We start from the raw sequence: 46,537 nt of genomic DNA, 5'->3' as shown, positions 1-46,537 counted from the left end.
GGGCGACAACGTGTCGTTCACGGTTGAGCTGATCGCGCCGATTGCGATGGAAAACGGTCTGCGCTTTGCGATCCGCGAAGGCGGCCGCACCGTCGGCGCAGGCGTCGTGTCGAAGATCATCGACTAAGGTTCGTTCGATCGCGACCGAACAAGCCCGCGCCAGTTTGGCGCGGGCTTTTTTAATTCTGCCGTTTCAGGCTTTGATTGCTTTGGAAGCCCGCGCTAGTTTGGGGCATGGATCAACTTGTTCAACATGCTTTCAGGCTTGGCGGTAATGCGGCGGATGCGCGGCTAGGCGACGAAGCGGCGATGGCCGAGGCGCTGAAGTCACCTGAGGCGGCATGGGTCCACCTTCGCGTGACCGAAGACGGTGCTGCACGCTGGCTGGCCAAACATCTGGATTACCTCGATCATTCGATTTCAGATGCGCTTTTGGCACAGGCAACGCGGCCGCGCGTGCGGGGCAGCGATGGTGGTGCTCTTGTCATTCTGCGGGGTGTGAACCCGAACCCCGAGCAGGAACCCAACGATATGGTTTCGGTGCGTCTGTGGCTTGATCCCGCGCGGATCTTGTCGGTGTCGGTGCGCGATCTGGAAGCCGTCAGCGATATGGCGGAGCGGTTCGAGAAAGGCGTCGGGCCGACGCGGGTCGGTGATTTTCTGTGTCAGATGGTGGATTTGATAGGCGTCGAGATCGACGAGGCTTTGGTGCGACTGGACGACGAAACCAGTGCATTGGAGGAAGTCGATCTGGAGGACGACAATCTTTCGGTCCGGGCCCGCATCACCAGTGCGCGCCGCACCGCGGTGGCCTTTCGTCGCCATATCGCCGCGCAGCGTGACGCGCTGACGGCCTTGCGGAATTCGGACCTTGACTGGCTTGAGCAGAAGGACCGGAACCGTCTGGGCGAAGCCGCCGACCGTACGACGCGGATGGTCGAAACGCTGGACGAGATTCGCGAGCGTCTGCATGTAATCAAGGACGATCTGGGAAGCACGCAGGCCGAGCGGCTGAACCGAAACCTGTATGTGCTGTCGATAATTTCGGTGGTGTTCCTGCCGCTTGGTGTCGTTGCCGGCGTGTTCGGCGTGAACCTGGGCGGCATACCCGGCGCGGCCTGGGATGGTGCGTTCTGGGTATTCTGCGCGATCCTGTTCGGCATGATTGCGCTGCAACTAGTGCTACTGAGGCTCTTGCGGCTTATTTGACGCCGTCACGTTTCTAAGCTTGATTCCCCAACTCCAACCGACTAATCACGCCCTTGGTCTTAGGGGTTTAGCTCAGTTGGTAGAGCATCGGTCTCCAAAACCGAGGGTCGTGGGTTCGAGTCCCTCAGCCCCTGCCAAGACCACCAGTAAGGAGCAAGGCAGATGAACCAGCACCGTTTCTGATCCGTCATCCGATTTTTGACTTCAGACCTTCGCGAGGTTCTTCCATGCCCTTTGCCAAACCCGATACCCGTTTTCCCATCACGCTGCCTGACGGCAGCCACCATCAAGGCACAGTATTCCTGAAGGCGGTTCTGCGTCATTCAAGGATCGAGGTCGGCGACTACAGCTATTATTCCGATCACGCGCCTCTGGAGGATCCGTCGGGGTATGCCGCCCGGATCGCGCCCTATTTGTTCGAGTTTTCGCCCGAGAAACTGGTGATCGGCAAGTTCTGCCAGATCGCTTCGGGCGTGCAGTTCATCACGTCCTCGGCCAATCACCGGTATGACGGGATTTCCACCTTTCCCTTTGCAATATTCGATGGAATGGGCGCGGGACGTCCCTCGATGCCCACCAGTTTTGCCGACACCGTCATCGGCAACGATGTCTGGATCGGCACAGGGGCGATGATCCTGCCCGGTGCGCAGATCGGCTCGGGGGTGATTATCGGCGCAGGGTCCGTGGTGCGCGGCAAGGTGCCGGATTACACGATTGTTGCGGGCAATCCGGCGCAAGTTGTTCGTCATCGCTTTGATCCGGCGCAGACGGCGCGGCTGATGAAGCTGGCTTGGTGGGACTGGCCGATTGACCTTATCGTCGCCAATGGGGCTGCGATTTGCGGAGGCGATGTTGATGCACTGGAACGTGTAGTTGCGAAGGGTTGAAAAGCGCGCCACAAGCGCGTATCTGCCCGATTGATCTGACAAAGAGTGTACACATGGCCAATCCGCTTCAATTCGTTCAGCAAACCCGTGCAGAGATCGCCAAGGTCGTCTGGCCCACGCGTCGTGAAGTCGTGCTGACGTCGTCGATGGTCTTTTTGCTGTCGATCGTGACAGCGGCGTTCTTCTTTCTGGTCGACTTTCTGATCCGTCAGGGGTTGCAGGGTATCCTGACGATCTTTGGCTAGGGCCTCAGCTTTCCAATTGCTTCAAATCGAGTTTGCCAGTCGCCAGCAGTGATCTGTAGGCAGATAGGTCATTTGCCATTGCGTCTTTCAGAGGCGTGTGGGGGACTTGGCCAAGCACGCTGCGAAGGCCGGCGTCGCTCAGGTCAGCCGGGTAGGGCAGCGGGGCGTTTTGCTCGTAGGTGATTTGAGCGTCCGGCACGATATCCTTGAGAATCTCGACGAAGTCCGCGATTTCAATAACATCGCCGCGCAGGTTGAAGACATGCGCACCGGTCGCTTCGGCGTTTGCGCAGCCGATGAAAATCCGCGCGACGTCAGAGGCGTGTTGAAGGGCGATCGCGCCACTGAAGCGGATGTGGAACGGAACGCCGGCGGCGGCGGCGAGGATTGCTTTTGCGGGGTCCGCCGTCACGCCCTGGTCACGGGCGACGCCATAGACCGTATAGGGGCGCAGGCCGATGCTGCCGACATTCCAGTCGGCGGCATAGATCCGGCCGGTTTCCTCGTTGGCAACCTTGTAGACGCCGTAAAGCGTTGCCGGGTTAGGAAGGGCGTCGTCGGGCAGGGGCCAAGTGTCGTAGGTCTCGGGCGCGCCGAGCGCGGCGAGGGAACTGGCGTAGACCAGACCTTTGACGTCGTGGGCGCGGGCTGCCTCGAAGATATTGACGGTCCCGGTGACATTGACCGCAGCGCCCAGAGGCGGATTGGCGCGGCAAAACGGGATTTGCAGCCCGGCAAGGTGAATGATGTGCGTCACCTGGTGTTTCGCGACGATGGACGACGCAGCTTTGGTGTCGGTGACGTCGAGATGATCCCACGTGATGGCGGCAATTTCGGCGTCACTCAGCAAAAGCCGGGCGCGCACCGGGTCATCTTGCAGGTCGGTCGCCACAATCTTCGCGCCCTGATCCGTGAGATGGCGCAGCACCCAGGACCCGATGCAACCCATCGCGCCGGTGACGAGATACGTTTCATTTGCCATTTCGGGCCCCCTTGATTGCAAATCCCCCGGCAGTTTGACCGACTGTGGCAGCAGATCAATGCTGAACAGCACTTGAAACGGAACGTGATGCCGTGTAATTGCCCGGCATAAGGCGTGCACCGAGTTGCACGCCGCTTTTATTTCCGGGACTCCCCGGCGGACAGATAAGGACGATAGAACCATGGCGAAACGCTGGTATTCGGTGAGCGTGCTCTCGAACTTCGAAAAGAAGATTGCCGAGCAAATCCGTCATGCCGTGATCGATGCGGGGCTTGAGGATCAGATCGAAGAAGTGCTGGTCCCGACCGAAGAAGTCATCGAAATCCGGCGCGGCAAAAAGGTAACGGCCGAGCGCCGCTTCATGCCCGGTTACGTTCTGGTCCGCATGGAAATGTCCGACGAAGGCTATCACTTGATCAACTCGATCAACCGCGTCACCGGCTTCCTTGGCCCGCAGGGGCGTCCGATGCCGATGCGCGACAGCGAAGTTCAGGCGATCCTTGGTCGCGTCGAAGAGGGCGAGAGCGCACCGAAGCTGCTGATTTCGTTCGAGATCGGCGAGAAGGTCAAGGTCAACGACGGCCCGTTCGAAGACTTCGACGGTACGGTGGAAGATGTGGACGACGAGAACCAGCGTCTGAAGGTCAGCGTGTCAATCTTCGGTCGCGCCACGCCCGTCGAATTGGAATTCACGCAGGTTTCCAAGCAGACATGAGACCGGCCCCCGGCCTTCATTGAAGGCCGGTTGTGCCGTTGGTCGCTTTGCCGCATGACTTTTTGGCTCTACCTCCGGCCGTAGTCTGGAAAGCGGTTTTGCGCTCTATTTCTTTGATGTGATCGCCGTCATTTTGGGCCTGATTTCTGATTGATATCCGCAAGCGAAAGCTGAGCGTCCGGTCTGAAAAGCGACAAGATGACCGCGATGGTTAGGACCGTCAGGTTTTGACCCGGCGGTCTGGCCGTTGTCTCAGATCAGGGAATGCTGCAGCCGGTCCAGCCAATTACGCATCAGTGCCTGAAAGACTTCGGGGCGCTCCCATGCCACTGCGTGTCCGGCGGTGTCCAGCACGGCGAGGCTGGCGCGGTGGTAGGCGTTCAACAGGTCGATCCCGTCGAGATAACCTGACATGGCGTCCTGACGCCCGACGATGATGACGCTGGGGCCGTCGTGCCGTTCGGCTTCGCCGTTCAGCGCGTGCTGAAAATGGAATGCTTGAAAGACGCGGTCTTCCTGTTCGGCGTCAAAAAGCGCCATCGCGGGGATTTTGGCTTTGGCCGCCTGATCGAGAAGGCGTTGGTTCTGGATGACCATGAGGTTCTCGAAGCGGTAGACCTGATTGTCGGCCAGACCTTCGCGCAGGGAGGCGTCGGGCATCAGGACCTGATGCGGCGGCAGGCGTGCCGGGTCCGTGCCGGGATTGCCGCCGGGCACGATGAGGCCGAGGCCGAGCGCAGCGTTGGGTCTCTTATGCGCCATGCCGCGGGCCAGATAACTGCCGCGCGATTCGCCGATCACGCCAAAGCGCTGGCCCGGCAGTATCGCGTCGGTGAAAACAACGAGCGCCTCCAGCACATCGTCCATCGAGCGGATCGCGTTGTCAGCGGGGCTTTGCCCGTGCCCGGGAAGGTCGACATAAATGCGTTGCCAGCCGTCGAGGTTTTCGAAGACCGGCTCAAGGCTCTCGATCATGTGGCGATGATCGAGGCGCACGCCATGCAAGATCACAAGGGGTGTGCCGTTTCCGACGGTGACGTGGTGCAGCATGGCGTTTCCTTCGTTCTGAGGGACACCCTACAGTAAGGCGCAGCGCCGACCAATTCGCGTTCAAGGCTATTGCAAACCACGCGCCCCCGGTCTATCCCCCGCCAGTCCCCGAACAGGGGATTCCCATGTGGGAGGCGAGGGCGCGCGCGTACCGGACCGGACCACATCGACATGAAGCCTGACGGACGCGACCGGCAGGCGTTGCAAAAAGGAGATGGCCAATGGCCAAGAAAGTTATGGGGCAACTGAAGTTGCAGGTGCCCGCCGGACAAGCAAACCCCTCCCCGCCGGTCGGACCGGCATTGGGTCAGCGCGGCATCAACATCATGGAATTCTGCAAAGGCTTCAACGCCAAGACGCAGGACATGGAGCAAGGCGCCCCTTGCCCGACCATCATCACCTACTATCAGGACAAGTCGTTCTCGATGGAAATCAAGACGCCTCCTGCGTCTTATTACCTGAAAAAAGCGGCCAAGCTGAAGTCGGGTGCGAAGACTCCAAGCCGCGAGACCGTCGGTTCGGTGACCACCAAGCAACTGCGCGAGATCGCGGAAGCGAAAATGGTCGATCTGAACGCAAACGACGTTGAAGCTGCGATGAAGATCATCCTGGGCTCTGCCCGGTCGATGGGTATCGAGGTGAAAGGGTAAGACGATGGCAAAACTTGGAAAGCGCGCACGCGCCGCCAAAGAGGCATTCGCCGGTAAAGAGAACCTCACAGTTGAAGAAGCTGTCGCTCTGATCAAAGGCAATGCAAAGACGAAGTTCGACCAGACAGTCGAAATCGCGATGAACCTCGGTGTTGATCCGCGCCACGCAGACCAGATGGTTCGCGGTTCGGTCAACCTGCCAAACGGCACCGGCAAGTCGGTTCGCGTTGCGGTTTTCGCACGTGGTGCGAAGGCGGAAGAAGCCCAAAAGGCAGGTGCGGACATCGTCGGCGCCGAAGACCTGATGGAGATCGTTCAGGGCGGCAAGATCGAGTTCGATCGTTGCATCGCCACACCTGACATGATGCCGATTGTCGGTCGTCTTGGTAAGGTGCTTGGTCCGCGCAACCTGATGCCGAACCCGAAGGTCGGCACGGTGACCATGGACGTCGCAGAAGCTGTCGAGGCTGCAAAAGGCGGTCAGGTTACGTTCAAGGCCGAGAAAGCCGGTGTTGTTCACGCCGGTGTTGGCAAGACGTCGTTCGACGAAGCGAAGCTGGTCGAGAACATCCGCGCATTCGTCGACGCGGTGTCGAAGGCCCGGCCAACAGGCGCCAAAGGCACCTATATGAAGAAAGTCTTCTTGACTTCGACCATGGGTCCGGGCGTTTCGGTTGACGTGGTTTCGGCCACAGGCAACAGCTAAGCCCTCTGCGAAACGTGTGAAATCAGGCGTATCCTTCGGGATGCGCCTTTTTTGTTGCGAAATCACGCCGATTTCCCTTGGGGAAACAGGCGCTTTTCGCCGTCGCCACATTTGCGCCGTTGTTTAGTCCAATTGTCTCGCTTAACAGAACGCTAATAACAGGAGCAGAAGACTCCGGGGCAGACTTGAGGCGACGATGTATTACAACCTGTTTGGACCAAAGTGGGGCAGTTCCACTTATGGCACTGAAAGTGGCGAGATCACATGGACCGCCGAGTTCGGCTCGAATTTCCAGTTTGACGGTGGCGATACCCAAGCGGATTTCGACGCGGCCTTGCAGGACGCCTTTGATACTTGGGAAACTGTCGCCGATATCAATTTCACCTATGTTTCGCCGGATGACACGACGACCCCGATCGATATCGACGTCAGTGTCGGCGCGATTGATGGGGCGTGGAACACCGTTGGTCAGGCGTTCTGGAGCAGCACCAGTTCTTCGATAACATCCGGCAGCGTGCTTTTTGACGAGGCCGAGGACTGGGCTCCGAACGGCAATCCGGGCGAAGTGGATTTCTACGCGGTCGCTTTGCATGAGATCGGGCATGTGCTGGGTTTGCGGCACTTTGATTCAAACGACGGTGAACCCCTTCAGATCATGAACTCGAGGATCTCGGTGGACGAGCTGCAATCCGGTGACATCGCCGGTGCGCAGGCTCTCTATGGTGCAGGCGACGGGATTGCTCCACCACCTCCACCTCCACCTCAACCGCCTCCGCCGGAAGATCCCGAGGTGCCACCACCACCTCCGCCGGAAGAGCCCGAGGCGCCACCGCCACCACCACCTTCTCCTCCCGAAGAAGACTCCGATCCGCCTTCGACTCCTGAAACCGTGTCAGAAGACGACGGTGGCAGCAGCGGCGGTGCGCTTGGAATTCTGGTCGCCCTGCTTGGCGTCGTGGCCGCGATGCTCTTTGGCGGCGGTGCGGCTCTTGTCGGTGTTGCCGCTGGCCGCGTGGCCGAGGATGACGATGCAGATGAGACACCCGCCGAAACCGAAGCCGACGTTCTGGCGACGGATCTGCTGCCGGTCGTGCAGGATTTCTCGCATTCGGTTTATGTCGATGACTTCGGCAATTTCATCGAAGGCCCGGACCACGATCACGAACATGGCTGCGATTGTGGCAATTGCTGTGGCGCGGACGAGGATATGTTCCTGGTCTAGGCGGCCGGACTAGTCGAAAATTCCGGCCACCCGGCCCAAGAGCATGAAAGCCCGCGCCGTGCGGGTTTCCGTCAGCGCCGACAGTTCCTCGTCGCTCAGGCGGTCGGCAATGCTGGCCAGCGTTTTGTCGAAGGTGCGCAGGAAATGATGCGCGGCGTCGCGAAAGATCGAATCCTGACGCATCCGTGCGGCACTCAGCGCCAGCGATGAGCGATCCCGCACGCCGCCAAGTCCCGAAACCGTGCGACCCCGTTCCCCGGCGGCGAATCGGCGCCAGACCTCGGTGCGCGCGCGATCCGGCGTCAGATCATCCATATAGATGCCGTCTTGGCTGAGCAGGGTCAGCACGTCCTGACTGGCCTGAATCAGCACGGCGGCGCGGCGATCGGCCAGTGCGCGGCGCAAGGCGTTGAAGCCCGCACGGTCGTCGGCGGTTTCGGGGAAATTCATCGCGGTGATGAAATCCGCGGTCGACACCGGCGTGCCGTAAATTTCGGCCGGGGTTCCCAGCGCCAGATCGGGCTGCTGGTCCATACCGGGTGTCACGGGCGGGGCCATCGGCGCGACCGCCGGGCGTTCGGGCGACGGGGCGGGAACGGAAATGGGCCGCGAAGTGGCGAACTGGGCCAGCGCGCTTTCCGCGCGTTGCTGACCTTTAACGATCTCGTCGATCTTGCGCTCGACATTGGGGCCCATCGTGGTTGCGGCCATCTGCGCCTGCGTGATGTAAATCTGGCGCATCGCGTCCATTGAGGCCTGAAGCCGATCGCTTTCCTCGCGCATGATGCGCGCTGATTTCACCGCAATCGCACCGATCCAGATCAATGCCACGGGCAGCAGCACTGCCAGCACGACGATCAGAAAGCGCAGACTGCCCAGCCCTTCGGACCCGCCCAGCCCGACGATGCCCAGAAACGCCAGACACAGCACGATCCAGATGCCCGACACGACCAGCGCGATCTTGTCCGCCGGGTCAAGCGAAGTGTCGGCCGCAACGCGGCTATAGATGCCAAGGTCGACGGGGGCTTTGCGATCAGAGCTTTCAGACATGGGGCGTTTTGGCCCTTTCGGTCAGCTAAATTTGATAGACAGAATCTCGTAGGCTTTTTCGCCGCCGGGCGTGCGCACTTCGACGCTGTCGCCTTCTTCCTTGCCAATCAATGCGCGCGCAAGGGGCGATTTGATGTTCAATTTGCCGCTTTCGATATCCGCCTCTGGTTCGCCGACAATCTGATAGGATTTCTCTTCGTCAGTGTCTTCGTCCACGATCTTGACGATCGCGCCGAACTTGACTGTGCCGGACAGTTTGGATGTGTCGATCACGTCAGCAAGAGACAGGATACCTTCCAGTTCCTTCACGCGCCCTTCGATGAAGCTCTGCTTCTCGCGGGCGGCGTGATACTCGGCGTTTTCGCTGAGGTCCCCGTGTTCGCGCGCTTCGGCGATCGCACGGATCACCGCCGGGCGTTCGACCGATTTCAGCTTCTTCAATTCATCGTTCAGCGCGGTATGGCCCGCGCGTGTCAGCGGTATCTTTTCCAAAGGATTTCCTTTCGCCACGTGAGGCGGCAACCGGGATCTTAAAGTCTTTCAGAGCGGGCAGAGTCAAGGGCGATTGGCGCAGATGTGCGAGGCATTGCCAGTGCGGCAATGCAGCCGCGCGCCATTGCAAATGCCGGGCAATGAACCGTAGACTTGTGTGTGCGCCCCTTCCCCTCGGGTCGTTTGAAACCCGGCGGCAGAACCATGAAAACGGCCACGACTCCTCCTCATCGGCTGACGCTGATCGCCCTGACGGGGCTGTCGGTGCTGACGCTGAACATGATCCTTCCCGCGCTGAGCAATATCGCGCGGGATCTTGAGGCCGATTATGCCTTGGTCAGTGTCGCGGTGGCCGGGTATCTGGCGGTTTCGGCGGGCGTGGTCTTGATTGCGGGGCCGCTTTCGGACCGGATCGGCAGACGCCCGGTGGTTCTGGGCGCGACGGCGTTGTTCATCGCGGCGTCCGTCGCCTGTTCGCTGGCCGAAAACGTCTGGGCGTTCTTGGTGTTCCGGATGTTGCAGGCGGTGATGGTCGCCTGCGGCACGGTGGCCATGGCCGTTGTGCGCGACACGTCCAGCCCGCGCGAATCCGCTCGCATACTGGCCTATATCGCGATGGCGATGGCACTTGCCCCGATGATCGGGCCGGTGATCGGCGGCATCATCGACACGGCGTTCGGCTGGCGCGCGGTATTCTGGTTTTACGCCGTTGCGGGCCTTGGCATCTTTGCGCTGGCCTGGGTCGATCTTGGGGAAACGCTGGATCAAAGCAAGGCGCCCACCTCAAGCAGTTTACAAAAGATCACTGCTTTGCTGGGCGCGCGCCGCTTCTGGGCCTTCGCCATTTGCAGCGCCTTTTCGGTTGGAGCCTTCTTCACTTTCCTGACCGGTGTGCCGTTGGTGGCCGAAACCGCCTTTGGCGTGACCAGCGCGGAAACCGGCTTTTTCATCGGCAGCATCACGGTCGGATTCATGTTCGGATCGTTCCTGTCGGGACGCATCGGGCCGCGCTATCACCTGACGACGATGATGCTGGCCGGGCGGATCACGGCGTTTGGCGGCCTGCTGGTGGGTTTCACGGCGCTGACGCTTGGCTGGGTGTCGCCTTATGTTTTCTTCGGCAGCACGGTGTTTGTCGGGATAGGCAATGGATTGACACTGCCCAACAGCAATGCGGGCGTGATGTCGGTGCGCGAGGGCGTTTCGGGCACGGCAGCTGGACTTCAGTCGGCCTTGATGTCGGCCGTCGGGGCCGTTCTGACGATGCTGGCCGGGATCATGATTGCGCGCTGGGCCGAACCGCAGGCCTTGATCGGGCTGATGCTGGTCATCGCGAGCGTGGCACTAGCGGCGGCGTTTTGGGCGCGACGCCTTGAAACCGCGCACGACGCTGCGGAAAACCCGGCCTGATACCCTGCGTCGCAATTGACCCCACCGTCCGATACGGGAATAAATCGCGCCAAGCACTGAAAACGCCATAGGGAACAGCAGCATGACCGAAACGATCCGCGAAAGCATGGAATACGACGTTGTCATCGTGGGCGCGGGGCCTGCGGGCTTGTCGGCAGCGATCCGTCTGAAGCAACTTGACGCCGATCTGAACGTGGTCGTGCTGGAAAAGGGCTCGGAAGTGGGCGCACATATCCTTTCGGGCGCGGTGCTTGACCCGGTTGGACTGGATGCGCTGATCCCGGACTGGAAGGCCAAAGGCGCGCCGCTGAACGTGCCGGTGAAGGACGACAACTTCTATATGCTGGGCGAAGCGGGCCAGATCCGCATCCCGAATTTCCCGATGCCACCGCTAATGAACAACCACGGCAATTACATCGTGTCGATGGGTAATGTTTGCCGCTGGATGGCCGAGCAGGCTGAGGAGATGGGCGTCGAGATCTTCCCAGGCATGGCCTGTTCCGAGTTGATCTACGGCGAAAACGGCGAAGTCAGAGGCGTGGTTGCCGGTGAGTTCGGCCTGAACTCCGACGGGACACCCTCCGAGGGTTATGAGCCGGGGATGGAGCTTTTGGGCAAGTACGTTTTCCTTGGGGAAGGCGTGCGGGGGTCGCTGTCCAAGCAGGTGATCGCGAAATACGGTCTTGATGCCAATTCAGAGCCGCAGAAATATGGTCTGGGCATGAAGGAAATCTGGGAGATCGACCCGGAAAAGCACAAGGAAGGCTCGGTCACGCATACGATGGGCTGGCCTCTGGGCAAGAACGCGGGTGGCGGGTCTTTTATCTATCACCTTGAGAACAATCAGGTTTATGTCGGTTTCGTCGTCCACCTGAACTACAAGAATCCGCATCTGTACCCCTACATGGAATTTCAGCGCTTCAAGCATCATCCGATGGTCGCCAAGCTGCTGGAAGGCGGTAAACGCGTGGCTTACGGCGCGCGGGCGATCACCGAAGGTGGCTATCAGTCGATGCCCGAGGCGGCGTTTCCGGGTGGCGCTTTGCTTGGGTGCTCCGTGGGCCTCGTTAACGTGCCGCGCATCAAGGGTAACCATAACGCAATGCTGTCGGGCAAGGCGGCGGCCGAACACGCCTGGGCGGCGATTCAGGACGGTCGCAGTGGCGACACGCTGGAGGACTACAGCGCCGAACTGAAGACCGGAGCGGTTGGTCAAGACCTGAAAAAAGTGCGCAATGTCAAACCTTTGTGGTCCAAGCACGGGCTTATGGCGTCGCTGACGCTGGGTGGTTTCGATATGTGGACGAACACGCTTGGATTTTCGCTTTTGGGCACTGTTGGCCACGGCAAGAATGATGCCCAAAGCACCGGACTCGCGGCGGATTTCAAACCGATCGACTATCCGAAACCCGATGGCAAGCTCAGCTTTGATCGCTTGACGAACGTCAGCTTCTCGATGACGAACCACGAGGAAAGCCAGCCGGCACACCTGAAACTGAAGGACGCCAGTGTCCCGATTTCGGTGAACCTGCCGAAATACGCCGAACCGGCACAACGCTATTGTCCGGCGGGTGTTTACGAAGTGGTCGACGAGCAATTCGTCATCAACTTCCAGAACTGCGTTCACTGCAAGACCTGTGATATCAAGGACCCCAGCGAGAACATCGTCTGGACCACGCCACAGGGCGGGGACGGGCCGAATTATCCCAATATGTAACACCTTCGTCATGAAGGGCGGTCATTGTGCCGCCCCTCATTGCCACGGCCCTGCGCGAAGACTACCTTTTTGGTCAAACGCGATAAAAAGGATGGCCGCATGCCATTGATCCGCTCTTTGACGCTGGCCGCCGTGTTGGCTGCTGCAACCCCGGCCTGGACCGAGCCTGCATCGGGCAGCTATCTGGCCGCGCGCTCTGCCATGATGGCGAACGACTATGCCAAGGCCGCGCAGCAGTTCACCCGTGCGCTGCTGCGAGACAGCCGCAATCCGGTTTTGCTGGAAAACGCTCTGACGGCCTATATCGGGCTTGGCGATCTTGAGCGCGCCGCGCCGCTGGCCCGGCGCCTGACCGAGGTCGGCACGCAAAGCCAGCTTGCAGCACTTGCGCTGGCGGGTGATGCCGGCGTGCGCGGCAACTGGGATGCGCTTTTGGCAGATCTGGACGCGGGCATGACTGTGGGACCGTTGTTCGACAGTCTGCTCAGGGCCTGGGCCGAACTGGGTGCGGGCCGGATGAGCGATGCTTTGGACGGGTTCGACGCGGTCTCGGGCAATCAGGGCGTCGAAGCGTTCGGGCTTTACCACAAGGCGCTTGCGCTTGGGTCAGTCGGTGATTTTGAAGGTGCGGCAGCGATTTTCGCGGGCGAGGGCGGCACGACGATCCGCCTGACGTCGCGCGGCATCATCGCCTATGCGCAAGTGCTCAGTCAGCTTGAACAGACACAGGTGGCCATCGATCTGCTGGAAGCGTCGTTTGGCTCGAATTTGAACCCGCAGCTTGCGGCCATGAAAGAGGTGCTGGAAGCAGGCGGAACGCTGCCTTTCGACACGGTGCGCAACCCGACGGACGGAGTCGCGGAGATCTATCATTCCATCGGCGGGGCGCTGCGCGGTGAAGCGCAGGACGGCTATACGCTGCTTTATACCCGCATGGCGCTTGCGGTTCGCCCGGATCACATCGACGCCCTGCTGGCGACGGCTGAAATCCTTGAAAGCCTTGGGCAGTTTGAGCTTGCCACTGCCGTCTACGACACGGTGCCCGAGACCTCGCCGGTCTATCACGCCGCTGAGCTTGGGCGCGCTGCAGCCCTGCGCCGGTCGGGTCGCACGGACGAGGCGATCGAGGCGCTTGTGCAGCTTACCGAAACCCACGGCGATTTGCCGTCCGTTCAGATCGCGCTGGCGGATGCCTATCGTCAGGTCGAGGATTTTCAGGCCTCGCTTGAACCCTACGCCCGCGCCTTGGAGTTGATCGGCACGCCGCAGGAACAGCACTGGCTGGTGTATTTTGCCCGCGGTATTTCGCATGAACGCCTTGACCGTTGGTCCGACGCCGAGGCCGATTTCCGCGCCGCGCTGGAATTGCGCCCTGAACAACCGCAGGTGCTGAATTACCTTGGGTATTCCTTCCTTGAGATGAACGAAAACCTCGACGAGGCGTTGGACCTGATCGAACGCGCGGTCGAACAGCGTCCGGATTCCGGGTATATCGTCGACAGTCTTGGCTGGGGTCTTTACCGCGTTGGGCGTTACGCCGAAGCCGTTGGCCACATGGAACGCGCGGTGGAATTGTTGCCGGTCGATCCGATCGTCAACGACCATCTGGGCGATGTCTACTGGGCCGTGGGCCGCGCGCGCGAGGCTGAATTCCAGTGGCACCGCGCCTTGTCGTTCATCACCGAAGACACCGACCCTAACGACGTTGATCCCGAGCGCATTCGCCGAAAGCTTGAAGTCGGTCTGGACGTTGTTCTGGACGAAGAAGGCGCGCCTCCGCTGACGGTTGCGAACGAAGATGGTTAAGGTCTTTGCGCCTGCAAAGATCAACCTGACGCTTCACATTACCGGCCAACGCGACGACGGCTATCACGAGCTGGACAGTCTTGTGACCTTTGCGACGGTGGGGGATGAGCTTTGGCTTGTCGAGGCCGGAATCAATTCGCTTACGGTTGAAGGCCCCGAGGCCGCAGGCGTTCCGGCGGACATGAATAACCTTGCCATGAAGTCCGCGCAATTTGCCGGCGCGGGGCGGCAGGCGGCGATCACCCTGACCAAACACCTGCCAGCGTCCTCCGGGATTGGCGGCGGCTCGGCAGATGCCGCAGCCGCGTGGCGCGGGATGCTCGCCCTTGGCCCTGAGGGTGAAGCACAGGCCGAAACGCAATTCGCCATGCCCGAGATCCTCTACGAAACGCAGGCGCGTGCCTTGGTTGCGCTGGGGGCGGATGTGCCCATGTGCGTCATCAGCCGCCCGCTGCGCGCCCGTGGGATCGGGGAAAAAATCACGCTGGTGGACCTGCCGCAGGTGGCTTGCGTTCTTGTCAATCCGCGCGTGCCCGTCGCCACGCCACCGGTGTTCAAGGCATTGGAAAAAAAAGATAACCCACCGATGCCCGAGGACCTGCCTACCTTTGCGGACGCCAGCGCACTGATCGACTGGCTGGCCGGGCAGCGAAACGATTTGCAGGGTCCTGCCCTGTCGATTGCGCCGGTCATCGGCAAGGTGCTGGCGCGTCTTGCAGAGTGTCCGGGCGCGGGGCTTGTGCGCATGTCCGGTTCGGGCGCGACCTGTTTCGCGCTTTTTGCCGAGATCGACGACGCCAAAGCCGCCGCACAGGCAATCCGCGACGATCGCCCGGACTGGTGGGTCGCCGGGTGTATTCTTGGCGATATGTTCCAAAAGAGTTTGCCGGTCGTCTGAAAATCCGACGTCGCCCCTTTTCCATCCGACGCGCGCGCGCTAGCTCTGACAAAAGAGGAGCCGTGCCCATGCTGACAGTCATTTCCCCCGCTAAACGTCTCGATTGGTCCGAACGGTCCGTGTCGCCCACGGAGCCGGATTTTCAGACCGAAGCGGCGCGTCTGGCGGGGCATGCGCGGCAGTTGACACTTGGCAAACTGAAGTCCCTCATGGATTTGTCTGACGATCTGGCGCGTCTGAACCGCGACCGGTTTCGTGCGTTCCAAGATGCGCCGACCCTCGATCTGACCCGCCCGGCGGTCTTCGCCTTTGCGGGTGACACCTATCAGGGGCTTGAGGCCGAAACGCTGGACGGTGATGCGTTGGAACGCGCGCAAGATCATCTTCGCATTCTCTCTGGGCTTTATGGTGTGCTGCGTCCGCTTGATGCGATCCAGCCTTACCGCTTGGAGATGGGCAGCCGCCTGAAGACCCGGCGAGGCACGTCGCTTTATGATTTTTGGGGTGACACGATTGCCAAGTCCCTGAACGCGGATGCCGAGGCCGTCGGTACGGAATTTCTGGTGAATTGTGCCAGTCAGGAATACTTTGGCGCAGTCGATCTGAAGGCGCTGAAGCCCAGGGTCATCACACCGCAGTTTTTCGAACTGAAAGCTGGCACGCCGAAGATCGTCAGCTTTTTCGCCAAGAAAGCGCGTGGTGCGATGGCGCGGTTCATCATCGAAAACCGGGTCACCGCGCCCGAGGGCTTGCGCGATTTCGATCTGGGTGGCTATCGTTTCCAACCCGACCTCGGGGATCCAACAACGCTTGTGTTTCACCGCGACGAACAGGCCGCAATAAAGGCCGCCTAAGCGCCCTGCAGGCTGCTCTGACGCGTGGCTTCGAAATGCTCGGGCGGCGCGTCTTCCATAGGCAGGCAAGGCCGGGCATCCAATGGCTGCGCCGTCACGATGAAGTCAATAAGCTTCTGTTTTTTCAACGGTTTCGTCAAGTATTCGTCGATACCCGCGGCCAGGATATCCTCCTGATGGCCTTCCATTGCATGTGCCGTGACCGCGATGATCTGGCAGGGTTCCAGTCCGCGTTCGGCCTCTATCGCGCGGATCCGCCGCGTGGCTTCCTTGCCGTCCATTTTCGGCATCGAGATGTCGGTGAAAATGATGTCCGGGCGGGCGGCTTCGAAGGCGGCGACCGCCTCAAGCCCGTTTTCGGCGAACGCCAGATCGATATCCAGCGCCTTCAGCATCTTTTCAAACACGAACTGGTTGGTCCGATTGTCTTCCGCCGCAAGAACGCGCATCCGACGAGGTTCGTCGCGCGCCGGGTCCACAGGTGGAGGGTCGTCTGTCTCTGGCGCGGGATCGGGCGTCACCGGCAGATCGACCAACATCTCGACAGGCTCGGGGACTTCGGGCGGCATGGCGTCTTCGATGGGCGGGTTCGAGCCAGCGGGATTGCGCAACGGCGCGTGTCTGTCGTCGTCCTCGCTATGGGGAGCGACAGTGACCGGCGGGCGCAGTTCGCCTAAGCCCTCCATCATCGCGGCGCGCAACATCGGGCGCGGCAAGAGACGGTCAAAAGTCATGTTTTCGGGCACCTTAGACGGGCCGACGACGACCTTGAACAACCCGGCCGGTTTGAAACGAGCGCGTATTTCCGCCGCCGCCTCGAACGGATCGCGACCGTCCGTCGATTGCCCGACGACGATCACATCCATCGGTCCGGGCCGTCCTGCCACCAGTTCCTCAAAGCTCTCGATCAGTACGGGTTTCAGCCCGACCAGTCCAAGCTGTTTGGCGAGCACAGTCCGGTTCATGCCCGCATGTTCGACAATAAAGGCCCGCTCAAGCCAAGGCGGCGCGGTCACGTCTTCCGCTTCGATATCCACCGTCGACGTCAGTGGCAGCCGGAACCCGAAACCCGACCCGACGCCTTCGCGCGAATCCAGCCAGACTTCGCCGCCCATCGCTTCGACCAAGCGCTTGGTGATCGCCAGCCCAAGCCCGGTCCCGTCGTGCGCCCGATCCTGATCGTTCTCGACCTGCTGAAACTCTTTGAAAACGCTGTCGAGCTTTTCTTCCGGGATTCCGATGCCGGTGTCTTCCACCGTGATGTGCACCTGATAATCCGTCTCGTTTTCGCCCGGCAAACCCACCACGCGGATCAGGACATGACCTTGCTCGGTGAATTTGATCGCGTTCCCGACGAGGTTGGTCAGCACCTGCCGTATCCGCCCCGCATCACCGATGTAGGCCGTTGGCATGAACAGATCGTAATCCACCGCGATCTGCAGCCCCTTGTCACGCACGCTGGGCTGCAACAAAGTCACCACATCGTGAATCGAGCGCTCAAGATCGAACGGCGCGGACTTGAAACTGATCTGCTCGGCCTCGATCTTCGAGTAATCCAGCACATCAATGATAATCACCAATAGCGCCTCGCCCGAGGATCGGATCGTTTCGGCAAAGGCCTTTTGTTCGGCGTCCAGTTCCGTTTCCGCCAGCATTTCCGCCATCGCGACCACGCCATTCATCGGCGTCCGGATCTCGTGGCTCATGTTCGCCAGAAACGCAGATTTCGCGCGATTCGCAGCTTCGGCCGGCCTGCGCGCCTCGCTCAATTGTTCTTCGCGGATTGCCTGTTCGGTGACGTTCAGCGCCAACGTGACCAGATCTCCGTTGCGCGTGCGCCGGTCGATCAGGCGAAGGAATTGGCCATTCCAGAGCTTGAGCAAGGCATGATCCACGCGGTCGCTGTTGTATCGCTCCAGCATGTCCGCCTGCCATTTCCGAGAGGCCACGCCCCCAAGATCAACGATCCCCTCGTCGGCCAGCAATTCGATAAGTGTCGGAATGGAAACGCCGGGCCGGACCATGTCGAGGCCCTCGAAAATGGACAGAAACGCACGGTTCGCCGCGATCAAAAGGTTGTCGGGATTGAACACCGCAAATCCGTGCCGGATGGTCTCAAGCGAATCCCACAGGCGCCGCTCGGCGATGACCATGGCGCTTTTCGCTTGCACCAGACTGTCGCGCGCCACATCGACCTCGGATTTCAGCGTCTCGGCCTGGCTGCGCACCCGTCCCATTTCCTCGCGGCTTGAAACGATCTCGCCCGAGAGCTTGCGCGCATGGTGCGACAATTGCCGGTTGGCCTCGCCAAGCTCGGACTTCAACTGGGCCATCAACTTCTCGGCCGCCAACCGCGCGCGCCTTTCAGCTTCAAGTTCTTCGACAATATCCATCGGCCACTCCGTCGCCCGTCGCTTGTCCGCAACTCGAAACGTTATGGCCTACACAGAGTAAATAAGCTCTTAATCTCTATGAACATCACAAGCAGGGCGCGCCTCAGTCGCGATAAAGCAAAGCCTGCAGGCTGCGCCGAAACGCCTCGCCGTCGGACCCCAATCGCGCCATCATCTCGGCCTCGAACGCCGCAGCGACGGGCGTCATCGTGGCAATCAGATCCTGACCTTTGTCGGTCAACTCCAACGCCAACAACCGCGCATCCGCAGGATCGGGGCGCCGCAGAATGAAGCCAGCGGCCTCCAGCCGCCCCGCCGCCCGGCTGACCCGGCTTTTCTCCATTGAAACCTGCTTTTGGATATCGCGCACACTGACGCTTGGTGACTGGCTCAGATGCGCCAGAACCCGCCATTCGGCGACGCCGATGCCGAACCGGGCGTGATACTCCGCCTCGAAGGCGCGGCTGGTCCGCTCGGCCAGCACGGCAAGCTGATAAGGCAGAAAAGCTTCCAGATCAAAGGCACTCATGCGCCCACAAAGCCACAATCGCGCGCAATTGCCCAGCCCATCTCTGCGCGCCCTGCGCATGTCGCAGACACCGGACAACCGCGCGCGAACCTGTTAACACTAAGCGCAAAGGAGGCCCCGCCATGACAGAATTCGATCGCCACCTGAAGGCTACCCTCGCTGAAATCGAGGCCGACGGGTTAATGAAACGCGAACGCGCGATCACTTCGCCGCAATCGGCGCACATCACGGTCGGCGGCAGGACGATGCTGAACCTCTGCGCCAACAACTACCTAGGTCTCGCCGACGACCCCCGCCTGATCCATTCCGCCAAAGCCGCGCTCGATGATCACGGTTTCGGCATGGCGTCGGTCCGTTTTATCTGCGGCACGCAAGACCTGCATCAGACGCTCGAGTCCCGCCTCGCCACGTTTCTCGGAATGGAAGACTCGATCCTGTTCGCCGCCTGTTTCGACGCGAACGCAGGCGTCTTCGAGCCGCTGCTTGAGGCGCAGGATGCAGTGATCTCGGACGCGCTCAACCACGCCTCGATCATTGACGGTATTCGGCTGTGCAAGGCCCAGAGATACCGCTACGCCAACAACGACATGGCCGACCTTGAAGCCAAACTGAAAGAGGCGCGCGCCAACAACGCCCGCTTCATCATGATCGCGACGGACGGGGTCTTTTCTTTGGACGGTACACTGGCCAACCTCGCGGAAATCCGCAGGCTCGCAGACACCTACGATGCGCTCTTGATGGTCGACGACTGCCACGCCACCGGCTTCATGGGGCCCAAAGGCGCCGGCACCCCGGCCCACGCAGGTATCAGGGCCGACATTCTGACGGGCACGCTTGGCAAGGCCATGGGCGGCGCCATCGGGGGCTACATCGCCGCCTCGAAGCGCATCGTCGATCTCTTGCGCCAACGCGCCCGCCCTTACCTGTTTTCCAACGCACTGCCCCCCATGGTCTGCGCCGCAGGACTGAAGGCCATCGATATCGTGGAGGCCGGCGACGACCTGCGCGCTCAGCTCTTTGACAACACTGCCTATTGGCGAAATGCCCTTGAGTCGGCTGGCTTCAAAACCCTTCCGGGCAGCCACCCGATCGTCCCCGTGATGCTGGGCGACGCCCGGCTGGCGCAAGACATGGCCGCGCGCCTCGGCGCCCTTGGCGTCTATGTTGCGGGCTTCTTCTTTCCGGTCGTGCCAAAGGGGCAGGCCCGCATCCGCACCCAGATGAACGCAAGCCTCACGAAAGACGACCTTGACCGCGCCGCAGAAGCCTTCCAACAAGCCGGCGAGGAAACCGGTGCAATTTGATTAAAATTTTACTTCTTTTTGGCTTAAATATCCAAATCCGACGCTGCCCCGCAGAAAGCCGTTCACAATGACGAACCAGATGAAAGCCCTCGCCAAAACCATGCCTGCGCCGGGTCTTGATATGATCGACGCTCCGGTGCCGGCGATCGGGCCCGACGACGTGCTGATCCGCATTCACAAGACCGGAATTTGCGGTACTGATATTCATATCTGGGACTGGGATGAATGGGCTGCCAAAACCGTGCCGGTGCCGTTGATCACAGGCCACGAATTCGCCGGTGAAATCGTCGACCTTGGCCGCAATGTTACCGACCTCACGCTTGGTCAGCGCGTCTCGGGCGAAGGTCACCTGATCGGCAAACACTCGCGTCAGTCGCGGGCAGGCAAGTTCCACCTGGACCCGCAAACGCGCGGTATCGGCGTCAACGAACAAGGCGCTTTCGCGGAATACCTGCGGCTTCCAGCCTTCAACGCCGTGCCCTTGCCGGATGAGGTCGACGACGAGATTGGTGCCATCCTCGATCCGCTGGGCAACGCGGTTCACACGGCGCTCAGCTTTGATCTGGTGGGCGAGGATGTACTGGTCACCGGGGCCGGGCCGATCGGGATTATGGCCGCCGCCGTGGCGCGTCATGTGGGTGCGCGGCACGTTGTGATCACAGACGTCAATCCGACCCGTCTGGCACTGGCCGAACAGGTCGCCGATGTGGTGCCGGTCAACGTTGCGACAGAGGACTTGCGAGATGTGATCACAAAACTCAAGATGAAGGAAGGCTTCGATGTCGGCCTTGAAATGTCGGGCAACCAGCGGGCGCTGGATCAGATGGTTGAGGCTCTTGTGATGGGCGGCCGGATTGCGCTATTGGGTATCCCGCCGGGCAAATCCCCGGTCGACTGGTCGCGCATCGTGTTCAAGGCGATCACGCTGAAAGGCGTCTATGGTCGCGAGATTTTCGAGACCTGGTACAAGATGATCGCGATGCTGGAAAACGGTCTGGACGTCAGAAAGGTCATCACACACCGCATGTCGGTCGATGACTACCGTGCCGGCTTTGAAACGATGAAATCCGGTCAGTCCGGGAAGATCGTTCTGGATTGGACCGGGGTCTGAACAAGGATAGGCCGCACTGTGACCGGACGGCGGCGCAGCCCTGCTGAATTGACATCGTTGCACGTGCAACGATATACAGAAAGCAAGAATGGAGCGCACGTCATGACCCAGACCAAGGGACTTTCTGGCCTGACCCAGGCCGCGACTACATCCGGCACCACGCCGGGCTATATGCCCGGCTTTGGCAACGATTTCGAAACCGAAGCCCTGCCCGGAGCATTGCCGCAGGGGATGAACTCGCCTCAACGCGTGAATTACGGACTCTACGCCGAACAATTGTCCGGCACAGCGTTCACCGATGAGCGCCCCGAACGGACCTGGTGCTATCGCATTCGCCCCTCGGTCAAGCATTCTGCACGCTATGCGCGCGCCGAGTTGCCCCTGTGGAAAACCGCGCCGCATATCCCCGAAGACGTGATCAGCCTGGGTCAGTATCGCTGGGATCCGCTACCACACGGAGACGTGGGACTGACCTGGTTGACGGGGATGCGCACGATGACGACGGCGGGCGACGTGAACACGCAGACCGGCATGGCAAGCCATATCTATCTTGTGACCGACAGCATGGTGGACAGCTATTTCTATTCCGCCGACAGCGAGCTTCTGGTGGTGCCGCAGGAAGGTCGCCTGCGGTTCTGCACCGAACTGGGCGTCATCGACCTGGCCCCGCAGGAGATTGCGATTCTGCCGCGCGGGCTTGTTTATCGTGTCGAAGTTCTGGACGGGCCCGCGCGCGGGTTTGTCTGCGAGAACTACGGCCAGAAATTCGAGCTGCCCGGGCGCGGTCCGATCGGCGCCAACTGCATGGCCAACCCGCGTGATTTCAAGGCCCCCGTCGCGGCCTTCGAAGACCGCGAGGTGCCGTCAACGCTGACGATAAAATGGTGCGGTCAGTTCCATGAGACGCAGATCGCGCAAAGCCCTTTGGACATCGTCGCATGGCACGGCAATTACGCACCTATGAAATACGACCTCAAGACCTATTGCCCGGTCGGCGCGGTGCTGTTCGACCATCCCGATCCGTCGATCTTCACAGTACTGACGGCCCCATCATCGCACCCCGGCACAGCCAATATCGACTTTGTCCTGTTCCGCGAGCGGTGGCTGGTCAGTGAAAACACCTTCCGCCCGCCGTGGTACCACAAAAACGTCATGTCCGAGTTGATGGGCAATATTTACGGTCAGTACGACGCCAAGCCGCAGGGCTTTGTTCCTGGCGGAATGAGCCTCCACAACATGATGCTGCCGCATGGCCCGGATCGCGAGGCCTTCGAAGCGGCGACCACGTCGAACCTTGGCCCAGCCAAGCTTGAGAACACCATGTCCTTCATGTTCGAGACGCGGTTTCCGCAACACCTGACAGAATTCGCGGCTAATGAGGCGCCCTTACAGGACGATTACATTGACTGCTGGACGTCGCTGGAGAAGAAATTCGACGGGACGGCAGGAGAGAAGTGATATGGGCGACATGGTTTTCTGGGCGATCGCGACGGTGGGTCTGATCGTCGGGTTCCGCTGGTGGCAAAAGCGCAAGAAGTGACGTTTCAGGGGGGCTCCGCCCCCGCTGCGCTCCCCCGGGATATTTTGAAACAGAAGAAGGGTAGAAGGCGGTGAAGGTTGCGACGCTGGATCATGGAGGTCGGGACGGGCGGCTGGTGGTTGTTTCGGATGACTTGCAGAGTTACCGCTTTTGCACGGACGCGACCTTGCAGGAAGCGCTGGATATGGGGCGTCTGGTGCCGGAGTTTCAGGATCATTCGTTCGATGTAGCGTATTGCGCGGCCCCCCTGCCGCGGGCGTTTCAGTTTCTGGATGGCTCGGCGTATGTGAACCACGTCGATCTGGTGCGGCGCGCGCGCGGGGCTGAGATGCCCGCGCGGTTCTGGAGTGATCCGTTGATGTATCAGGGGTTGTCGGTGTTTGCCGGATCCGGTGACGAGATAAGGGGCCGCGCCGAGTGGGGTGTGGATTTCGAGGCTGAAATCGCTGTGATCACTTCGGCGGTGCATCAGGGTGTTTCGGCTGAAGAGGCGTCTGGCTTTGTGGAATATGTCATGGTTCTCAATGACATATCTTTGCGCAATTTGATTCCGGATGAATTGTCCAAGGGGTTTGGATTTGTTCAATCCAAGCCGATTTCGGCCTGTTCGCCGGTGGCAGTGACACCGGACGCCTTGCCCGGTTGGGACGGGCGCAAATTGCATGGGATATTGAAGGTCGATCTGAACGGCGCGCCGTTCGGGCGAGCGGATGCGGGCGAGGACATGACGTTTGATTTCGGCGATCTTATTGCGCATGCCGCAAAGACGCGGGCCTTGCCTGCGGGGACGGTGATCGGGTCGGGCACGGTGTCGAACCGTGACCCTGATGGCGGACCGGGCAACCCTGTGGCGCAAGGTGGGCGCGGCTATTCGTGTATCGCCGAACAGCGCATGGTCGAGACGATCCTGAGCGGCGCTGCGGAGACGCCGTTTCTGAAGACCAGGGATCGTGTGCGGATCTGGATGGAGGACGAGACGGGGCAGTCGATTTTCGGGGCCATAGATCAGACAGTGCGGCTTGATCCTTAGCCCGCGGCTTGCCAGTCGCGGATCAGGTCAAGCGGATAGAGCAGCATGATGATGTTCAGCGCAAGACCATCTCGGATCACCCACATCGTGATGCCTTCGTACAGGAAAACGATCGCCACGCTAGCCCAGAGCGGCAATCTTCCGGCAAGCCAGAACCCGACCCACATCGCAACCACATCGGCCACGGAATTGACAACCGAGTCACCAAAGTAGTCCAAAGAGATCGTCACCGCGCGATAGCGTTCGATAATCGCATCCGAGTTTTCGACGATCTCCCAGGCGACCTCGATGAAGGTCGCGATCGTGAGGCGCCACGGCACCGAGACGCGCCGCGCCACCAGCCAAAGCCCTGCATAGAACATTAGGCCATGCAGAATATGACTGGGTGTATACCAATCCGACAGGTGCTGGGAATTCTCGCTCGACATGGTTTCGCCGTGCCACAATTTGATCACGCCACAAGTGCAGATCGGCTCGCGGCCGATCCACAAGAGCCAGACGGCCATGGCCAGAAGCAGGGCCACAGTCAGCGCATAAGGGGTGGCGTTGCGTTGCATAAGCCAAAGGAATCACGTCAGTATCATTCCGTCCAGCAAAAAAGGTAGAGTACGGATGAATGCACATGTGACGCCGTGGCTGGCGATGGCTTTGAACAACGCCTGGGCGAATGCGACGCTTTATCAGTCCATCAAGGCTCTGCCGCCGCAGGCCTCTACCGCCGCTCGGCCGGGTTTTTTTGGATCGCTGGCTCAGACGATGAACCATATCTTTGAGGTTGATCTTTATTACCTCGATGCGCTGGAAGGCGGAGGACATGGTCGTTCGGTTTTCGACAGAAAGGCGGTGACGGGCGCTGCAGAACTTGCGCGCCTGCAGCTTGAGGCAGATATCCGGTTTGCGACATTCTGCGGGCGACTAAATGACAACACACTTGCCGAAAAACGTACCACGGATCGCGAGACAGGGCCGGTCGAGGAGAACGTCGCGGCGCTGATCCTGCACCTTGTGCAGCACCAAATCCATCACCGTGGTCAGGCGCATGTGCAATTATCGGATGCGGGCATTCCCCCGCCTCAGTTGGATGACTTTTACCTCACGCATGGGCGCGTTCCGTCGGCCGAAGCCTATTGGTCGTAAGCCTAGTGAGGTTCGACCGGGACGCGTCCCTCTTCAGTCAGGGCAAAACAGGCACCGCCCTCAAAGACGACGGGCACCAGTTCCTGTCCATAGCCCGCGCCGGTGTCGATGTTGACGCGGTTGCCATAATGCGTCGGCTCGTCAATCGGGGTATGGCCATGGACGATCAGGGCTTCGTGGCTTTCCAGCCGCCACAGGAATTCGTCGCGGATCCACAAGAGATCGTCTTCGTCCTGCGTGTCCATGGGAAAGCCGGGACGAATGCCTGCATGAACAAAAATCATTCCCGCAAGTCTATGATACAAAGGCATCTTTTCAATAAACGCCACATGCTCTTCCGGCACGGCCTTTCTGGCACGGGCGTGGAACTTGGCAGCGCTTTCAAGCGTGCGTTTTTCGATGCCATAGGATCGCAAGGTATCCTGACCGCCCATCGACGGGCTGAGCCAGTTCAGATCCTTGCGCAACCGGCCATCGGTCGTCTCACCGGTGCGGATGTAGTTCGAGAAAAACCGATCGTGGTTGCCCTTGATGACCAGCCAGTCCGCGCCGGCGTTCATCCCGTCGATCAGAAACTGAATTACGCCCCGGCTGTTCGGTCCGCGATCCGTCAGATCGCCGATGTGGATGACCGGAGACGCCCCGTTTCCCGAGGCGGCGTCAATCGCAATGCGTCGATGGGCGATCTGAAGCTGCTCCAGATGCCCATGCACGTCACCAATGGCATACACTCGGTCACTCATATGTTTGGCTTAGGTCCGGCAAAGGATCGGGGCAAGACGTTTCGTGTAAGTCCTGCCCCAGATCTCGGGTTAACGGGTCACTCGACGTCAAACTGAAGCGGGCGCACCTGCTGGAAAAGACCCTTATCTTTCAACGCCTTGATCGCGACATCCGGCACGGGCTCGTCTACGTAAAGCAGCGCAATCGCGTCCTGACCTTTTGTTGACCGGCCCAGCGTAAAGTTCGCGATGTTCACGCCATTTGCGCCCATCGTGTTGCCCAAAGCGCCGATGATGCCGGGAACGTCCTCGTTCGTGGTATAGACCATGTGAGCGCCGACCTCGGCGTCGATGTTGATACCCTTGATCTGGATGAACCGTGGCTTGCCGTCCGAAAACACCGTCCCGGCAATCGAACGCTCGCGCTTGTCGGTCACGACCGTCAGCTTGATATAGGCGTCGAACGCGCCGGTCTTGTCCTGCGTCGTCGTCGAAATATCGATGCCGCGGTCTTTAGCGATGACGGGTGCCGACACCATGTTCACGTCAGGGTTCGCGGCCTTCATGATCCCGGCGATGACGCTGGCATTCAGCGCGGCGGTGTTCATTTTGGCCACCTGCCCGTCGTAAAGCACGTTGATGGCGCGCACAGGTTCGTCGGTTAGTTGCCCGACGAAGGCGCCAAGATGTGCGGCCAGCTTCAGCCATGGTCCCATGACCTTGGCTTCTTCCGCTGTCACCGACGGCATATTCAGCGCGTTCGAAACAGCGCCCGTCAGCAGGTAATCCGACATTTGTTCCGCCACCTGAAAGGCGACGTTTTCCTGCGCTTCGGTGGTGGCCGCGCCGAGGTGCGGAGTGACAACTACGTTGTCCAGATTAAACAGAGGGCTGTCGGTCGCAGGTTCCACTGCGAAGACGTCGAATGCTGCGCCGGCGACGCGTCCGTCTTTCAGAGCTTCGGCCAAAGCCTCCTCATCGACCAACCCGCCACGGGCGCAGTTCACGATCCGCACGCCCGGTTTCAGCTTGGCGATATTCTCGCGCGACAGGATGTTCTTGGTCTTGTCGGTCAAAGGCACATGGAAAGTGATAAAGTCCGACCGCTCCCACAGTTCGTCCAGTTCAACCTTGGTCACGCCCATCTTCGCGGCGCGTTCTTCGGACAGGAAGGGATCATAGGCGATCACTTTCATCTTCAGGGCCCGTGCCCGGTCGCAGACGATCCCGCCGATGTTACCCGCACCCACGACGCCCAGCGTCTTGGCGGTCAACTCGACCCCCATGAACCGGGATTTCTCCCACTTGCCCGCGTGTGTCGAGGCGCTCGCTTCGGGGATTTGGCGCGCCACGGCGAACATCATCGCAATCGCGTGCTCTGCCGTCGTGATCGAGTTGCCGAACGGCGTGTTCATCACGATGACGCCCTTTTTCGACGCCGCCGGGATATCCACGTTGTCTACCCCGATTCCGGCGCGGCCGATGACCTTCAGTTTGCCGGCCGCGGCCAGAATCTTGTCGGTCACTTTCGTCGCCGAGCGGATCGCCAGACCGTCATATTGTCCGATCACTTCCAGCAGGCGGTCTTTGTCTTTTCCAAGACCCGGCTCGAAATCCACATCGATGCCGCGATCCCGGAAGATCTGAACGGCGGTTTCGGACAGCTTGTCGCTGACCAGCACTTTGGGTTTGTCTTGCATTTTCGTTAATCCATAGAACGGGCGCACCGACGTGATACCGACGTTAAACCGACGTCACACCGACACGCGAAAATTGAGGTCAGGCCGCCGCTTGAAGCGCCGCGATTTCAGTTTCGAAAGCCCAGTCGAGCCATGGCATCAGCGCCTCGATATCGCTGGTTTCCACCGTCGCACCGCACCAGATGCGCAGCCCCGCAGGCGCATCGCGATACGCCCCGATGTCCAGCGCCACACCTTCTGCTTCCAGCCGTTTCGCAACCGCCTTGGCAAAAGCCGCCCCATCGGTGATGCGCGTGTCCGTGAACTTGAGGCAAACGCTGGTGTTCGACCGCAACGTCGGATCCGCCGCCAGATTGGCGATCCAGTCGCGGCTGTCGCAAAACGCATGGATTGCGGCTGCGTTGGCGTCGGCACGCGCGATCAGACCCTTCAGCCCGTCAACGCTCTCGGCCCAGTTCAGGGCTTGCAGGTAATCCTCGACGCACAGCATCGACGGCGTGTTGATCGTGGCGCCTTCAAAGATATCGCCAATGATCTTGCCGGCCTTGGTCAACCGGAAAATCTTCGGCAAAGGCCAGGAAGGTGTATAGGTTTCAAGGCGTTCCACAGCGCGCGGGCTGAGAATGATCATGCCGTGCGCGGCCTCGCCGCCCAGCACTTTTTGCCAGGAATAGGTCACCACATCCAAGCGATCCCAGGGCAGGTCCTGCGCAAAAGCGGCAGAAGTCGCATCGCAAATCGTCAGGCCCGCGCGGTCGGCAGGGATTTCGAACGCGGCAGGAACCCGCACACCGCTGGTGGTGCCGTTCCACGTGAAAACCACATCCTTGTCGAAGTCCACGGCGTCCAGATCAACGATCTCGCCATAGTCTGCGGTGCGCACCACGGCGTCCAGTTTAAGCTGCTTCACGGCATCCGTGACCCAGCCGGCTCCGAAGCTTTCCCAGGCCAGCATTTCGACGGGTCGCTGCCCAAGCAGGTTCCACATCGCCATTTCGACCGCGCCTGTATCGGATGCGGGCACGATGCCGATGAGGTAATTCTCAGGCACTCCCAGAACACGGCGGCTCTGGTCTATCGCCAGCTTCAGCTTGGCTTTGCCAACTGCCGCGCGATGCGAACGGCCCAAAGGCGCGTCGCTTAGATTTTCAAGAGTAAAAACAGGAGGTTTGGCACAAGGGCCAGACGAAAAACGCGGATTTGCCGGCCGCGTTGCCGGAATCGTTATATTCATTTCTGAATATCCTCACAGATATGCGCCCCTCGTTGGGGAGGGGTGTCCCGCGGATCGGATTACGTCGCGATCAGGGCTTTCGCAAGCGCCAATATGACGGTAGAGGGCGAAAAACCGTCGCAACCCGCACACGGATGTTCACCATCGGAAACCCGGAGCTGCCCATGTACGCCATTTCTCTCCTTGCCGCGCCCGGTCGCCTTGATCCGGCGCTTGTTACCTCGCTTCAAACCGCGTTTGGCGCAGGCTCGGCACAATGGCTCGCCCCAGACGAGGCGGCGGAGTTCCCAGTTGTATCAACACCTTCCAACTTTGAGGAAGTCCGCGTGCAGATCGCCCAGATGGGTGTCGATCTGAATATCGTTCCGGCGACAAACCGCAAAAAGCGTCTTCTCATAGCCGACATGGACAGCACGATGATCGGTCAGGAATGTATCGACGAACTGGCGGACGAAGCCGGCGTCGGTGCGCGCGTCGCCGACATCACCGCACGAGCCATGAACGGCGAGCTTGATTTCGAAGCTGCCATCGACGAACGCGTCGGTCTGTTGAAAGGCCTGCCGCTCGCAGTGATCAAATCGGTCCTCGAAACCCGCATAACACTCGCGCCCGGCGGCGAAACCCTGCTCAAGACCATGAAAGCCAACGGCGCTTACGCGGCCCTCGTTTCTGGTGGCTTCGTGCAATTCACTTCCGCCATCGCCGCCCGCCTCGGCTTTGATGAAAACCGCGCCAATACCCTGCTGGAGGACGGAGACACCCTCTCCGGCAAGGTCCAGCGCCCGATCCTCGGGCAGGAAGCCAAAGTCGAAGCGCTCAATGACATCACGGCAAGACTGAACATCACAACCGAAGACGCCATCGCTGTCGGAGATGGCGCAAATGACCTCGCCATGATCCACCGCGCCGGCATGGGCGTTGCGCTTCACGCCAAACCCACCGTCGCTGCCGCGGCCCCGATCAAGGTGAACCACGGCGACCTCACAAGCCTTCTCTTCCTGCAAGGCTATGCCAAGACAGACTTCGTCTGACTGTTCTTTGGGTTAAAAAAATCCGGGGGGAGGGCGCCAAAGGCGACCGGGGGCAGAGCCCCCTTCAGCCCACCAATCCGGCAGCAGGCCGCAGCCCGCCAACTTCCAGCCCGGCCCAGTTCATGATTTTCGGCGTCAAGAACCGCCGGACCACCGGATTGGCGGCGTCCAAGACGCCAAGCCGCACCATCAGGGCCGTGATCGCAACCATCGCGCCCGGGTCCGCGCCCCCCGCAATCTTCAAGGCGACCCCCAGTTTCTGCTTGGGTAGAACCGCCACATAAAACCCGTCGGCGCCGGACTTCAGCACCACAGGCTCTTTCGCAACTCTGACCAATTCCGTATCAAGCCGACCACTGCCGGCCACCATTTCGGGATGCGCAAGCATTGCATCGCGCAACGTTACCGCCGCCCGGCTGCGCACATCCGACTTCCCATCCGCTGCCGCAACACGGGCCATGGCCGCCGCCATACCGCTCAGACGGGACACAAAGTTCGGTGCCGAGCACCCGTCGAAGCCAAACCCCGGACTGACATCGCCAGTCATATCCTCGAACGCCTCGCGAACGGCCTTTTGCACTGGATTGTCGATGTCGACATAGTCAAGCGAGACCCCCAGATGCCTTGCCACGGTCAAAAAGCCGGAATGCTTTCCCGAACACCAGTTGAACGCAGGCGTGACCGGTTCGCCCTCGCGGATCATATCTTCGGCAAGTTGTTCGTCGCGCGACGCCTGAGGCCCACAATACAAGGCGTGTTCATCTAGCCCGAGATCCGCCAACCAACCCCGAACCCGAGCAATGTGACGCCATTCCGCCAAGTGACTTGCGCAGGCAAGTGCCAGTTGCTGCGATGACAGGCCGGCGCTTGCGCCGCTTTCGACCAGCGGCAAAGCCTGTAACACCTTGGCTGCCGACCGCGCGAAAACCAGTTCATCGGGGTTGCCCCAGCTTTCGACGATCGTGCCATCAGCGCGCGAAATCACGGCGTGACCGATGTGGCGGGACTCCACAAACGGCCCGCGCGTGGCTTCGACCAAAAGGACCGGATCCGACATCACACACCTCGCGATTTTGTCACGGCAAATTTCCGCCGCAGGGGGTTCCATCTTTGCGCCGAGATACGCTATTCATGCGCCATTGATAAGGGGCATTTCGACCAGCCGACGCCGGCAAAAACGGGCGCGCGCGGGTGCAACGGGCAAAAGGCAGAGACTATGACAGCAGCATTCAAAGCGATCCTCACAGCAAGTATTCTCGTCATGGCGACCAACGGTGCCATGGCGCAGGAAGTCACCAACCGCGTCGCGGCAGACACGGACTGGGCGGTCTTCGAAGGAGATGACCCAAAGGAATGCTGGGCCGTCACCGCGCCGAAAGAAACAGTCAATACGCGCGACGGACGCACCGTTTCGGTGCGGCGCGGCGATATCCTGCTGTTCGTCACGTATCGTCCCGCGCAAAACATCGCGGGCGAAGTCAGCTTCACAGGTGGCTACCCTTTTGCGGAAGGTTCGACCGTGACGATGGAAGTGGCTGGATCATCGTACGAGCTGTTCACAGAAGGTGAATACGCCTGGCCGGCAACACCCGCCGACGACGCTAAGATCGTCACGGCCATGAAGCGTGGTGCCAACGCAGTGCTTACGGCGCGTTCGTCGCGTGGCACGCAAACCCAAGACACATTTTCGCTTTTGGGCGCGACCGCGATGATTGAAGATGCCGAGGCGCGCTGCTCCGGCTGATCGCCGAATGTCGGCGGTCTTGCTGCCTCCGGCGGGGATATTTTGAAACAGAAGAAGCCGAAGTGACCCCCCGGGGCATAGCGCCGCCGGGGAGCTTCTCCTGTTACGGTCATCGGCATCCCTGCCTGTACCGCCCGTCAAAATGAGTTCAATTTTATTAAGATTGCGTTTCTTCTGTTCTTAAATATCCAAATGGCGCCACGCAGCAGGCAGAAAAAACTTTGGACTCGGCGCGAAGATCGCCTATATGCGCGTCTTGATCCGAAAAAAGGTCCGCGCCATGGCTGCTGATGCACCGATCACTCAAGATGTTCTGACGATCCCCCGCAAGATGCCGGAGGGTCCGATCAATCTTGTCGGGTTGACGCGACCGCAGTTGAAAGACGCGCTGATCGCCATCGGGACGCCGGAAAAGCAGGCGAAGATGCGGGTGAACCAGCTTTGGCAGTGGATTTACCACTGGGGCGTGCGGGATTTCGCAGAGATGACGAACCTCGCCAAGGACTATCGCGCAAAACTTGCCGAGCATTTCGTTGTCGCAATTCCCGAGGTCGTCAGCCACAATGTCTCGGCGGACGGCACCCGAAAGTATCTTGTCCGTATCGCAGGCGGCCACGAGGTCGAGGTCGTCTATATCCCCGAAACCGACCGCGGCACGCTTTGTATCTCCAGTCAGGTCGGTTGCACTTTGACCTGTTCGTTCTGTCACACCGGCACGCAGAAGTTGGTGCGCAACCTGACCGCGGGCGAGATCGTCGGTCAGATTATGGTGGCGCGCGACGATCTGGACGAATGGCCCGCGCCCGGTACCGGTACGGGCGACGCGGGGCCGCGACGTTTGTCGAACATCGTCCTGATGGGCATGGGCGAGCCGCTGTATAACTTCGAAAACGTCCGTGATGCCATGAAGATCGCCATGGATGGCGAAGGCATATCCCTGTCGCGCCGCCGTATCACGCTGTCGACAAGCGGTGTCGTTCCCGAGATTGCGCGCACCGCCGATGAGATCGGGTGCATGCTGGCCATCAGTTTTCACGGCACCACGGACGAGATCCGCGACAAGCTGGTTCCGATCAACAAACGCTGGCCGATTGCCGATCTTGTCGAGGCCTTGCGGGCTTATCCCAAGGCCTCGAATTCCGAGCGGATCACGTTCGAATATGTAATGCTGAAGGACGTGAACGACAGCGATGAGGACGCGCGCCGTCTGATCAAGCTGATCGAAGGCATCCCGGCGAAGATCAACCTGATCCCCTTCAACGAATGGCCCGGCGCGCCTTATGAGCGCTCGGACTGGAGCCGGATCAAAGCGTTCGCCGATATTATCTATAAGGCGGGCTATGCCTCGCCAATCCGCACACCGCGGGGCGAGGATATCATGGCGGCTTGTGGTCAGTTGAAATCGGCCACCGATCGCGCGCGCAAATCCCGTAAAGAAATCGCGGCTGAGGCGGGGCTGGGTTAAGCTTTCTTAAGCTTGCCGATGACCCACAGCAGAACGACGGCACCAACCGTGGCCATTATAATGCTGCCGACCAGTCCGGTGGCTGAAATGCCGACGAGATTGCCCAGAAACCCGCCCACATAAGCGCCGATGATCCCGACAATCAGGTTCATCAACAATCCCTGGCTTTTGTTCATGAAGGTGGATGCCAGCCAACCTGCCAGGCCCCCAACGATTAGAAATGCAATGAAACTCATTTCAGAAACCCCTCTGCCTTAATCAATCTTAACGTGGACCACGCACTAACAAGAAGCAAGGATTCAGCGCCCCGGGATTCCATCGCGCTTGGTCGTGGGGAGGTGCCAGTTGTCCAGAACTTCGATCGCCTCGTCCGCCGTGTCTACAAAGCGAAACAGGTCGATATCGTCCGCTGAAATTGTCCCGGCGTCGGCCAGTGCGTCCCAGTTGATGATCGTTTCCCAGAATGTACGACCGAACAGCAGAAACGGCACGCGCTCCATCCGGCCCGTCTGGATCAGCGTCAGCGACTCGAACAATTCATCCAAGGTGCCGAAGCCGCCCGGAAACACAGCGATTGCGGCGGCGCGCATCAGGAAATGCATCTTGCGGATGCCGAAGTAGTGGAAATTGAACGCTAGTTCCGGCGTGACATAGCGGTTCGGGGCCTGCTCGTGCGGCAGGACGATGTTCAGACCGATCGACACACCGCCTGCGTCTTCCGCGCCGCGGTTTCCGGCCTCCATCACGCCCGGGCCACCGCCCGTGACGATGATGTTCTCGCCCTTGCCTTCGGCCATCGACCGTTCGGTGATAATGCGCGCGAACTTGCGGGCTTCGTCATAGTGTGACGACAGATCGGCAAGCGTCTTGGTGCGGGCCTGATCCTTGTTTGCCGGATCGGGAATGCGTGCGCCGCCAAACAAGACAACCGTCGATTTGACGCCGTATTCCTCCATCAGCATCTCGGGTTTCAGCAATTCAAGCTGCAAGCGGACGGGGCGCAGTTCATCGCGGCACAGGAAATCGGGGTCTGCAAAGGCCAGCGTATAGGACGGCGAGCGCGTCTGCGGCGTGTCGGGTATGCCCTTGGCTGTTTCGATATCCTGATGTGCATCGCGAAAGCGGCGGCGCTGGTCGTCCATCATGAAGGCGGCTCCTTGTTACCCGGTCCTTTTGCATGGCAGGAAGGGCGCAACTTGTCCAATCCCGAGTGAGTGTTGCAATGCAGGCACCGACCCCGAAAGAGATTGCCAATGCGGGTGACCGCATTGAGCCCTATGTTCATCGCACGCCGGTCTTGGAAAGCCATGCACTGATTGACGGGCGCATCATCGAGTTGAAGCTTGAAAACACGCAGTTGACCGGAAGTTTCAAGGTGCGCGGTGCGTTCAACACGCTTTTGACATCGGACGTTCCCGGAGCGGGCGTTGTTGCGGCGTCGGGTGGTAATCACGGAGCGGCGGTGGCCTATGCGGCGGGAAAACTTGGGCACAAGGCGACGATCTTCGTGCCGGAGGTGGCAGGGGCGTCGAAAATCGCGCTGATCCGCGAAACCGGGGCTGATTTGCACGTGGTGCCGGGGCAATATGCGGAGGCTCTTGCGTTGGCGCAGGCGTTCGAGGCCGAGACCGGTGCTATGCAAATTCACGCCTACGATTCACCCAAGACTTTGGCAGGGCAGGGGGCGGTCATGCGCGAATGGGAAGCGCAGTATTTGGCCTCGCACACGGTTCTGATCGCTGTTGGTGGTGGTGGGCTGATCGGTGGCGCGCTGGCGTGGCTGGAGGGGCGCAAGGATATTGTCGCGGTTGAACCCGAACGAGCGCCGACACTGCACGCGGCCTTGGAGGCGGGTGCGCCTGTGGATGTCGAGGTAGGCGGGATTGCGGCAAACGCGCTGGGCGCGCGGCGGATAGGGCAGCTTTGCTTTGATCTGGCGGTCGAGCATCAGGTTGAGACGGTGCTGGTCAACGATGACGCGATTGCCGAGGCGCAGCGGCTTTTGTGGCGGGTCTGTCGTCAATGGGTCGAACCGGCGGGGGCGACGGCGCTGGCGGCGCTGATTTCCGGAGCGTATCGGCCCGTCACCAAGGAAAGCGTCGGCGTGCTGGTTTGCGGGGCAAATCCGGCACCCGGTCCGTTCGACTGATTGCCCTTTCGCCGGCTTAGCGCTACATGGCGCGTCAACGTCAGGTCCAAGGGGAAAACACATGTCCAACGCTCAGCTTGAAGCCGCCATCGAAAGCGCGTGGGAATCGCGCGATCAGATCACACCGGCCACCACCGGTGAAACACGCGAGGCGATCGAAGACACGCTGAACGCGCTGGACGGCGGCACTTTGCGCGTGGCCGAGCGTGGGGAGGACGGGGTCTGGCATGTGAATCAGTGGGCGAAAAAGGCCGTGTTGCTGGGGTTCCGACTGAAAGACATGGAGCGTCAAACCGGGTCCGCTCAGGGTGGTGCCTGGTGGGACAAGGTCGACAGCAAGTGGAAGGACTGGGGCGACGCCGAATGGGGCGCGGCGGGCTTTCGCGCGGTGCCGAACTGTGTGGTGCGCAAATCGGCCTATATCGCGCCGGGCGTGGTGCTGATGCCATCGTTTGTGAACCTTGGCGCTTATGTGGACACCGGCACGATGGTCGACACATGGGCAACGGTCGGGTCTTGCGCGCAGATCGGCAAGAACGTGCATCTTTCGGGCGGTGTCGGTATTGGCGGCGTGTTGGAGCCTATGCAGGCGGGTCCGACGATCATCGAGGACAATTGCTTTATCGGTGCGCGGTCCGAAGTTGTCGAAGGCTGCATTGTGCGCGAAGGCTCGGTTCTGGGCATGGGCGTGTTCATCGGACAGTCCACCAAGATCGTTGATCGTGAAACAGGTGAAGTGATGTATGGCGAAGTGCCACCGTATTCGGTCGTCGTGGCCGGGTCGATGCCTTCGAAGAACGGGGTCAACCTTTATTGTGCGGTGATCGTGAAACGCGTGGACGAGCGCACGCGCTCGAAGACCGGCATCAACGAACTGCTGCGCGACTGATCCAGTTGAGCGCCTTGCGGCGCATTCGACTCTTTGAAGACGGGGGGGGGCTTTCGGCCCCCTCTTTGCCATTCGGCAAATTCACCCCCCGAGGAATTTCCGGACCCGAAAATCTGCCGCGTGGTCGTGGTATTAACCCCGAAATGCCCTGCGCTTGCCGTGATGTGAACACGTATTGCGGGTACGTTTGAGACATGTTTACGAGTTCAGCGGATGTTTTCCGCACGCGCCAGGCGATTGGCGATCTACGGTCATTGATCCGTCACACGCCTGAAGAAACACGATCACGGCTGATTGCCGGCTTTCCGACCTCGGTCGAGGATGGAGATCGTATGATAGAGCGCATTGTCGCGGACGGTGTCAGGTTCCGGCACCCCGATGACTTCGAAGTTCATCCCTCGGTTCTGTTGGCGGCTGCTCTGCCGGACGAGGATTTTCCGACGTTCATTTTCGCTACCGCGCTGGCGCTGTCGGATATGCTTCAGGCCGATGATCCTCCGGATACGTTGTTTTGGAACTGGAACGCGTTTCAGGCGCAATATGTTCTGGCCGATCCGCCCCTGCGCGCGGCATTGATGAACGGGTTTCGGGTGGCCGAGCTTGCCGGTCGGGTTGAGCTTGATCCAGCTTTGAAGCACGTCGATTGTCTCAGGGTTTCGCGCGATGCTGTCCTGTCCGTTCTGGATGGAAGCGGCGAACGTGCGCTGATGGCTGCCATTCTGTCCGAAGTGGACGCACGGGAAGCCGGGCGTTTGTGGTCTGCCGTTGATACGGTTTCGGGGCCTGCCGTCACGGCGTTTCGATATCTTTGCGAGCGGGAGGAAGGGCTTGCGCCTCCCGACGCGACGTCTGCTGCGCTGATCCCCTGGAGCTAGGGGATCTGGTGGCTTGCACCCGGCACCCGGCTCTGACAGATGGGGAATATGGCAAAGGACAAGGCATCGCGACCGCAACAGGTCTTTACGCTTGTGGTCGAGATCGGTCGCAAGGAGGGCGACGGTTTGCCAAAAGGCGCGACCGGCGGTGCTCTGGTCTGTTATGCGACTGGTGTGGATGAAGCAGAAGCCGTGCGCGAGACGGTTGCCGTCTTGAAGAAGGCGGACGTGGCTCCACTGGATGTCACAGGATACGGCACGATTGAGGAGCGCGAGGCCGAGGGTCACGAGATTGATGCCGAAGAGCGCGCGCTGATGCAGCGGGCGCTGGACGACAACGCTGTGATCGTTGCGCAGATGACACCGTTTTTCGGCGACAAGTCATGAGCGCGGTTTTCCTAGATCTTGACGGAACGCTGATGAATTCACGCCCCGGGATCACAAGGTCGCTGGCCCATGCTTTCGCGCTCAATGGGATGGATCACCATGCCACAAGTGATCTGACGTGGATGATCGGCCCCCCGTTTGTGGACAGTTTCACCAAGCTTGGCATCGCTGACCCGACGCCTATTCTGGCGGCCTATCGCGATCATTACACGGCGTCGGGCATGTATGATGCCGAGGTTTACGACGGTGTCATCCCAGCTCTGAAGGCGATGCGCGACGCGGGTTTGCGCCTTTATCTTATGACGGCAAAGCCGCATGCCTATGCAACGGTCATCACGGCGCATTTCGGGCTTGCGCCTTTTATGACCGCCGAGTTTGGCCCCGAGCTGGATGGGACGCGCAATTGGAAGGGCGATCTTCTGGCCTATGCGCTGGAACAGACCGGGGAGACGGCCGGGGCCTCGGTCATGGTCGGGGATCGCCATCACGACATGGGTGCGGCAGCCGAAGTCGGCATGCCGGCGATTGCCGTGCGCTGGGGCTATGGCACGCCCGAGGACTGGGTCGGCGCGGCGGCCTTCATCGACCACGCCTCGGAACTTCCGGACATCGCGGCGCGTCTCCTTGCACGCTAATCGTTGAAGTCGCCGCCGCGCCACGTTAGCACATTTCCATGAGTATTGATCCCGCCGACCTGACCGCCCGCCTGATCCGCTGTGCCTCTGTGACACCTGCCGATGAAGGCGCGATTCCGCTACTCGAGACTGTCCTGCAAGAGGCCGGCTTTGAGACGTTCCGCGCCGACCGCGGAGGGATTTTGAACCTTGTTGCGCGGTTCGGCCCCAAGGGCCATTCAAGGACGTTCGGGTTCAATGGTCATACCGACGTGGTGCCGGTGGGCGACCCGGCCGACTGGACGTACCCGCCGTTCAGCGCGCATGTCGACGGCACCACGATGTTCGGGCGCGGCGCCGCGGACATGAAATCGGGCGTCGCCGCCTTTGTGGCCGCCGCCATCGAGCGTGCTCGGACCAATCCGCCCGACGGCGCCATCCTGATCACCATCACCGGCGACGAAGAGGGCGCGGGCATCGACGGCACCAGCGCGATTCTCGATTGGATGGAGGCCAACGGCGAAGCGATGGATGTTTGCATCGTCGGCGAGCCGACCTGCCCAAAGACCCTCGGCGACACGATCAAGATCGGGCGTCGCGGCTCCATGACAGCGTATTTCACCGCGACAGGCGTACAGGGCCACTCAGCTTATCCGGAGCGCGCCAAAAACCCGGTGCCCGCGCTTGCCCGGTTGATGGATCGCCTTGCCTCGCACCCGCTGGACGAAGGCACCGACCATTTCGGAGCCTCGACGCTCGCCGTCACGACAATCGACACCGGCAACCCGGCCAATAACGTAATTCCGGCCACATGCCGCGCGACGGTGAATATCCGCTTCAATGACAGCCATACCTCGGCCAGCCTGACCGAGTGGCTTCAGGGCGAAACGGCCAGACTCGCTGCCGAAAGTGGCATCGACATCGCAATGAAGACACAGGTTTCCGGCGAAAGCTTCGTCACGCCGCCCGGCGCGCTCTCCGAACTTGTGGCGAACGCGGTCGAAGCCGAAACCGGCGTCACGCCAGAGTTGTCCACCACGGGCGGCACATCGGACGCGCGTTTCGTCAAATCGCATTGCCCGGTGGTCGAATTCGGTCTGGTGGGGCAGACGATGCATCAGGTCGATGAACGGGTTGAAATCCCGCATATCCACGGCCTGACAGCCATCTACGCCCGGATCCTGGACGATTACTTCGCAAGCTGACGCGCATGGTACAGATCACAACAACACACGACATCGCCGCCTGCCATCAGGTGCGCAAAGCCGTTTTCGTCGATGAACAGGGCATCGCGCTGGCCGAGGATATAGACGGTCTGGATGACTTGGCCACGCATTTCCTCGCCACAGACGAGGGAACGCCCATCGGAACGGCCCGACTCCTTGAGAAAGGCAGCACCGGCAAGATCGGTCGCCTTGCCGTGCTGAAATCCCACCGCAGCAAAGGCATTGGGGCTGCGATCATGCGCGCGGTGCTTGATGCCCTCGCTGCGCGAGCGCACATCCGCGAAGCCCGCCTCGGCGCACAAATCGAGGCCATCGCCTTCTACGAAGCTCTCGGTTTTACCCCCGAGGGCGATCCTTTCCTCGACGCAGGCCTGCCGCATCAGGAAATGGTCCGCCGCCTGTGAGACGACCAACCCTTGTCATCATGCTCAAGGAACCGCGCCCCGGTCGCGTGAAAACCCGCCTCGGGCGCGACATCGGACTCACAACCGCCGCTTGGTGGTTCCGCCACCAAACCCGCCGCCTGATCCGCCGTCTCGAAGACCCGCGCTGGCACCTCATCCTCGCCGTCTCGCCCGATCGCGAAGGTCTGCAAAGCCGCATCTGGCCCGAGCATATCGACCGCCTGCCACAAGGCCCCGGCACTCTGGGTGACCGGATGGCCCGAATGCTGCGTTCCACACCGGGGCCAACCCTTGTCATTGGCGCCGATATCCCCGCCGTCACGACCTCCCATATCGCTCTGGCGTTCCAAACACTGAACCAAAACGCCTCTGTCCTAGGGCCCGCGCCCGACGGTGGCTACTGGCTTGTCGGCCTGAAACACCCCGCCCGCGCCCGGCAGACCCTCTTTCAACACGTTCGCTGGTCCACCCGCCATGCGCTGCAAGACACCGCAAAAACCCTCCCCGAACCGACAGCACTTACCGCCACACTGCAAGACATCGACACCGCCAAAGACCTCTGACCTTCTTCTGTTTCAAAGTATCCCGGGGTGTGGGGCAGCGCCCCACGAAGCGACGTGCGAAGCACGGCGCAAAAGCCCTGCAAAACCCCCGTGACGCCACCGCGCCACCATGCTAGCCCGAACCCATGGCTCGTATCCCAACCAAGGACGAAATTCTTGCCTGGATCTCGGAGAACCCGACCCAGTCCAACAAGCGTGACATCGCCAAGGCTTTCGGCATCAAAGGCGCTGCACGGATTGACCTCAAACGCCTGCTGAAAGAACTGGCCGAAGAAGGCCACCTCGAGAAACGCCGCAAGACCTATCGGGATCCTGAAAGCCTGCCGCCGGTATCCGTCCTGCAAGTCACCGAGCCAAACGCCGATGGCGATCTTTTCGCCCGCCCGCTTGAGTGGCAGGGCGACGGCCCCGAGCCGGCGATCCTGCTTGTCTTGCGCGAAGCCGACCCGGCTCTCGGACCCGGCGACCGTATTCTTGCGCGTCTGGCGAAAGTCAAAGCTGACGACCATGCCTATGAAGGCCGCCTGATCCGCCGCATCGGCACCAACCCGCGCCGTGTCCTAGGCGTATTCCGCAAGTACTCCGAAGGGGGCCGCATCCTGCCGATCGACAAGGGCGCGGACCGCGAATGGCGTGTGGCCCCGGACGCCACCTATGGTGCCAGGGACGGCGAGTTGGTCGAAGCCGAACAGGCCGGCCCCAAGGACCGCATGGGTCTGCCAAGCGCACGCATTGTCAGGCGGCTCGGCGATCCATCCGAGCCCAAAGCCGTCTCGCTGATCGCGATCCACCAGCAAGGCATCCCGGACGTTTTCCCCGACGACGCCATCGCCGAAGCAGACGCGATGAAACCGGCAGACATCAAGGGCCGCGAGGACCTCACCGACCTGCCCCTCATCACCATCGACCCCAGTGATGCGCGCGATCACGACGATGCCTGCTTCGCGCAGGCCGATCCCGACCCCAAAAACGAAGGGGGACATATCATCTGGGTCGCCATCGCCGATGTCGCGCATTACATTCGCCCCGGCTCGGCGCTGGATCGCGAGGCCCGGAATCGAGGTAATTCCACCTACTTCCCGGACCGTGTCGTGCCGATGTTGCCCGATCGTTTGTCCGGTGACCTCTGTTCGCTTCACGAAGGAGTACCGCGCGCCTGTATCGCCGTTGCCATGCAGATCACCGCCAAGGGCGAAAAGATCGGTCACAGGTTCACCCGAGCCCTGATGAAATCCCCCGCCTCGTTGCACTACGAAGAGGTGCAGGACGCCATCGACGGCCAGCCGAACGCGCGCACCGCGCCGCTGCTCGATGACGTCCTGAAACCGCTTTATGCCGCCTATGAATCCCTGACCAAAGCTCGCGCCGCGCGTCAACCGCTCGACCTTGATCTGCCGGAACGCCAGATCGTCCTTGACGACAACGGCCACGTCACATCCGTTGCCTTCAAGGATCGTCTCGACGCCCACAAGCTGATCGAGGAATTCATGGTGCTGGCCAATGTCGCCGCAGCCGAAACGCTGATCCAGAAGAAACAACCGCTGCTGTTTCGCGTGCACGAAGAACCCAACCCCGAAAAACTTGACGCCCTGCGCGAAACCGCCGGCACAGCGGGCCTGACGCTTGCCAAGGGGCAGGTCCTGAAAACTGCGCATCTCAATCGCCTATTGCACGACGCCGCTGGCACAGATTTCGCCGAACAGATCAACATGGCGACCCTGCGATCCATGACGCAAGCTTACTATGGGCCGCAAAATTTTGGCCACTTCGGCCTGGCTCTGAAAGCCTATGCGCATTTCACCTCGCCCATTCGCCGCTACGCTGACTTGATCGTGCACCGAGCGCTGGTGTCTGCCCATGGTTGGGGCAAGGACGGTCTGACGCTGGAGGACGCCAACGCGCTGGAGGAAACCGGCAAACACATCTCCGATACCGAACGCCGCTCAATGGTCGCCGAACGCGATACGACCGACCGCTATCTGGCCGCGTTCCTGAGTGACCGGATCGGGGCGGAACTGGCCGGCCGGATTTCAGGCATCCAGCGGTTCGGCGCTTTCGTGCGACTGGACGAAACCGGAGCGGACGGGCTGATCCCCGTGCGCTCGCTCGGCTCGGAGTTCTTCCACTTCGATGGGGATGAGCAAACCCTGCAAGGGGCGGACACCGGCTTCACGCTTGGCCTTGGCCAACGCGTCACGGTGCGTCTGGCAGAAGCGGTCCCGGTGACGGGCGGTCTGATGCTGGAGTTGATCGAAGCCGATGGAAAAGCCCCGAAACGCGGGCCTGTTTCACGCCGTCGCGGCGGTCCGGTCCGGCGCAAATCCAATGCCTCGGCCAAAAAGCGGAAAGTCTCGCGGAAACGTCGCTAAGACGCGTCAGACACCGCCGCCAAACAACGTATCAAGCGCGTCCCGCGCCGCGTTCGCCGCATCGACATAGGAAATCAGCAAGCTTTCGGTGCCGGGCACAGCCGCCGCAATCGTCGGTGCCCAGACATAGGCAATGACCAGCACAGCCGCGATCCCGACAGAGGCGACGAACCCAAGACGGAACCCCTTGCGGTGCTCGATCTCCTGTTCGGGCGTGCGTGCGTGGCGCGTGTTTTCACCGGTGCCGGGACGCAATGTGGAGTTGATCTCGTCCATGTCCGGCAGCAATTCCCGGCGTGGCTCGACATAGTCGCTTTCTGCCTCGGCCATGGCATCGCGGGTGTCCAGACGCGCCATACGCGCTTTAAGTGCCCGCGATGGCGTTTCTTCGTCCTCGGGCGCGGTCAGGGTGAAGTCGGTTTGCACTTCGAGCGTCGACGGGGTCGAAGACTTGCGCTTGGCGATCTCGCGGTCGGCCTCTTCGCGCAGCAAATCCATCGCTGCCACATCCGCCGGGCGCCTCAGATTGGAAGGCTTGCCGGACGATGGGTCGGGGTCCGCGGCGGGTGACACCAACCGCGTTTCCGGCCAGTCCCAGCTATCGTCCTTGTCGTCGTCTTTCTCGACCTCGGGCTTGGGTTTCGAGGCCGCCACCGGTTCGGGGGCGTCGTCTTTCTCCCAATCCGCGTCCGTGTCGTCGTCCCAATCGGAATTATCCTCTTGCGGTTCCTCAGCCTGCGCGATGATTTCAGGCTCAGGCTCAGGCTCAGGCTCAGGCTCAGGCTCAGGCTCAGGCTCAGGCTCAGGCTCAGGCTCAGGCTCAGGCTCAGGCTCGTATTCCGCGGCGGGTTCCATTTCCGGTTCGAATTCCACGTCCGGCTCAACCGCAGTTTCCGCTTCGGGTGTTTCCCATGGCTCGGGGTCGACCCTAGGCGCCGAATCCGCCTCAGCCGCCAAAGTCTCCTTGGCGGGGGCAAGTTCGTACCAGGTATGCCCACAGTTCGAGCATTGCACGTCGCGCCCCTCGTCGGGGATCATGCTTGCGTCGACTTCGTATTGCGCGGTGCAATTCGGACAGATCAATCGCATCTTCAGGACCTTGCTCTTTTCAGCCTCACTGCTGCCGGCCCGATGTTCACCACGGCCCGTTTCAGCGTTCAACAACGTTTAACACTTTCCCCGCCGAACTCAAAGCATCGTTGCACCGGACACGCGTCTGGGGCAAAAGCATCGCGACATGGCAGACCCATCCGCAATCGAGCTGACCTCAGCCGCCATGAGTTACTCTGGCCGCACGCTCTTTCGGGACGTGTCCCTTCAGCTTGCGCCGGGCAGTTTTCACTTCCTCACAGGACCATCCGGCGCGGGCAAGACCACGCTCATCAAGCTCTGTTACGGCGAATTGCGGCCTACCGAGGGCCGCGTCACCTTCTTTGACGACGACACCGGTCACATGGACCGGGACACCATCGCCCTTTTGCGCCGCCGCATCGGCGTGGTGCATCAGGACTGCCGGTTCATCGACCATCTTAGTGTCGCCGAAAACATCCTGCTGCCGGTCACCGTTTCCGGGGGCAATGTGGAGCGCGCGCGTGCGGATATGGATGATCTTTTGGGTTGGGTCGGTCTGAAGGCGCTGGCCGATCACCGACCGCCCGAACTTTCCGGCGGGGAACGCCAACGCGCCGCTCTTGCGCGTGCCGTGATCCTGTCGCCCGACATCATTCTGGCCGATGAACCCACGGGCAATGTCGACTGGGAAATGTCGCTGAAGATCCTCGGGCTTTTGATCGAATTGAACCGCCTTGGCAAAACCGTGCTATGCGCGACCCACGATATGTCTCTGATAAGGCAAGCGAAAACCCGCGTTTCTGCGCGCGTTCTGCGGCTGCGCGACGGCGGAGTCGAACTTGCAGGGGCCGAACTTTGAATGCGCTTCTGACCCTGCTGCAAGGCGACAAATCCGCTGAAAGCGTCGTGCCGCGCACTGGCTACACGGCCGTGCTGACCATCGCCTGCGCTGCCGCCATGGCTTTCCTTGCGGTGTTCGTGCTGGCCCTTGCGCTGTCGGCAGGCCGGCAAGCCGCCGAATGGGAGGCCTCGCTTTCGGACAGCGCCACGGTACGCATTTCCGCGCCCGCCGAAATGGCGGATGTGCAGGCCGATACGGTGGAGACCATCCTTGCGCAAACGCCCGGCATTGGCGGCACCCGTCGCTTGTCGGACGACGAGCAAGCCTTGCTCTTGCAGCCCTGGTTCGGCACCGATCTGCCGCTTGAAACGCTGCGCCTGCCGATCCTGATCGACGTGACGCTGACCGAAGACGGCCCGGACGTGATCGGCTTGCGCCAACGCCTTGCCGCCGAAGCGCCGGGGGCGGTCTACGACGACCATGGCCGCTGGCGCGCGCCGATGGTGGATGCGGCGCAAGGCCTGCGCAGCCTGTCGCTGATCGCGCTGATCCTGATCGCTGGCGTGACCGGCGTCACCGTCGCGCTTGCCGCCTCGGCTGCGATCTCGGCCAACGGTCAGGTTATCGACGTGTTGCGCCTTGTTGGGGCCGAGGACCGCTATATCAGCCGCGCCTTCACTCGCCGTTTCACGCTCCGCACGCTCGGCGGCGCGGCTGCTGGTGCGCTGACTGGCCTCGTCGCCGTCGCTCTGATCCCCACTGTCGCAGGCGGGGGCCTTGCCAGCGCGGTTGGTTTTTACGGCCTTGAGTGGATATGGCCTCTCCTCGTTCCGCCAGCCGCCGCCGTGCTTGCCTTTGTCGCCACCCGCGCCGCCGCCGCGCGTCGCCTGAAAGAGGCCGGATAATATGCAACTTGCCCGCTCAATGCTGTTCAACGTCACGATGTACCTGTCCATGCTGGTCTACGCGGTCGCCTATGCCCCCTTCGCTATCTACGACGCAAAATATGCCGTCAAAGCCACCCAGGCCTGGTGTGGGTTCATCATCTGGTGCGCTTCGTGGATGATCGGCCTCAAGGTCGAAATTCGCGGCACGCCGCCCACCGACGAAGTTATGGTCGCGGCCAAACATCAGTCCTTCTTCGACATCATCGTGATCTACGGCGCCATCCCGCGCGGCAAGTTCATCATGAAACGCGAGCTGATCTATGCCCCGCTCCTTGGATGGTATTCCCTGCGGGTTGGCTGCATCCCGGTCGACCGCGGCAAGCGCGGACAGGCCATCATCAAGATGAAAGCCGACGTCGAAAAGGGCCGCGCCGATCCCGGACAGCTGGTGATCTATCCCCAAGGCACCCGAGTCGCACCTGATGACAAAAAGCCGTATAAGGCAGGCACTGGCATCCTTTACGACCAGCTTGGCCAGCCCTGTGTGCCCGTCGCCACCAACATTGGTCACTTCTGGCCCAAGCGCGGCTTTTTGCGCAAGCCCGGAACGGCTGTTGTCGAGTTCCTCGACCCCATCCCGCCGGGTTTTGGTGTGAAGGAATTCATGGTGAAACTTGAAGACGTGGTCGAAAGCAAATCCGACAGCCTGCTCGCCGAAGCGCGCGCGCCCAAATGATCACGACCATTGAAGAGCTTGAGGCGCTTTACGCCAAGCCGGGTGCCGCCAGCCTGCGCAAAGTCGCGCACCGGATGACCCCGGTCTATCGCCGCTGGATCATGGCCAGCCGCTTTTGCGTTCTGACCACCGTTGGTCCCGAAGGCACCGACGGCAGCCCGCGCGGCGATGATGGCCCGGTGGTGACCGAGATCGACGCGCAGACCCTCGCAATGCCTGACTGGCGCGGCAATAACCGCATGGATTCACTTAGAAATATCGTCCGAGACCCGCGCGTGTCGCTGATGTTCATGGTGCCCGGATCGACCAGCGTCGTGCGCCTGAACGGCACCGCTCGGATCACCGCAGACGCCGACATGCTTGCCCGGTTCGAACGCGACGGCGCGCATCCGCGTTCGGTCATTCTGATCGACATCACCGAGATCTATTTCCAATGCGCCCGCGCCATCCTGCGTGCCGGCCTCTGGACGGCGGGCGATGAAAGTGCTGCCCTTCCAACGCCCGGCGAGATGCTGAAAGAAGCCACAGCAGGCGAGGTCGGCGGCGCGGAATACGACGCGGAATGGTCCGAGCGCGCGCAGAAAACTATGTGGTAGGCCGGACGCACCGCACGCTCGCGCAGCGCGGTCGGCGCAGGCCTGAAACACCACTTCTTCTCTTGCTGAACGCAGCGCTCCGATTTAGCGTAGAGTA

General features: G+C 60.8%; 48 protein-coding genes and 1 tRNA gene. 35 read left to right on the top strand and 14 right to left on the bottom strand.

Going from position 1 to position 46,537, the window contains the following annotated elements; genetic code table 11:
• The 5 genes from BOA8489_RS05765 to secE all read left to right on the top strand — a co-directional run.
• Window positions 1-127, top strand: a 127-nt coding sequence (locus tag BOA8489_RS05765) for an EF-Tu C-terminal domain-related protein (RefSeq protein ID WP_503092228.1), incomplete at its 5' end; no start/stop codon positions are given.
• 107 nt (window positions 128-234) lie between these two features.
• Window positions 235-1,209, top strand: a complete 975-nt coding sequence (locus BOA8489_RS05760) for a zinc transporter ZntB (protein ID WP_093973006.1) — start codon at window positions 235-237, stop codon at window positions 1,207-1,209.
• 61 nt (window positions 1,210-1,270) lie between these two features.
• Window positions 1,271-1,346, top strand: a tRNA-Trp gene (locus tag BOA8489_RS05755).
• A gap of 90 nt (window positions 1,347-1,436) precedes the next feature.
• Complete coding sequence (locus BOA8489_RS05750; protein WP_093973005.1) at window positions 1,437-2,096, top strand: CatB-related O-acetyltransferase; 660 nt, start codon at window positions 1,437-1,439, stop codon at window positions 2,094-2,096.
• 53 nt (window positions 2,097-2,149) lie between these two features.
• A complete protein-coding gene (gene secE / locus BOA8489_RS05745) occupies window positions 2,150-2,341 on the top strand; it encodes a preprotein translocase subunit SecE (RefSeq protein WP_093973004.1) in 192 nt (63 codons plus the stop codon).
• A gap of 4 nt (window positions 2,342-2,345) precedes the next feature.
• On the opposite strand, the gene BOA8489_RS05740 is transcribed toward secE, so the two are convergent.
• Window positions 2,346-3,323: an NAD-dependent epimerase/dehydratase family protein gene (locus tag BOA8489_RS05740; RefSeq protein ID WP_176440215.1), complete on the bottom strand. Its 978-nt coding sequence runs from the start codon at window positions 3,321-3,323 to the stop codon at window positions 2,346-2,348.
• A 181-nt stretch (window positions 3,324-3,504) separates the two neighbouring features.
• Here BOA8489_RS05740 and nusG point away from each other — a divergent pair, with 181 nt between their 5' ends.
• Window positions 3,505-4,038, top strand: coding sequence for a transcription termination/antitermination protein NusG (gene nusG, locus BOA8489_RS05735; RefSeq protein ID WP_093973002.1), 534 nt, complete (start codon window positions 3,505-3,507; stop codon window positions 4,036-4,038).
• Between the two features lie 252 nt (window positions 4,039-4,290).
• On the opposite strand, the gene BOA8489_RS05730 is transcribed toward nusG, so the two are convergent.
• The gene (locus tag BOA8489_RS05730) at window positions 4,291-5,088 is read right to left on the bottom strand and encodes an alpha/beta fold hydrolase (RefSeq protein WP_093973001.1); all 798 of its coding nucleotides are present in this window, start codon (window positions 5,086-5,088) and stop codon (window positions 4,291-4,293) included.
• Window positions 5,089-5,309: 221 nt separating this feature from the next.
• Here BOA8489_RS05730 and rplK point away from each other — a divergent pair, with 221 nt between their 5' ends.
• The 3 genes from rplK (at window position 5,310) to BOA8489_RS05715 (ending at window position 7,666) form a co-directional block, all read left to right on the top strand.
• Complete coding sequence (rplK, locus tag BOA8489_RS05725; protein WP_093973000.1) at window positions 5,310-5,738, top strand: 50S ribosomal protein L11; 429 nt, start codon at window positions 5,310-5,312, stop codon at window positions 5,736-5,738.
• A gap of 4 nt (window positions 5,739-5,742) precedes the next feature.
• Window positions 5,743-6,444: a 50S ribosomal protein L1 gene (gene rplA / locus BOA8489_RS05720; RefSeq protein WP_093972999.1), complete on the top strand. Its 702-nt coding sequence runs from the start codon at window positions 5,743-5,745 to the stop codon at window positions 6,442-6,444.
• A gap of 196 nt (window positions 6,445-6,640) precedes the next feature.
• Window positions 6,641-7,666 (top strand): matrixin family metalloprotease, encoded by a 1,026-nt coding sequence (locus tag BOA8489_RS05715; protein WP_093972998.1) that lies wholly within the window; start codon window positions 6,641-6,643, stop codon window positions 7,664-7,666.
• A gap of 9 nt (window positions 7,667-7,675) precedes the next feature.
• Here BOA8489_RS05715 and BOA8489_RS05710 read toward each other — a convergent pair whose 3' ends face one another.
• Both BOA8489_RS05710 and greA read right to left on the bottom strand, forming a co-directional pair.
• A complete protein-coding gene (locus tag BOA8489_RS05710) occupies window positions 7,676-8,716 on the bottom strand; it encodes a hypothetical protein (RefSeq protein WP_093972997.1) in 1,041 nt (346 codons plus the stop codon).
• Between the two features lie 21 nt (window positions 8,717-8,737).
• Window positions 8,738-9,208: a transcription elongation factor GreA gene (gene greA / locus BOA8489_RS05705; RefSeq protein ID WP_093973069.1), complete on the bottom strand. Its 471-nt coding sequence runs from the start codon at window positions 9,206-9,208 to the stop codon at window positions 8,738-8,740.
• Between the two features lie 204 nt (window positions 9,209-9,412).
• Between greA and BOA8489_RS05700 the strand changes: the two genes are divergently transcribed.
• The 5 genes from BOA8489_RS05700 (at window position 9,413) to yaaA (ending at window position 15,893) form a co-directional block, all read left to right on the top strand.
• Window positions 9,413-10,618 carry a multidrug effflux MFS transporter gene (locus BOA8489_RS05700; protein WP_093972996.1) on the top strand — a complete coding sequence of 402 codons (1,206 nt, stop codon included), beginning with the start codon at window positions 9,413-9,415 and terminating at the stop codon, window positions 10,616-10,618.
• 82 nt (window positions 10,619-10,700) lie between these two features.
• A complete protein-coding gene (locus BOA8489_RS05695) occupies window positions 10,701-12,335 on the top strand; it encodes an electron transfer flavoprotein-ubiquinone oxidoreductase (protein WP_093972995.1) in 1,635 nt (544 codons plus the stop codon).
• 99 nt (window positions 12,336-12,434) lie between these two features.
• Complete coding sequence (locus BOA8489_RS05690; RefSeq protein ID WP_093973068.1) at window positions 12,435-14,141, top strand: tetratricopeptide repeat protein; 1,707 nt, start codon at window positions 12,435-12,437, stop codon at window positions 14,139-14,141.
• A complete protein-coding gene (locus BOA8489_RS05685) occupies window positions 14,134-15,039 on the top strand; it encodes a 4-(cytidine 5'-diphospho)-2-C-methyl-D-erythritol kinase (protein WP_093972994.1) in 906 nt (301 codons plus the stop codon). The genes BOA8489_RS05690 and BOA8489_RS05685 overlap by 8 nt, the downstream gene beginning before the upstream one ends.
• 68 nt (window positions 15,040-15,107) lie before the next feature.
• Window positions 15,108-15,893 (top strand): peroxide stress protein YaaA, encoded by a 786-nt coding sequence (yaaA, locus tag BOA8489_RS05680; RefSeq protein ID WP_093972993.1) that lies wholly within the window; start codon window positions 15,108-15,110, stop codon window positions 15,891-15,893.
• Here the strand turns inward: yaaA and BOA8489_RS05675 are convergent.
• Together BOA8489_RS05675 and BOA8489_RS05670 are read right to left on the bottom strand one after the other, a co-directional pair.
• The gene (locus BOA8489_RS05675; protein WP_093972992.1) at window positions 15,890-18,286 is read right to left on the bottom strand and encodes an ATP-binding protein; all 2,397 of its coding nucleotides are present in this window, start codon (window positions 18,284-18,286) and stop codon (window positions 15,890-15,892) included. The genes yaaA and BOA8489_RS05675 overlap by 4 nt on opposite strands.
• Window positions 18,287-18,389: 103 nt before the next feature.
• Window positions 18,390-18,815 carry a MarR family winged helix-turn-helix transcriptional regulator gene (locus tag BOA8489_RS05670; protein WP_093972991.1) on the bottom strand — a complete coding sequence of 142 codons (426 nt, stop codon included), beginning with the start codon at window positions 18,813-18,815 and terminating at the stop codon, window positions 18,390-18,392.
• A gap of 122 nt (window positions 18,816-18,937) precedes the next feature.
• On the opposite strand from BOA8489_RS05670, the gene BOA8489_RS05665 reads away from it, so the two are divergent.
• The 4 genes from BOA8489_RS05665 (at window position 18,938) to BOA8489_RS05650 (ending at window position 23,800) form a co-directional block, all read left to right on the top strand.
• Entirely contained in the window at window positions 18,938-20,119 is a 1,182-nt protein-coding gene (locus BOA8489_RS05665) for a glycine C-acetyltransferase (RefSeq protein WP_093972990.1), read from the top strand.
• Window positions 20,120-20,186: 67 nt separating this feature from the next.
• The gene (gene tdh / locus BOA8489_RS05660) at window positions 20,187-21,230 is read left to right on the top strand and encodes an L-threonine 3-dehydrogenase (RefSeq protein ID WP_093972989.1); all 1,044 of its coding nucleotides are present in this window, start codon (window positions 20,187-20,189) and stop codon (window positions 21,228-21,230) included.
• 102 nt (window positions 21,231-21,332) lie between these two features.
• On the top strand, window positions 21,333-22,688 hold the full coding sequence (gene hmgA / locus BOA8489_RS05655) for a homogentisate 1,2-dioxygenase (RefSeq protein ID WP_093972988.1): 1,356 nt from the start codon (window positions 21,333-21,335) through the stop codon (window positions 22,686-22,688).
• A 152-nt stretch (window positions 22,689-22,840) separates the two neighbouring features.
• Window positions 22,841-23,800, top strand: a complete 960-nt coding sequence (locus BOA8489_RS05650) for a fumarylacetoacetate hydrolase family protein (RefSeq protein WP_093972987.1) — start codon at window positions 22,841-22,843, stop codon at window positions 23,798-23,800.
• Here BOA8489_RS05650 and BOA8489_RS05645 read toward each other — a convergent pair.
• On the bottom strand, window positions 23,797-24,357 hold the full coding sequence (locus BOA8489_RS05645; RefSeq protein ID WP_093972986.1) for a DUF2585 domain-containing protein: 561 nt from the start codon (window positions 24,355-24,357) through the stop codon (window positions 23,797-23,799). The two genes, BOA8489_RS05650 and BOA8489_RS05645, sit on opposite strands and share 4 nt — an antisense overlap.
• Window positions 24,358-24,412: 55 nt before the next feature.
• Between BOA8489_RS05645 and BOA8489_RS05640 the strand changes: the two genes are divergently transcribed.
• Window positions 24,413-24,937: a DinB family protein gene (locus BOA8489_RS05640; protein WP_093972985.1), complete on the top strand. Its 525-nt coding sequence runs from the start codon at window positions 24,413-24,415 to the stop codon at window positions 24,935-24,937.
• A 2-nt stretch (window positions 24,938-24,939) separates the two neighbouring features.
• Here the strand turns inward: BOA8489_RS05640 and BOA8489_RS05635 are convergent, their stop codons facing one another.
• The 3 genes from BOA8489_RS05635 to BOA8489_RS05625 form a co-directional block, all read right to left on the bottom strand.
• Complete coding sequence (locus tag BOA8489_RS05635; RefSeq protein ID WP_093972984.1) at window positions 24,940-25,680, bottom strand: metallophosphoesterase; 741 nt, start codon at window positions 25,678-25,680, stop codon at window positions 24,940-24,942.
• Window positions 25,681-25,757: 77 nt separating this feature from the next.
• A complete protein-coding gene (gene serA, locus BOA8489_RS05630; protein ID WP_093972983.1) occupies window positions 25,758-27,359 on the bottom strand; it encodes a phosphoglycerate dehydrogenase in 1,602 nt (533 codons plus the stop codon).
• A 79-nt stretch (window positions 27,360-27,438) separates the two neighbouring features.
• A complete protein-coding gene (locus BOA8489_RS05625; RefSeq protein ID WP_093972982.1) occupies window positions 27,439-28,593 on the bottom strand; it encodes a phosphoserine transaminase in 1,155 nt (384 codons plus the stop codon).
• 164 nt (window positions 28,594-28,757) lie between these two features.
• On the opposite strand from BOA8489_RS05625, the gene serB reads away from it, so the two are divergent.
• Window positions 28,758-29,624, top strand: a complete 867-nt coding sequence (gene serB / locus BOA8489_RS05620) for a phosphoserine phosphatase SerB (RefSeq protein WP_093973067.1) — start codon at window positions 28,758-28,760, stop codon at window positions 29,622-29,624.
• Window positions 29,625-29,688: 64 nt separating this feature from the next.
• Here serB and BOA8489_RS05615 read toward each other — a convergent pair whose 3' ends face one another.
• Window positions 29,689-30,681, bottom strand: coding sequence for an asparaginase (locus tag BOA8489_RS05615; protein ID WP_093972981.1), 993 nt, complete (start codon window positions 30,679-30,681; stop codon window positions 29,689-29,691).
• Between the two features lie 204 nt (window positions 30,682-30,885).
• Here BOA8489_RS05615 and BOA8489_RS05610 point away from each other — a divergent pair, with 204 nt between their 5' ends.
• Together BOA8489_RS05610 and rlmN are read left to right on the top strand one after the other, a co-directional pair.
• The gene (locus tag BOA8489_RS05610) at window positions 30,886-31,368 is read left to right on the top strand and encodes an invasion associated locus B family protein (RefSeq protein WP_370807156.1); all 483 of its coding nucleotides are present in this window, start codon (window positions 30,886-30,888) and stop codon (window positions 31,366-31,368) included.
• 280 nt (window positions 31,369-31,648) lie between these two features.
• Window positions 31,649-32,833 carry a dual-specificity RNA methyltransferase RlmN gene (rlmN, locus tag BOA8489_RS05605; RefSeq protein ID WP_093973066.1) on the top strand — a complete coding sequence of 395 codons (1,185 nt, stop codon included), beginning with the start codon at window positions 31,649-31,651 and terminating at the stop codon, window positions 32,831-32,833.
• Here the strand turns inward: rlmN and BOA8489_RS05600 are convergent.
• Both BOA8489_RS05600 and BOA8489_RS05595 read right to left on the bottom strand, forming a co-directional pair.
• Window positions 32,830-33,069, bottom strand: a complete 240-nt coding sequence (locus BOA8489_RS05600) for a GlsB/YeaQ/YmgE family stress response membrane protein (RefSeq protein ID WP_093972979.1) — start codon at window positions 33,067-33,069, stop codon at window positions 32,830-32,832. The genes rlmN and BOA8489_RS05600 overlap by 4 nt on opposite strands.
• Before the next feature lie 63 nt (window positions 33,070-33,132).
• Window positions 33,133-33,978, bottom strand: a complete 846-nt coding sequence (locus tag BOA8489_RS05595) for an LOG family protein (RefSeq protein WP_093972978.1) — start codon at window positions 33,976-33,978, stop codon at window positions 33,133-33,135.
• A gap of 77 nt (window positions 33,979-34,055) precedes the next feature.
• Between BOA8489_RS05595 and BOA8489_RS05590 the strand changes: the two genes are divergently transcribed.
• The 9 genes from BOA8489_RS05590 (at window position 34,056) to rnr (ending at window position 42,309) form a co-directional block, all read left to right on the top strand.
• Window positions 34,056-34,982 carry a threonine/serine dehydratase gene (locus tag BOA8489_RS05590; RefSeq protein ID WP_093972977.1) on the top strand — a complete coding sequence of 309 codons (927 nt, stop codon included), beginning with the start codon at window positions 34,056-34,058 and terminating at the stop codon, window positions 34,980-34,982.
• A gap of 61 nt (window positions 34,983-35,043) precedes the next feature.
• Window positions 35,044-35,871, top strand: coding sequence for a 2,3,4,5-tetrahydropyridine-2,6-dicarboxylate N-succinyltransferase (gene dapD / locus BOA8489_RS05585; protein WP_093972976.1), 828 nt, complete (start codon window positions 35,044-35,046; stop codon window positions 35,869-35,871).
• A 194-nt stretch (window positions 35,872-36,065) separates the two neighbouring features.
• Window positions 36,066-36,746 (top strand): hypothetical protein, encoded by a 681-nt coding sequence (locus BOA8489_RS05580; protein WP_093972975.1) that lies wholly within the window; start codon window positions 36,066-36,068, stop codon window positions 36,744-36,746.
• Window positions 36,747-36,794: 48 nt separating this feature from the next.
• The gene (locus BOA8489_RS05575) at window positions 36,795-37,133 is read left to right on the top strand and encodes a DUF8846 family protein (protein ID WP_093972974.1); all 339 of its coding nucleotides are present in this window, start codon (window positions 36,795-36,797) and stop codon (window positions 37,131-37,133) included.
• Window positions 37,130-37,768 carry an HAD hydrolase-like protein gene (locus BOA8489_RS05570; protein WP_093972973.1) on the top strand — a complete coding sequence of 213 codons (639 nt, stop codon included), beginning with the start codon at window positions 37,130-37,132 and terminating at the stop codon, window positions 37,766-37,768. Before BOA8489_RS05575 ends, BOA8489_RS05570 begins: the two co-directional genes overlap by 4 nt.
• A 38-nt stretch (window positions 37,769-37,806) precedes the next feature.
• On the top strand, window positions 37,807-38,952 hold the full coding sequence (dapE, locus tag BOA8489_RS05565; protein WP_093972972.1) for a succinyl-diaminopimelate desuccinylase: 1,146 nt from the start codon (window positions 37,807-37,809) through the stop codon (window positions 38,950-38,952).
• Window positions 38,953-38,957: 5 nt separating this feature from the next.
• Window positions 38,958-39,377: a GNAT family N-acetyltransferase gene (locus tag BOA8489_RS05560; protein WP_093972971.1), complete on the top strand. Its 420-nt coding sequence runs from the start codon at window positions 38,958-38,960 to the stop codon at window positions 39,375-39,377.
• Between the two features lie 20 nt (window positions 39,378-39,397).
• Window positions 39,398-39,940, top strand: coding sequence for a TIGR04282 family arsenosugar biosynthesis glycosyltransferase (locus BOA8489_RS05555; protein WP_093972970.1), 543 nt, complete (start codon window positions 39,398-39,400; stop codon window positions 39,938-39,940).
• A 125-nt stretch (window positions 39,941-40,065) separates the two neighbouring features.
• The gene (gene rnr / locus BOA8489_RS05550) at window positions 40,066-42,309 is read left to right on the top strand and encodes a ribonuclease R (protein WP_093972969.1); all 2,244 of its coding nucleotides are present in this window, start codon (window positions 40,066-40,068) and stop codon (window positions 42,307-42,309) included.
• A gap of 6 nt (window positions 42,310-42,315) precedes the next feature.
• On the opposite strand, the gene BOA8489_RS05545 is transcribed toward rnr, so the two are convergent.
• Entirely contained in the window at window positions 42,316-43,398 is a 1,083-nt protein-coding gene (locus tag BOA8489_RS05545; RefSeq protein WP_141138244.1) for a zinc-ribbon domain-containing protein, read from the bottom strand.
• 148 nt (window positions 43,399-43,546) lie between these two features.
• Here BOA8489_RS05545 and BOA8489_RS05540 point away from each other — a divergent pair, with 148 nt between their 5' ends.
• Genes BOA8489_RS05540 through BOA8489_RS05525 form a run of 4 tightly spaced genes read left to right on the top strand, consistent with a single transcriptional unit; the run spans window position 43,547 to window position 46,440 of the window.
• Window positions 43,547-44,239 (top strand): cell division ATP-binding protein FtsE, encoded by a 693-nt coding sequence (locus tag BOA8489_RS05540; protein WP_093972967.1) that lies wholly within the window; start codon window positions 43,547-43,549, stop codon window positions 44,237-44,239.
• Complete coding sequence (locus BOA8489_RS05535) at window positions 44,236-45,126, top strand: cell division protein FtsX (protein ID WP_093972966.1); 891 nt, start codon at window positions 44,236-44,238, stop codon at window positions 45,124-45,126. Before BOA8489_RS05540 ends, BOA8489_RS05535 begins: the two co-directional genes overlap by 4 nt.
• 1 nt (window position 45,127) lies before the next feature.
• The gene (locus tag BOA8489_RS05530) at window positions 45,128-45,844 is read left to right on the top strand and encodes a lysophospholipid acyltransferase family protein (RefSeq protein WP_093972965.1); all 717 of its coding nucleotides are present in this window, start codon (window positions 45,128-45,130) and stop codon (window positions 45,842-45,844) included.
• Window positions 45,841-46,440 carry a pyridoxamine 5'-phosphate oxidase family protein gene (locus tag BOA8489_RS05525; RefSeq protein WP_093972964.1) on the top strand — a complete coding sequence of 200 codons (600 nt, stop codon included), beginning with the start codon at window positions 45,841-45,843 and terminating at the stop codon, window positions 46,438-46,440. Before BOA8489_RS05530 ends, BOA8489_RS05525 begins: the two co-directional genes overlap by 4 nt.
• The last annotated feature ends 97 nt before the right edge of the window (window positions 46,441-46,537 follow it).

It is taken from the genome of Boseongicola aestuarii, from assembly GCF_900184815.1.
Taxonomy (GTDB): domain Bacteria; phylum Pseudomonadota; class Alphaproteobacteria; order Rhodobacterales; family Rhodobacteraceae; genus Boseongicola; species Boseongicola aestuarii.
Note: the sequence above shows the minus strand (reverse complement) of the source record. Positions and strands in the feature narration are given on the sequence as shown.

What these genes read in the sequence shown, in the direction of transcription:
- rlmN (WP_093973066.1), top strand. Translation starts at nt 31,649, where the DNA reads ATGGCTGCTGATGCACCGATCACTCAAGATGTTCTGACGATCCCCCGC.
- BOA8489_RS05730 (WP_093973001.1), bottom strand. Translation starts at nt 5,088, where the DNA reads ATGCTGCACCACGTCACCGTCGGAAACGGCACACCCCTTGTGATCTTG.
- BOA8489_RS05665 (WP_093972990.1), top strand. Translation starts at nt 18,938, where the DNA reads ATGACAGAATTCGATCGCCACCTGAAGGCTACCCTCGCTGAAATCGAG.
- BOA8489_RS05640 (WP_093972985.1), top strand. Translation starts at nt 24,413, where the DNA reads ATGAATGCACATGTGACGCCGTGGCTGGCGATGGCTTTGAACAACGCC.
- BOA8489_RS05760 (WP_093973006.1), top strand. Translation starts at nt 235, where the DNA reads ATGGATCAACTTGTTCAACATGCTTTCAGGCTTGGCGGTAATGCGGCG.
- BOA8489_RS05595 (WP_093972978.1), bottom strand. Translation starts at nt 33,978, where the DNA reads ATGATGGACGACCAGCGCCGCCGCTTTCGCGATGCACATCAGGATATC.
- dapE (WP_093972972.1), top strand. Translation starts at nt 37,807, where the DNA reads ATGAGTATTGATCCCGCCGACCTGACCGCCCGCCTGATCCGCTGTGCC.
- BOA8489_RS05530 (WP_093972965.1), top strand. Translation starts at nt 45,128, where the DNA reads ATGCAACTTGCCCGCTCAATGCTGTTCAACGTCACGATGTACCTGTCC.
- BOA8489_RS05525 (WP_093972964.1), top strand. Translation starts at nt 45,841, where the DNA reads ATGATCACGACCATTGAAGAGCTTGAGGCGCTTTACGCCAAGCCGGGT.
- BOA8489_RS05710 (WP_093972997.1), bottom strand. Translation starts at nt 8,716, where the DNA reads ATGTCTGAAAGCTCTGATCGCAAAGCCCCCGTCGACCTTGGCATCTAT.
- BOA8489_RS05700 (WP_093972996.1), top strand. Translation starts at nt 9,413, where the DNA reads ATGAAAACGGCCACGACTCCTCCTCATCGGCTGACGCTGATCGCCCTG.
- BOA8489_RS05685 (WP_093972994.1), top strand. Translation starts at nt 14,134, where the DNA reads ATGGTTAAGGTCTTTGCGCCTGCAAAGATCAACCTGACGCTTCACATT.
- nusG (WP_093973002.1), top strand. Translation starts at nt 3,505, where the DNA reads ATGGCGAAACGCTGGTATTCGGTGAGCGTGCTCTCGAACTTCGAAAAG.
- rplA (WP_093972999.1), top strand. Translation starts at nt 5,743, where the DNA reads ATGGCAAAACTTGGAAAGCGCGCACGCGCCGCCAAAGAGGCATTCGCC.
- BOA8489_RS05560 (WP_093972971.1), top strand. Translation starts at nt 38,958, where the DNA reads ATGGTACAGATCACAACAACACACGACATCGCCGCCTGCCATCAGGTG.
- BOA8489_RS05575 (WP_093972974.1), top strand. Translation starts at nt 36,795, where the DNA reads ATGGCAAAGGACAAGGCATCGCGACCGCAACAGGTCTTTACGCTTGTG.
- hmgA (WP_093972988.1), top strand. Translation starts at nt 21,333, where the DNA reads ATGACCCAGACCAAGGGACTTTCTGGCCTGACCCAGGCCGCGACTACA.
- serA (WP_093972983.1), bottom strand. Translation starts at nt 27,359, where the DNA reads ATGCAAGACAAACCCAAAGTGCTGGTCAGCGACAAGCTGTCCGAAACC.
- BOA8489_RS05740 (WP_176440215.1), bottom strand. Translation starts at nt 3,323, where the DNA reads ATGGCAAATGAAACGTATCTCGTCACCGGCGCGATGGGTTGCATCGGG.
- dapD (WP_093972976.1), top strand. Translation starts at nt 35,044, where the DNA reads ATGTCCAACGCTCAGCTTGAAGCCGCCATCGAAAGCGCGTGGGAATCG.
- secE (WP_093973004.1), top strand. Translation starts at nt 2,150, where the DNA reads ATGGCCAATCCGCTTCAATTCGTTCAGCAAACCCGTGCAGAGATCGCC.
- tdh (WP_093972989.1), top strand. Translation starts at nt 20,187, where the DNA reads ATGACGAACCAGATGAAAGCCCTCGCCAAAACCATGCCTGCGCCGGGT.
- BOA8489_RS05590 (WP_093972977.1), top strand. Translation starts at nt 34,056, where the DNA reads ATGCAGGCACCGACCCCGAAAGAGATTGCCAATGCGGGTGACCGCATT.
- rplK (WP_093973000.1), top strand. Translation starts at nt 5,310, where the DNA reads ATGGCCAAGAAAGTTATGGGGCAACTGAAGTTGCAGGTGCCCGCCGGA.
- BOA8489_RS05570 (WP_093972973.1), top strand. Translation starts at nt 37,130, where the DNA reads ATGAGCGCGGTTTTCCTAGATCTTGACGGAACGCTGATGAATTCACGC.
- BOA8489_RS05615 (WP_093972981.1), bottom strand. Translation starts at nt 30,681, where the DNA reads ATGTCGGATCCGGTCCTTTTGGTCGAAGCCACGCGCGGGCCGTTTGTG.
- BOA8489_RS05600 (WP_093972979.1), bottom strand. Translation starts at nt 33,069, where the DNA reads ATGAGTTTCATTGCATTTCTAATCGTTGGGGGCCTGGCAGGTTGGCTG.
- BOA8489_RS05670 (WP_093972991.1), bottom strand. Translation starts at nt 18,815, where the DNA reads ATGAGTGCCTTTGATCTGGAAGCTTTTCTGCCTTATCAGCTTGCCGTG.
- serB (WP_093973067.1), top strand. Translation starts at nt 28,758, where the DNA reads ATGTACGCCATTTCTCTCCTTGCCGCGCCCGGTCGCCTTGATCCGGCG.
- BOA8489_RS05675 (WP_093972992.1), bottom strand. Translation starts at nt 18,286, where the DNA reads ATGGATATTGTCGAAGAACTTGAAGCTGAAAGGCGCGCGCGGTTGGCG.
- BOA8489_RS05625 (WP_093972982.1), bottom strand. Translation starts at nt 28,593, where the DNA reads ATGAATATAACGATTCCGGCAACGCGGCCGGCAAATCCGCGTTTTTCG.
- BOA8489_RS05540 (WP_093972967.1), top strand. Translation starts at nt 43,547, where the DNA reads ATGGCAGACCCATCCGCAATCGAGCTGACCTCAGCCGCCATGAGTTAC.
- BOA8489_RS05750 (WP_093973005.1), top strand. Translation starts at nt 1,437, where the DNA reads ATGCCCTTTGCCAAACCCGATACCCGTTTTCCCATCACGCTGCCTGAC.
- rnr (WP_093972969.1), top strand. Translation starts at nt 40,066, where the DNA reads ATGGCTCGTATCCCAACCAAGGACGAAATTCTTGCCTGGATCTCGGAG.
- BOA8489_RS05545 (WP_141138244.1), bottom strand. Translation starts at nt 43,398, where the DNA reads ATGCGATTGATCTGTCCGAATTGCACCGCGCAATACGAAGTCGACGCA.
- yaaA (WP_093972993.1), top strand. Translation starts at nt 15,108, where the DNA reads ATGCTGACAGTCATTTCCCCCGCTAAACGTCTCGATTGGTCCGAACGG.
- BOA8489_RS05715 (WP_093972998.1), top strand. Translation starts at nt 6,641, where the DNA reads ATGTATTACAACCTGTTTGGACCAAAGTGGGGCAGTTCCACTTATGGC.
- BOA8489_RS05695 (WP_093972995.1), top strand. Translation starts at nt 10,701, where the DNA reads ATGACCGAAACGATCCGCGAAAGCATGGAATACGACGTTGTCATCGTG.
- BOA8489_RS05645 (WP_093972986.1), bottom strand. Translation starts at nt 24,357, where the DNA reads ATGCAACGCAACGCCACCCCTTATGCGCTGACTGTGGCCCTGCTTCTG.
- BOA8489_RS05555 (WP_093972970.1), top strand. Translation starts at nt 39,398, where the DNA reads ATGCTCAAGGAACCGCGCCCCGGTCGCGTGAAAACCCGCCTCGGGCGC.
- BOA8489_RS05610 (WP_370807156.1), top strand. Translation starts at nt 30,886, where the DNA reads ATGGCGACCAACGGTGCCATGGCGCAGGAAGTCACCAACCGCGTCGCG.
- BOA8489_RS05580 (WP_093972975.1), top strand. Translation starts at nt 36,066, where the DNA reads ATGTTTACGAGTTCAGCGGATGTTTTCCGCACGCGCCAGGCGATTGGC.
- BOA8489_RS05690 (WP_093973068.1), top strand. Translation starts at nt 12,435, where the DNA reads ATGCCATTGATCCGCTCTTTGACGCTGGCCGCCGTGTTGGCTGCTGCA.
- BOA8489_RS05635 (WP_093972984.1), bottom strand. Translation starts at nt 25,680, where the DNA reads ATGAGTGACCGAGTGTATGCCATTGGTGACGTGCATGGGCATCTGGAG.